Genomic DNA, 44,049 nt, shown 5'->3' on the forward strand with positions numbered 1-44,049 from the left:
ATATAAAGACGGTAAAAATTATACGCATGTGGACTCACTACGAATGAATTTATTTCCATATAATTCTTAGGGAATTAAAACATATTGCCTTTCTCTCTAAATTTTACAGCAACAATTCTCCACCTGCCGTCATTTGTCATCGCGAAGGGCAAAGCCCTGCGGCGATCTCCTGCCAATCACTTGAAGAATTGGGTTACTTACACGAAAAGAAGGAGGACAAGTAGGACGAAGCTCATGGTGGGGCAAGTAATAAAGACAATTTAAAAAATCGCGCGGGGTAGAATAAAAATAAGATTAATACGAGTACTAACCGCTTTTCCATTTTCCTATAAAAACAAGTTATGTATTCAGCCGATTAAGTCTCATGTCAAGGCCTGACACGTCCACGTCCTTCCTTCGGGAACCGTATCTTACATCTTGAATGGGCATTCAAAAAATTGCCAAAATCAATTCCGGAAGCGTCAAAAAAAGTGACAATTATTTTTGTCATCTCGAAGGAACAAAGTGACTGAGAGAACTAATTAATTATAGTAATAGATATCTCGCATTCGCTCGATACGCAAACGTTTTTTGTCAGCCCTTGATTTTTGTTTCTTTGTATCAAGACAAAGAAAATAAAAAATTTAACGATGGATCCCAGATTAAAACATTCGAGGATGACAGATGAGTAAATTTCCAGGAAATTTATACTGTTTGGATTTTGTCCACAAAATAGCTAACATCTACAGCAATGACCTCCTTATGGATTCCCGATACGTTCTTCGACTTTGCTCAATACAGGCCCTTTGGCTCTTCGATAGTTCGACCTTTCGACTAAGCTCAAGGCTCACAACTTAGGGTGAACGGAGGGTGGTATTGAAGGACTGGTGGAATGATTCGAATAATGAAAGGGGAATGAAGGGTAGGGGGGTTGAATAGGAGATTGCTTCGAAGACTGGCTTCTCGCAATGACGCATGAATGGAATCTGAGCGGGGGCAGGCTTTGCTTATTTGATTATTGTGATAACTTTGATAATTTCACTTTTTCACTAGCAATAAAGGAAAGAAAGATTTCTCACATTGCTTTGTTCGAAATTACCTTTCATAATGAGTGGGATCTGAGACCCCCGACTGAGTAAAGGCCCTTTTTCTCTCTCGGCATGAGCTACATACTCCGCAGTGTAAATCCTCGCCTCTATAACATGACCAAGTTTCTCCAAAGGGTACCCCGAGTTCAGCGCCCAGTTTTACGATTTGCGATTTGTCCATATGTGCAAATGGTGCATTAACTGTTAAATCGGGATTGTCGTTGGCAAGCCTTTCTGCCGATTGAAAGGCGTCGACAAACTCAGGCCTGCAATCTGGATAAACCCCCCTATCAGAATGATGCGCTCCAAAGAATACACGGTTAGCTCCGATACTTACTGCATATCCGATTGCTATAGATAGGAAAATCGAATTTCTATTGGGAACGATAGTAGTTTTTAAGGTATCATAATGTAAAACTTCTGCGGGAACCTCTGGGATGGCAATACTTGAATCCGTTAGGGCAGAGCCCGAAAGAATGTCCTTCAATACTGATAGATCTAAGATCTTATGTGAGACCTTTAACCGCTCGCATATCCATTTTGCGGAATCGATCTCTTTTCTGTGTTTCTGTCCATAAATAAACGTAAGTGCATAAGTTTTGTAATTCTCGGTAACCGTTTTAAAAAGAAGGGTTGAGCTGTCGATCCCTCCGGATGCAATGACTACAGCTTTCTCATTCATTATTACTGAAATAATATTAAATGCTTAAAATGATTGGAACAAGGGATAGTTTTATGTGAACTGAAAAGAGCTAATGAGATTTAATCAGTGAGTTTTACTAAGGGTTTCCTTATTCTTTGAGACAATATCATAAAAGTCCGATAACTTATGTTCTAGATTGTCAACATGGCTAATCACGCCCTGAATTTGATTGTCAAGCTCTTCGGCTTCGATGTCGATGTCCTCACACCTCTTCCACTCAATGATATGATTCTTGATGTGTTCAAAGGATTCGTGCATTAACTTCATATCCTCTGAAATCCTGGATACACTTATGACAATTTCCTTTTTTTCCTTCTCCTTCTTTACATAGCCAAGCCAGATGAGTGCCGCAACAAAAGCAATTATTAAGACCCCTTGCGGAATTGATGTTTCGACAGTTGGGTAAATACCAATTATATCAACTTGGGGAATAAAGTTAATCGACTTAATCCCGATTATACCCGCCTCTTGAAATCCTCTTATACCCTTTCCTATTAAGATGAAGCACAGGAAGTACAGGAAGAAGCTTGTGATAGTAAAAAAGTATTTGAGCGGTATTCTTATAGCAAGTTTAAAAATCGCAAATACAAGAACTATGAGCATCGCAACACCAAAAATCAATCCCCAAAGTATTGCATTCTTAGAGTTGTCGGCTTGATACCAAAGTGCCTGATAAAATAGAACTGTTTCGAATGCTTCCCTATAAACTGCAAAGAAAGAGACACTGGCAAGTGCAAATACGCTTTTTTTGGAAATGGCCTTCTGTACTTTTCCCTGAATGAATTCTTTCCACTTTTTGACTTCAATTTTTGTAATTAGCCAATAGCTAACGTAAAAGAGAACCGCAGCCGCAACTAGAGAAGTGACACCCTCGATCATTTCACGTTGAGCACCACTTATTGTTATTATAGTTTTTGCTATAACCCACGTAATCAGGCCTGCTGCAAGAGCAAGGATCCAACCCAGGTGGACATATTTAATGGCGTTTCTCATACCGGTTGCAGACAGAAAAGCTAAAACGGCTGCGATGATCAAAATAGCTTCAAGGCCTTCGCGTAAGATGATTGCCAATGAGTTAGTGAATGAAAGCAGGTTGCCTACAGGTTTGCCATTTTCAAGAATAAGGGAAGCCCTTGAAAGTTCATTTGTAATGTCTCGATACAGGTTCTCTACTCTTTCAATGGAATTTCCTTCTTTGATTGCTTCCCTAAATTCAGAAAACTTTGTTTCAATTTTAAAGGTGATGTCCCTATCTTTTAATGCAAGGCTGGGTTCTACCATTTCAAAACCCTCGAAGTACGCATCTAGGGCTTCTTTATACGCTTCTTCCTTTTTTCCTTGTTTGTATAGTTCGAGAGAGTTTGCGAGGATTGTGCGTGTATTTAGTAGAGAGTTATTCTTTAGGCTCGAGTCTTCGATTATTCCTAGTCTCACATAGGAGATCGTCTTTTGTTTATCGACTTTAGCTTTGTTACTTGTTTCTAAAATTCTTCCAATGTCGTCATTTGTGAGTGTGGAAAGAATTTTGTAATCCTTAAGTTCACTTGGAAGTTTGTCTAGAACCGATCCGCTACCGTCTGTACCGTCTTTTTCATTTATGCCTAATGTCATAACGTAAAATGCTAAATTCCATTTTTCTTTGTCCGAAATGTTGGGGAAATTAGGCATTTTTGTACCTTGTATGCCAAAACTCATGGTGTTATAGATCTTGAATGGGGATAGCGTCGCTGTTGAGCTCATGTCTGTAAAATTCATAGGAGGTGGATTAAGAGTGGAAGCCAATGGACCGTCACCATAGCCAAGTATGCCATGGCACTGGGAGCAATTTTTAACATATAACTCCCTCCCGGCGATTAGAGATGGGTGATTTTGAGGATATGGGAGTATTTCATAATCCGATATGAGTTTATCTTTGATTTCATTCGATAAAGCTTCAATTTCGTTTACGGGAGATTTATTTGCTATTTTTCGATTCAGCAGTTCCAGATCGGCCAATGTTCTGGATTTATCAAGACTTGAAGCGTTAAGTTTTTCAAAAAGGTGAATTGCATCATTAGAGAATCCAACCATCTCATTATATTCATTATGATTCACTATTTTTCCGTCATGCACAGCATTTTTGTAGTCGCCTCCTATGTAATCTACTAGAGATAATATTCTTTCAGCTTCATCATCTGCGATTGAGACACCGGCTGCGAGGAAAACCAATATGCTAGCGATAAAGAGGAAACTAAATACCCTAGAACTGGGAAATAGGTTGAATAAACCCATCCGAAATTTGATAGAAATGCCTTTGTTATCCCTCAACATTAAACAAATTCAGTTAAAGATCCAAATCGAGAAGAAATTGAAAATAGTAATCAATTTTAATTTTGCTTTGAGATTAACATAACTTAGAGGCGTGTCAAGGAATAATTAATTTATCACCCATAATGATGGTAGTCTAATATACTTGTTTAATTAAATTATGATTGTAAAATTTTTCTACCAGTATGATACCGTCATCATGCTTTTACATCGAAGAAATAGAACCACATCACCTGGATGAAATAATTGCGATAGAGCAAGTTAGCTTTCCTACGCCTTGGCCGAGACAGGTGTTTGATATGGAACTGAAGTCTTCGAGGTCATATAAGCGCGTATCGAAAATCAATGGGACTGTTGTTGGTTATATCATTGCATGGAAGATCTATGACGAAGTGCATATTCTAAACTTAGCCGTTCACCCAGAACATAGGAGGAGGGGAATAGGACGAGGACTATTAAATGACTGTCTGCTTTATTTTTCGAACAAGGGGATAAAGTCTGCGATTTTGGAAGTCAGGGTTAGAAACAAAAATGCGATAAAACTCTACGAGAAAACTGGTTTTAGATCTGTTGGTTTTAGGCGTAAATACTACAGTGATACAGGCGAAGATGCACTGGTAATGAAGCTTGATATGGGATATAGTGGAAAGCCATTGGAATCTGGCAGGACTAAAGTTTAAACCTACAGCAACTTACATTTTAACCTTTTGCCGACGAGCTGCTTTGCCCATATCTACCATAGACCTTTTGGAGAGCACATGTCATCTCTCCGATCGTAGCATAGCCCCTAACTGCTTCTACTATATAAGGCATAAGATTTTCATTCGCTATTGCTTTTTCTTCAAGATTTTTGAGATCGGAATTTACCCTGCCGTTGTCTCTTTTTTCCCTTAACGTTTTTAATTTTTGTCTCTTTATTTTTTCAATCTTCGGGTTAATTTCAAGAATTTCGACTGGTTCGTCGTCGGCGCTTGTAAATTCATTCACACCCACTATTATTCTCTCCCCTTTTTCAACATCCAGTTGATACCTGTATGAAGCCTCCTCGATTTCACGGTTTATAAATCCATCTTCAATACACTTAATCATTCCTCCCCTCTTATCAATCTGTCTGAGATAAGCAATTACATCGTTTTCTATTTTTTCTGTGAGCGATTCAATGACATAGGAACCTCCGAGTGGATCAATTGTATCGGCAACCCCACTTTCGGCCGCGATTAATTGCTGCGTCCTAAGAGCAATTGTGGCGGCTTCTTCCGACGGGAGGGCAAGAGCCTCGTCAAAAGAGTTTGTATGGAGTGACTGCGTACCACCCAGGACGGCTGCCAGTGCCTGTATTGTCACTCTCATGATATTGTTTCTGGGCTGTTGCGCTGTAAGTGTGACACCAGAGGTTTGCGAGTGCACTCTAAACAGGCATGCCCTATCGGTCTCTACGTTAAATCTCTCCCTCATAATCTTAGCCCATAACCTTCTGGCAGCGCGGTATTTTGCTACCTCTTCAAGAAAATTGTTATGAACCGCAAAGAAAAATGAAACACGCTCCGCTATCTTTTGTATATCTATTCCCCTCTTCCTTGCGTTCTCCAGATATTCTATTGCATCCGCAAGCATAAACGCCAATTCTTGTACCGCGGTTGAGCCCGCTTCTCTAATATGATAACCACTCACACTTATGGGATTCCATTTTGGAATAGTGTCTCGACAGTACTCCATGATGTCTATGGTTATTTTCACAGAGGGTCCAGGGGGGAAGATATAAGTGCCTCTGGCGATGAATTCCTTAAGCAGGTCATTTTGAACCGTACCCTCGATCCGGTCTGAACTTACACCTTGTTTTTCTGCTGCCACCATATACATTGCAAGTAGCATGGACGCGGTAGCGTTAATTGTCATTGAAGTGCTCACTTCTCCGAGTGGAATCCCGTCAAAAAGGATTTCCATGTCCTCTAGAGAATCTATTGCCACGCCAACCCTTCCGACTTCTCCCTTGCTGATTGGGTCATCGGAATCGTAACCCATCTGCGTGGGAAGGTCGAACGCGACACTTAACCCGGTTTGTCCCTGTTCAAGAAGGTACTTAAATCTTTTGTTTGTTTCTTCTGCTGTTCCAAAGCCGGCATATTGTCGCATCGTCCACAATCTTCCACGATACATCGTCGGTTGAACACCGCGGGTAAATGGATATTCGCCAGGGTATCCAATTTTTTCTTCATAATCTATGTCTCTTGTATCTTCCGGGGTGTATAGTCTATCCAAGTTAATTCCTGATTGGGTGGTAAAAACTTTTTTTCTTTCCTTCAACTCGTTTTTAACTCTCTCTTCCCAATCTTTCTTTTTACCTGCCATGCTTTCTATTCCTTAATTTTTGAGATAAATGATATAAGTTCGATGACTATTTTCTCCTTTCTACTATGTAGTCTGCGAGAAGGTCGAGGGATTTTTTATAGTTATTATCAGGCAAGCATAGTATTGCCTTTTTTGCTTTATTAGCGAAAATTCTAGCGGCATTTTTTGTTTGTCGCACACCATTGTATTTATTTACGACATCAAGAATAACCAGTAGGTCTTCGTTATTTAAATGATTGTTTTGTAATAAATTCATTACTTTTGATTTTTCTCCATGAGTAGCATCTCGCAGCGCATAGGCGAGTGGAAGCGTCATCTTCTTTTCATGTAAGTCATGGCCCACTTCCTTGCCAATTTCGTTTTCGTCAGCTGAGTAGTCAAGAGCATCATCGACAAGCTGAAAAGCGATGCCTAAATTAAAGCAGAATTCGCCTATAGTTTCCTTCACTTCTTGCGTTGCCCCTGCGAGGATTGCACCTACTTTCCCGCAGCTTTCTATCAACGAAGCGGTTTTGTTTTCTATTATTCCAAAGCATACTTCCTCGGAGACATCGATCATATTTAATCCACTCATGACCTCAAGTACCTGTCCTTCGGCAAGCTTTGCTGCAGCATCTGTGACAACCCTTATCAGTTCTAAATTACCACACGACTGTATTAACCCGAGCGCTCTTGCAAGCATAAAATCGCCCACGAGCACACTGGCTTTGTTTCCCCACAATCTGTTTGAAGAAATTCTACCTCTCCGTAGATTGGCGTCGTCAACTACGTCGTCGTGAAGAAGCGATGCAGTGTGGATGAGTTCAAGCGCGGCTGCCGAAGTGATCCTATTCCCACCGTTCTCCAGACCGCATGCACCACTCGATAGGATTAGAACAGAAGGCCGGATCCGTTTTCCCCCGCTGCCGAGTAGATATTTTGATATCTGATAAACAAGTGGAACCGGCGAGTTAATATTATCGTCGATTTCCTTTTCAACTTCTTCTAAGTCAGCTGAAATGACCCCGACAATATTGGAAAAATCCATTCCGCTTTAAATTATCTGAACATGTTGGAGAAGTCAAAGCGGTTGATACTAAAGATCAAATCGATTTGATTCGGTCTTGTGTTAATGTATGATTTTAGGAGTAGGATGTAAGATTGTTCAAAAGGGATATAACGACCTTAGAACCTTAAGAATTACTAATTTCGCATAATTGATGACCTGGTTAGACATAGCAATTCTAGTAATCATAGCTCTTTTTGCGCTTATAGGTATTAAACGGGGATTTATTAAAGGGACATTATCATTTCTGGCAATTGTCGTGGGGATAATCTTAGGCGTGATGTTCTACGAGATTGCTGGAGTCTTTTTGGTAAAAAAGGGGTTGATTGGAAATGAATCTATTGCCAGCGTAGCCGGATTCTTCATTATCACCCTAGCGATCTATATAGTAATTCAACTGATTGCCTGGTTGCTTACAAAACTAGTAGGCACCCTTCATTTAAGCTTAATAGATAGGATGGCGGGGGGATTTTTGGGCATGGTGATAGGTGTAATTGTAATTTTTTTCTTGATTTCCTGCTTGGAATTTTTTTACTCTGAGGATGAGCCACCTCTTAAGGACTCGGTTGTAGTTCCTTATATTGATGTAACTTTCGAGATCATCAGGAGCACCATTCCTGATGACTTTAAAAATCATTTGCAAAATACAAGAAAGGTTATCCAGAAAGAGGGCATGAAAGCCATCTTAAGGGTCACAAATACTGAAAGTGTTAAAGATGTTTTCAAAGAGGATAACGGTAAGCCAAAAGAAATTAATAATAAGAAGTAACTTGTAGTAGAGAACACCATTCTGGATTGAAATGATAGGTGTTTTATGACGCTTTATAGAATTGCTATCTAAAAATATGTTTTCTCACCCTAGATATTTTAGGTAATATAACCTTTATGATTGGAATTGAGACATTAGATGAATTTATCATCAGAAGACAAACTGATTTCTCCTATGCACAGGGTGAGTTATCTCGGCTGCTAAGGGACATTGGACTAGGCGCGAAGGTTGTCAATAGGGAAGTGAATAAGGCGGGATTAGTTGATATATTAGGCAGCGCAGGAACCACGAATATACAAGGAGAGGAAGTTAAAAAGCTCGATGTCTTTGCAAACAGAAGGTTTATCGCCGCCTTAAGATTAGGAGGACAGTGTTGTGGCATTGCATCGGAGGAAAATAAGGAATTCATCACATTTGATGATGAAATATCAAAGAATGCAAAATATGTTGTTTCTCTTGACCCATTAGATGGTTCTTCAAACATAGATGTAAATGTTTCTGTCGGCACCATTTTTTCAATTTATAGGAGTATTTCTCCTTTGGGGATGTGTACGATCGGTGATTTTCTACAAAAAGGGTCAGAACAGGCCGCCGCGGGCTATATCATATACGGCTCGTCTACTATGCTTGTTTACACAACGGGTAAGGGTGTTAATGGATTCACCTTAGACCCTTCGATTGGTGAATTTTGTCTTTCTCATCCAGATATGAAAATACCAACAACAGCAAAAACATATTCGATTAACCAGGGGTATTATTCTAGTTTTCCAACGGGGGTAAAACAGTATATCAACTATTGTGTTGAAGATGATATATCTACCGGACGTCCGTATTCATTAAGATATATCGGTTCGATGGTAGCAGATATACACAGGAATTTAATAACTGGAGGAATTTTTATTTATCCTGCAACAAAGGATTCCCCTTATGGGAAATTAAGACTTCTTTATGAATGCAATCCGATGTCTTATATCGTAGAACAGGCGGGGGGGATGGCATCGGATGGATTCAATCGAATCTTGAATAAAGAGGTTAATGAGTTGCATCAGAGAACTCCAATTTTTATTGGTTCGAGAGAAATGGTTTTAAAAGCGGAAGAATTTATGGGGGTTTATTCTTCTGAAAGCGGGGAAAAAAGAAAAGCAGTTTCTTGATTGATTGTCCTACATTGTGAATCGGCCATCCGGAAGCAGGATCATGATTTAGCTTATCTTCCATTCTCTTTACCTATTTCTCAGTTTTTCCAATTTTGGAAATAGTGTTTAGTCTCTAATTTCACGATAATTGGAATTCTTAAGCTACCGTAATTTCTTTGCTCAGATACACATTCTGGACTGCGTTGAGTAGTTCTATTCCCTCATTCATTGGCTTCTGAAAGGATTTCCTCCCGGTTATCAATCCCATTCCACCGGCCCTTTTATTAATTACTGCTGTATGCACTACTTCATAAAGATCATTTTTCCCGGATGCCCCCCCAGAGTTAATTAATCCCGAACGACCCATGTAACAATTAATTACCTGATAGCGATTCAAGTCAATTGGATGGTCAGAAGTAAGTTTTGTGTATACCCTTTCATCCGTTTTGCCGAAATTTAATGCTGTATAACCACCATTATTTTCGGCTAATTTTTGTTTAACTATGTCTGCTTCAATAGTAGCACTCAAGTGATTTGCCTGCCCTGTTAAGTCGGCTGAAAGGTGATAATCAGCGTCCTTAGTTTTAAAAGCCGGGTTTCTTAGATAAGCCCAGAGAATTGTTACCAAACCCAGAGTATGTGCGTAGCTAAATGCCTCGGTGATTTCCTGAATTTGGCGATGACTTTCGGGAGAACCATAATATATTGTTGCTCCTACGGAGATAGCTCCCATCTGAAATGCTTGATCGACATTGGCAAAGAGTATCTGATCATAAATATTTGGGTATGAAAGGAGTTCGTTGTGATTGATTTTGACAATGAACGGTATCTTGTGCGCATACCTTCTGGCAACTGATCCAAGTACACCTAATGTGGAAGCAACCGCGCTACATCCACCTTCGATTGCGAGTTTAACTATGTTTTCGGGATCAAAGTACATCGGGTTTGGCGCGAAAGAAGCACCTGCTGAATGCTCAATCCCTTGATCGACAGGTAGGATAGACAGATATCCGGTTCCCGCTAACCGACCGCTGTTGAAAAGCAACTGCATATTTCTCAATACTGGGTTTGGTCTGTCGGAGGGGATCAAGACTTCATCTATAAAAGATGGTCCGGGCAGATGTAACTGGCCCTTTGGAATAGTTTTACACTTATGGTCTAAGAGATAACTGGCCTCATTACCCAATATTCCGACGATGCTATCTATGTTGTCGTTAACCGTTATAGTTTGCTTTAATTTTGCCTTAGCCATTATTTGCCCCCCACCAATATTTTCTTATACAAATAAATAGTACATTACATGAAAAAAAATTCCATATTTAGGTTGTTCAAACAATTGGTAGGTGAAAAAAAGCGTCAGAAAAAATGAATAAAGTTATTGACTTAAGAATCTTAAAATATCATATCAGGTTGACTATGAACATCATAGTTTGTATCAATTTGTAACAGAATAAAGTAATCCCTTGTAATCATGCTTATCATTTAGGATTGAAATCCCCGGAAGCTCTTGGCCCCCTAAGAACTCTAGCAGTGCGCCTCCACCGGTTGAAATGTGCGTAATTTCTGAATCAAGAACCTCGGCTTTTCTTATTGCGGCTATGGTTTCACCGCCTCCCGCCACAGTTGTCGCTCCACGCCATGTAGCAAGAGCTACAGCTCGGGCAATGTGTGTGGTTCCCGCTGAAAAATCGTCAACTTCAAAAACTCCCAAGGGACCATTCCAGAAAATTACACCTTTTCCTTTTATGAAGGATGCATACTTTCCCACGGTTTTTGGCCCTATATCAAAACCATGAAGTTCTCCGGGTATTTCTTCATCAACCACCATGCAGGTTTTTCTTTTTTCAAAACCCTCTGCAACAACGTGGTCAGTAGGCAGCAGTATTTTATCTCCGTAAATTTTTAAGGCTGTCTTTGCCCAGTCTAACATGTCGTCTTCAGTAATTGAACGTCCTACGTTAATACCCATGGCTTTGAGAAATGTGTAGGCTACTCCTCCACCAATTAAAACTCTATCTGCCTTTTCGAGGAGATTCTTAACAGCGTTGATCTTGTCCTTGATTTTTGCTCCACCAACTATGACTACAAATGGGTGGTCGGGAGTCTCTCGGATTGTCGTTAGGAACCTCAATTCCTTATCTACTAGGAAACCTGCTAGTCTTAGGTCAAAGAAAGATGCCATTCCAAAGGTTGAGGCGTGCTTTCGATGGGAGGTGCCAAACGCATCATTTACATATATGTCTGCCAGGGACGCTAGTCTCTTTGAAAATTTCTTATCATTTTCATCCTCTTCCTTATGGAATCTAAGATTATCCAGAAGTAAAACGTTCCCTTTCTTGAGCTTATCTACCGTAGCGTTTACATCTTCACCAATTACCTTTCCCATAAATTTCACTGGCTTTCCCAAGAGTTCAGATAGCCTCACTGAAATAGGCTTTAATGAAAGGCTTGATATTTCCATGCCCCTCGGTCTTCCAAGGTGAGAGCCAAGAATTACTTTTGCTCCTCTTTCAATCAAGAAATCAATCGTGGGTATTGCTCTTCTAATTCTGTAATCCTCACTGATTGCGCCATCTTTTATGGGAACGTTAAAATCCACCCTCACGAATACACGCTTGTTATCAAAGTCAGATTCTGATAGGTCGGAGATTACCAGCTTATCCACTATTTGCTATGTCCTATGAACTGGATTAAGTCAACCACCCTCGATGAATATCCATATTCGTTGTCGTACCAACCCATGACTTTAACAAGGTTACTATCTACAACACTGGTGAGTGGTGAATCGAAGATCGCAGAGTGTGGATCGCCAATGAAGTCTGCTGAGACTAGTTCTTGGTCGACGTACCGTAAATAACCTTTAAGTTCTTCGGCAGATGCCTTCTTAAATTTTTCGTTGACTTCCTCGACCGAGGTAGTTTTTCCCACTTCACAACTAAAATCAACCATTGAAACGTCGGCTGTTGGCACCCTCATTGCAACTGCACTAAGCTTTCCCTTTAGTTCGGGGAATATCAACTCAATAGCCTTTGCGGCGCCAGTACTCGTCGGTATTATGGATAATGCAGCCGCGCGCGCTCTTCTTAGGTCCTTATGCGGGGCGTCCAAGATTCTCTGGTCATTGGTGTATGAATGTATTGTTGACATCTCACCTCTCTTTATTCGGAAATTATCATGGAGAACTTTTACGAGCATCCCGAAGCAGTTAGTCGTGCATGATGCGTTCGATATTATGTTATGTTTTGAATGATCATATAGATGGTGATTCGCACCCATGACCGTTGTAAAATCAACTTCACCGCTTGCGGGAGCAGTGATTATTACCTTCTTCACAGAACCGCCAAGATGAGCTGATGCGGCCTCCTTTGTCCTAAAAATTCCGCTCGCCTCTGCAACTAATTCCGTTCCAACATCCTCCCAAGGGATGTTCGCGGGATCCCTTTCTGTAAAGACTCTTATGTTATTCCCATCGACTATTATATGACCGTTTTCAGTTTTGACTTCTCCCTTATACGGGCCAAAAATCGAGTCATATTTAAAAAGGTGGGACAGGACCTTACCATCGGTTATATCATTAATACCAACAAATTCTATATCCTTCCTTTGAAGGCCTATTCTGAGAATGTGTCTACCGATCCTTCCAAAACCATTTATGCCTACCTTAATCGACATTGTGAAATTCCTCCGATAACCAATCGATAATCACTAAAATACCCTTGGATACAAGGTACCTTTTCATGACATTTGAGTCAAGATTTTCAGTGAATTTTTGAGTTTGTGCCGTCCGTACGCTTTCTGGAGAAATAATCAAACTTGTAATTGTAATAATTTCCAGATATTTTCACTTCGCATGGACAAGAAAAAGGTTGCTGTGCTCGGAGCAAGTGGGTATACGGGTAGCGAACTGTTGCGCTTTCTACTGATTCACCCAAATATTGAGATAACATACTTAACGGCGGATAAACACTCGGGCAGGAAGATTTCGGATGTTTTTCCGCATTTGACGGGGTTAATTGATCTAGAACTTCAGCCTCTCGATCTCAACTTAATTCCACAAGACCTGGATTTTGTTTTTTGTGCACTTCCGCATGGCAAGTCTGCGTCAATCATTAAGGAGTTGTTAAGCAGAGGGCTCAATATCGTGGATTTAGGGGCAGACTTCAGGCTCAGTCACGAGAATTATAGGAAATGGTATGGTGATCATCCTTGTCCGGAGCTCCTACCGCAAGCTGTCTATGGAATTTCTGAGCTGAATAAGGCTGAGATTGCCAGGGCAAGGCTTATAGCTAACCCAGGTTGTTATCCTGAGTCCGCAATCCTGGGTATAGCACCGGTACTTAAAAACAAATTAATAGAGGATGACTCCATAATCATAGATTCCAAATCGGGTGTTTCGGGTGCTGGCAGGTCCCCTGATTTAGCATATCACTTTTGCGAGGTTAATGAGGGTGTCAGAGCATATAAGATTGGGGAGCATCGTCACAAACCAGAAATAGATGAAGTCTTATCGAAATATTCAGGACTTGATATTGAGGTTACATTTACACCTCATTTAATTCCAATGGATAGGGGAATACTTTCGACTATCTATGTAAGACTCAAAGAAGAGGTTACTACAAAAGAGTTGTTAGACATTTATGGCAATTTCTATGATGGTCAAAGATTTATAAGGATCAGAAACGAAAACAATTATCCAGCGACTGGCGAGGTGAGGGGATCTAACTTCTGTGATATTGGAATTAAATCAAATCCGATGAACAAGACGGCTATTATTATTTCTGTTATAGATAATCTGGTTAAAGGAGCATCCGGTCAGGCCATTCAAAATATGAACGTTATGATGGAATTTGAAGAATCACTGGGGCTTGATTTCCCGCCGGTTTTTCCGTAGGGAGTCAGTGCAAGTTGTCGAGTTGACCAAAGTTATAGGGTAACTCATTTTGGGCTCATTTTATTGTCGATTAGCGGTAATGGATTATGCCTCGTGGTGGAGTAATGATAAATTTCAGGTTGGGGGATGGTGGTTATGTCGTTCTGAATTCGTTTCAGACTCTGAGCTCTGATTTACTTCTAGGCACTTATCTTTTTAACTAGCTCACTCTTTTTAACTTGTCTTATCCTCTCCACAATCCGGGGCAGAACCTCAAGAACCCTGTCAACATCCTTCTCTTCATTAAACCTACCAAAGCTGAATCTAATCGACGACGACGCTTGTTGCTTGGATAAACCCATAGCGAGGAGAACGTGGGATGGATCAACATTTCCTTCAGAGCATGCAGAACCTGTCGATACAGCTATTCCTTCTAAGTCAAGGTTGATGACCAGTGACTCTCCCTCCACGTCTTCAAAACTTAGATTTAGTGTGTTAGGAAGCCTTTTCTCAGGATGACCATTTAGCTTTAGACAATCGATTTTATCTGTAATTCCGTTATGAAGTCTATCTCTCATCCCCTTTATCCTGACTTCTGACTTCTGACTCTTCAGTTCTTCTTTAACAATCTCGCATGCCTTTCCGAACCCCACAATCGCCGGTACATTCTCAGTACCAGAACGCCTTCCTCTCTCCTGTCCTCCGCCGTGAATAAATGGATCTATTCTTAGCCCGGTTTTTATGTATATTGCACCAACACCTTTGGGTCCGTAGATTTTGTGGGATGATACCGAAAGCATATCGACAGAGATATCATTCAAGTTAATATCCATCTTCCCAAGTGCTTGTATTGCATCGGTGTGAAAAATGATTCCTTTTTCCTTGACTAAAGCTGCAATTTCATTGATTGGCATTACCACACCGGTTTCGTTGTTGGCGAACATTACTGAGACAAGAATAGTTTCGTCTGTTATCGATTCTCGAAGCTCATCCAGATCAATGAGGCCATGGTGATCTACCCCAAGAAGGGTTAGTTTGAAACCATGATTGCCCAGGAACCTAAAGGTTTCAAGGATTGATGCATGTTCAATCTCCGTAGTAATTAAATGGTTGCCCTTCTCTTTTAGGGCAAACGCCGCTCCAATTATTGCAGAATTGTTGCTCTCGCTTCCGCCTGATGTAAAAACAATCTCTTTAGGCTTTGTACGGATGAGCTCCGAAACCCGCTCCCTAGACTCATCCAGTGCCGCCTTTGCCTTGCTTCCATACGAGTGTATGCTTGAAGGGTTGCCATAATACTCTCGCATGTAAGGAATCATCGATTCCAGGGCGCGGGGATCCATCGGCGTTGTTGCATTATAGTCAAGGTAAATAAGGCTCATCTTCACTTTGTTTTGACAATCTTTAAGATCCTGTTTTCTTCTTTAGTTTCTTTAAGTTCGTTTTCTAAAGTTCTAATTCTTTCTTCAAGGTTGTTTACTTGTTCTACCAGCGATTGCAACATAAGTGCTTCCGGGTCTGGCAATTTATTGTGCTCAAGCCCTGAATAAACCGGAAATTCTTCCTTTGTGACTATTTTCCCGGGGATTCCGACGACCGTAGCATTTGGAGGTACGTCTTTGATTACAACGGAGTTTGCTCCGATTTTACTGTTATTCCCAATCTTGAGTGGACCTAAAATTTTTGCGCCTGCGCCAATAGTAACATTATTTTCAATCGTTGGATGACGCTTTCCCCTGGTGAAGCTGGTACCGCCAAGAGTAACTCCGTGATATATAGTCACGTTGTCTCCAATCTCAGACGTTTCTCCTATCACAACGCCCATCCCATGGTCGATAAAGAAGCTATTCCCGATTTTCGCGCCGGGATGTATCTCAATACCCGTGGTAAATCTAGATAGATGCGATAAGCATTTGCCGATCAGTTTCATTCTTTTTTGCCAAAGCCGATGTGCTAAGCGATGAAAAAATATTGCTTGAAATCCGGAGCATGTGAATATGACTTCCAATTTAGTCCTTGCGGCTGGATCCCTTTCAAATACTGCCCTAAAATCCGATTTGATTTCTCTGATAATCCCCATATCGTATCCTGTGAATAAAAATAAGAAACAAAGGAATGCAAGTCAAGGTGGCAAGGGGTGACTACATGATATCCGGTCTATTCGTAACTATTCCATTTATTCCTAGATCTTTCATCCATTGAGCCCTTTTTTCGCTGTCTACAACCCGGGTAAATAAAAAAAGACCACTCCTCTGTGCTTCTTTCACCAGGCCTTTACTGATGAAGACGTGAAATGGTGCAATAGCATCGGCGAGAGATTCCCTGCCGGAATTTATTGAAGTACAGGAGAAAACCGTGATTAGACAGGTTCTTATACCGCCTTCCAGAGTTTTCACGTTTTTGAGGAATTCCCGGTTCCTAGATATAATGAATACGTCATCTAACAGATTATATTCTTTGATCAGGTTTATAGCCTTTTTCCCCGTTCCTCGCTCCTTTATTTCAATCGCGAATTTTGTTTTTTTTACGCCAACTTCGATTACTTCTTTTAAGGTTGGTATCTTTTCACCTTTTCCGGCATCGAGTTTCTTTAGTTCCGCGAGTGTCATATCTTTAACATAACCACGTCCGTTTGTAGTCCTATCGACAGTACTATCATGAATAACCACAAGATGCCCGTCTTTAGACATCCTGACATCGAGTTCTATCATATCGGCTTTCATGTCAAACGCCAGTATAAATGATCGAAGAGTATTTTCGTGTTCATATGCGCTCGCACCGCGATGGGCTATCTTGAAGAATTTATGTTGGAGTGAATAATTCATATGTTATAAGCAAAGAGTGTTAAGAATCGTTGTCATAGGATCAATAATTAGTAGAATGATAGCTCTATGAAGTGTTCGTTTAAAACCTATTTTCTTGTTCTCAGGACACATCAATGGGTAAAAAATCTATTGGTTCTTGCTCCTCCCTTTTTTGGCGATGTGTTGTTTTCAAATCTTGACATTTTTTTAATGATGGTTCAAGCATTCATAGCCTTTTCTTTTGCCTCTTCCACCGTTTATATAATAAACGATATTTTCGATAAGCAAGAGGACATTGCTCATCCTGCTAAGAAATTTCGCCCAATTGCTTCGGATACGCTAGATAATAGATCTGCATTAATTTTGGCCTGTTTGACATTTATCGTATCGATAGTGCTCTCACTAAGTTTCGATAAATCTTTTATCTTTTTTCTTATAGTCTATCTTTTTCTTAACATTGCGTACTCGCTGTTTCTTCAGTACATGGTGTTCGTTGATGCCGTCAGCATTGCTATCGGTTTCTTGCTGAGGGTTGAGGCCGGAGGAGCTGCTTCTTCGGTTAATGTCTCATCGTGGCTTATAATCATGACCGTAATACTCTCTCTACTCCTCGCATTTGGAAAGAGGCGTTTTGAGCTTGGATCGCAAGAAGGAGAAAATAGATTCAGGGAGGTTCTAGCACGATACAAGGCGGTGCATCTTGATCTGATTTTGGTATTCCTCGGGATAGCTGCAATCGTTTCCTATTCTCTCTATTCTTTTAGCAGGGGGACTTGGGGGTTTTTGATGACAATTCCGTTCGTATGCTTTGGCGTCATCCGTTACCTGTATTTGGTAAAAACTTTGAAAATGGGTGATCCCACAGAGTCCTTTTTCAATGACAAATGGCTATTGGTTTGTGTTTTAATTTGGTTTTTGATTACTTTTATCATCATTTATATTTAGGATTTCCATGGCTTCTTTGGATAAAGCTTCGCTCAGACCGCCTTGTAAAGCCTTTTTAGCGTGCCGTTTTGCTTTGTCATTGTTACCGAGGTTGAAGTAAACTTTCGCAAATAGTAGATCTGCCTTTGGATAATACCGATATATCTCAAAGGTCTTTTCTAGGTATCTTGCCGCTATTCTATATTCTGAGTCTGAGTTTGTTAATTCACCCTTTATGTAGTGTAAAAGACCCATGTGATAATATGGCCTTCCGTAAGTTGGATCATACTTTAAGGCTTTCCCAAACCACCTCTCCGCATTTGCATAATCTTCTTTATTGAGATATAGGACTCCCAGATTTGTTGCAGTAATTGCCCTACCTCTATTTGAGTCACTGACACTTGGATCAAGGGCTATTTCATATTGCTTTATAGCGCCATCGGTCCTGCCAGCTTTTTCCAGTGCATATCCATAATTCGAATGCGGTAGTGCATGATAATATGATTTGAATGCAGTGTCTTTCCAGAGTGACAAATTATCTTTCCACACGTACTGTCTTTGAAGAGTAAAAAATAGATAGATTGAAATTAATATTATGATCGGCGCAAAGGCGATCTTCTTTTTGCCAATTCTTTTCGCCACTTCAAATAGTAGATAACCGACAATCATGCAGTAACCTGCCGATGGAATATATAGGTATCTCTCTGCTAGGGGTGCGGAGGCTAAATTTGTGACTGAAACAATAGCCGATGGTGCAAGTGTTACGAAAATCCAGATCACAAAGAAGGCAATTAAACCTTTCCCCTGTTTTATGGAGATCACGGCGACGACGAATAACAGCAAAATCGTCGTTATTGAGAAAATGAAGTAGTAGAATTCGTCTGGTACCGAAGTAATAAAAGCATTGAAATCGAAGGGGAAAACCAGTTTGCTAATATAGAAAAAGAAAGAGCTTGAAAGGACCTTAAGCGTTTTAATTATGTTGAAAAAATAATATTTACCTTCTGCTATCTGATGGATATTTTCATCCGTAACTTCAATAGGATTAATGTATGCCCTTCCCCGCAAGTATAAGTAAAGCAGGGCAAGCGAGATGTAAACTGTGTATCGTAATATGTTGTATGGATTTCTTATCCTTCGGGTTAAGAGGTCGAACGAAATCACCACAACCGGGAACGATAAAGCGACTTCTTTCGAAAGAAGAGAAAGGGAAAAGCTGAGCGCCGTCAGTATCAGAAGCGAAATGGTATGATAAGATTCAATATGAAGGATTAATGCAAGGATGAAAAAAATGCTGCAGAGAATATCAGTCCTTCCCGCTATCCAGGAGACCGATTCTACATGCATCGGATAGACCGCGAAGAGTAGGGCGGTGAAAAAGGATATAGATTCTTTTCCTTCTACTGAAAACTTCGCAAAAATGAGAAGCAGTAAAAAGTAAAGAAGCATTGTGGAGATAGAATTGAGTAGGAGATTACTCAGGTGGAAACCGAAAGGATTTATTCCCCATAACTCACGGTCTGTAACGATTGATACATAGATTATGGGTCTAAAGTAGCGTTGGGTTTTGTTCTGTTTTGCCTCAGGGAATAATATGTTGTTAATACGTGATGCTTTAAAACTATGATAGCTCTTTTGAATAACCTCAATATCATCCCATACAAAATCGTTTCTGAGTGAGGGCGAGTATAAAAAAAAGGAAATTAGAAATAACAGTAAAGCAGCCGTCGCTTTATTTGTGATCAGGTTCATTTAATAGATTATATCATTTTGGTAATTGCGAAATAGCAGGGATAATCTCGAATAGCTTAATAATTCCCAGCACCAGGGTTTCTCTATACATGTCGTTGCGAGCCGAGACCATTACGTTCTCATTCCTTATGTTTCATCCGTGCGGGGTTGGAAAACCCCGCCTATCTTTATTGATGACGGTATTTATTATGGATAGTCGGGACATTCCTGTCCCGATGGGTTTCCATGTCATCGATCTTTTGGACGACGTGAACGGTCTTCCAAAAATTGCGTTAAGAGGATCAATGTCATAGTCAGTCGTGCCGAACTCGTTTCAGCATCTTTTGCTTGCTTTAGATCCTGAAATATATTCGGGATGACCGATGCGGGGTAGCTTGATTTAAGTTTGTTTTGTAAGATTCGACGTGAAAATAGATTTTATTAAAAAAGTTAATAGTAGTGGTCAGCCTGTAAAACGACCTAGTATTGTCTTTGACAGACACGTAATTTCCTAACGGAACAGATCTTCTTCTGGTTTCCTTATAAGCTCTTTTGCGCCAAGGCCACCATGGTCGTACTCTAATCCTCTAACTATTACGACTGGTGTGGCTCCAACTTTTTTCATGACTAGACCTGCTGCTCCTGCAATTTCATCAGCAACCGCCACAATTGTCGCGTTCAGTTCGTATCCCTTCGAGTCCTTTTGTCCCCTGTAATCTTTCAGAGGTTTTATACCCCAACAACCGATCGCTATTTCGGTAAGCCCCATCCGCCATGGTCTTCCTACGGTATCCGTGATGATAACTGCTATATCTATTCCAAATCTATTTTTAAACGTTTCTACGATGCTTTTCGCAGAAGCATCCGGATCCTTTGGGAGCAGGGTAACTTTATCACCACCAGACACATTAGAGGCATCTACTCCGGCATTGGCGCAAACTATGCCGTGTCTCGTTTCCACAATCAATTTTCCTTTTTCAAATTTGCCCTTTTCCATTTTAACAATTCTCTTTGTTTCTCCCAATATTATTTCGATTATTTTCGGGTCTTTACCGAGTTCTTTTCCTACGCTAATTGCGAAGGATGTCGGAGTTATATTATCAACCTTTACCAACCTGTTCTCGGCCTTAGAAATAATCTTTTGAGCTATCGCTAATATGTCTCCATTGCGTAATTGAACTTTCTCTTTTGTTATTGCCCTGGAGATTTTTCCAACCAGGTTGTCTCCTGGTTTTATTTCGGGTAAGCACTTAATTGGAATTATTGAGATGCAATTATCGTCTGATTTCATTTTATAATTGTGTTTAAATTTTGAATTTTACTTTATTTGAAATTTTATGCCAAAAATGGAATTTTTAATTTTGAGATCTTATTAATTTCAGGTTTAAATGGCTTATGTTTGGTTTTATTGAAGGTGAATTGAGATACGACCACACCATTAAGGGGTTCGTCATGATTTTGTTAGCTTTTTCCCTGATTTGCCAGTACTGTGTTACCTAAATCGGAGAATAGATATTAAACAACTGAAACAAATTAAAGATTCAGCTCTTCTGTGTTTTTGAAGGATGGGAAAATGGAAACGATAATTGAAAGACTAATGCATTGGTCGGAAATACAGCCTCAAAAGATTGCCCTTCAAATAAAACTTCCAGCGGGCTATGAGCGTATCACTTATCGTGAGCTATGGGAAAAGTGTCGAAGTGTAGCAAAAGAATTAAAATCTTCAGGTCTCAAGCCTGGGGACCATGTTTGTCTTTACGGTGAAAACGGCCCGGGATGGGCTATCTCCTATTTTGCAATACATATTTCGGGTGGGGTGATTGTTCCTCTGGATGCTCAATTGGGTGCAAGAGATTCATTAAATATTATAGAGTATTCGGACTCTAAAGCTATAATTGCAGATAATTCCCATCTTGCTCAGCTAGAAACGCTTTTCCAGGACGAAGAGAACGAAGTAAAGCTCTTTTCTATTGAGAAACTGAGTGCACTGTCGAAATCGAATGACAGAAGTGACGTATATAATCATGACCCAAGTGACACGCAGACGATTGTGTTTACCTCTGGAACCACCGGTGAGCCAAAGGGGGTGATGCTAACATGTGAAAACATTATGAGTAATATTCAAGCGCTCGTAAGATTCACCGAGGTTTCATCGAGTGACAACGTATTGAGTATATTACCCCTTAATCACGCTTATCCATGCATTGCTGGGTTACTTTCACCACTTTTCGCAGGGGCGACCGTTACTTTTTCTCATTCTCTTAAAAGCCTTGATTTATTTGATGCGATGAAGGAAACTGGTGTGACGGTTTTTCCCGGTGTGCCAAAATTATTTACATTGCTTGATCGGGAGATCTTTAATAGAGTAAAATCATCGCCTATCTTTTCAAGGATTATCTTCTGGATTCTGTACACATTCGCTGCCTGGGTTAGAAAAACGACCGGGATACGTATAGGAAAATTAATTTTCAAAAGGATTCATGGTCCTTTTGGTGAAAGATTTCGCTTCTTCGCAAGTGGTGGAGCAAAGCTTGATCCTAAAGTGTCCGAACATTTTTTAAACCTTGGATTTCTTCTAGTTGAGGGATATGGACTCACCGAAACATCGGCGGTTAGCACGCTTACCCCTCTGAAAGCGCCTAAATCCGGGACTGCGGGCATACCCATTCCAGGAGTTGAAATCCGTATAGATTCTCCAGATTCAGAAGGTGTAGGAGAAATATGCATAAAGGGCCCCAATCTCATGAAGGGTTATTATAAGAACGAAAAAGCGACAAAAGAGGTTTTGAGTGATGGGTGGTTTCATACTGGGGATCTTGGAATGATAGATTCTGATGCGAATATTTTGGTAACAGGTAGGGTAAAAGAGGTAATAGTTCTATCTTCAGGTAAGAACATTTACCCGGAAGAAGTTGAGAAGCTTTATGAAAAAATTCCATTTGCTAAGGAGCTATGTGTTCTTGCTTCATACGATGATAGCGGATTTGTTAAGGGCTTACGAATGGTTGTTGTTCCTGATGATCAGGAGCTTATATCAAGAGGGGTGTTCAATAAACGTGATCGCATAAGCTCTGAAATTACCATGAGGGGGGCCAGTCTTCCCACATACATGCGTATAACGGAGCTTGAGCTAGATGATGATCAACTCCCCAGAACGATGCTCGGAAAGATCAGGAGGAGCGAGGTTGAGAGACACTTGAGAGAACGACAAATGGTTATTCCAACGGAGGAAATTTCACTTACTCCTGAAGAAAAAGAGCTTATGCAAGCGCCGTCATCGGTCAGATTCTTAAAAAGGCTTCAAGAAGTCGCAAAAGTAAGTGGCCCCTTCTTTCCAAGTCAAGAGCTTTCTATAGACCTAGGACTCGACTCGCTTACACTGGTTCAAATCACGGTTGTATTAGAAAACGAGTTTGGATTGCAGTTAAAAGAGGAAGATCTTCCCAACATTAGAAACATTGGGGATGTTCTAAAACTAATCAGGGGAGTGCGCGCTTCTAAAATAGAAGAACCAGACGCCCTTCTAAAAACACTTTTTCAACCTCCGTCTAAACCCCTTGACGAGGTATTCAATATCAAGCGCGGCGTTTTTAAAAGAATCGTTATGAGAATTGTCCAGATGGTAGTCTTCATTGTTGTCAAGGCTATATTCAGGATGAGAATTGAGGGGACGAATAAAATTCCCAAAGAGGGCCCAGTCCTATTATGTCCAAACCACCAAAGCTATATTGACCCAATTGTCATTGTCGCCGTGCTCCCAGGTTGGATTCTTGACCGGCTCTTGCTTACCGGTTTTAGTGAGCTATTCAAGAAGGCCCCCCTTTCCTGGCTGGTTCGTCCATTGCGTGTAATACCGATTGGAAGCACTGATACATTTGGGGATTCTCTCGAACTTACTTACGATGGCCTCAAACGCGGAATGGCCCTTTTACTTTTCCCCGAGGGACGTCGTACACCAACGGGAGGCATTATGCCGGCCAGAATGGGTGTAGGCATCCTAAGCGTTGAGGCTCGAGTACCTATAATCCCAATCCTTATAGAAGGTGCCGCCAACACGCTTTCCCCTCTTCATCCAGGGTTTAGATTTGCAAAGGTAAACATTGTCGTAGGTGACCCGATAGAACCACCCGAAGAAGAGAATCATTCGAGGGAACTATACCAAAACGCCTGTGAGAGATGGAAAGAGGCAGTTGAAGAACTTGAAAATCGATTTAGGCGCGATCTTGAGAAGAGTAAAGAATAGACTTAATAGGGACGAATGAAACAGAATATTATATCGATCAAGTACGATCATTAAGTCGATCAATTTGATCTGCAAGAACCTCTGCAACGTGTCTTGGTTTTCTCCCGGTAAAATGTTCAATCTGCTGTTTGCATGACACGCCAGTTACAGCTATGACGGTGTCCGTAGTTGACTCGCGTACTGCCGGGAAAAGCCTGTCTTCGCCAATGGATTCTGAAATTTTATAGTGTTCCTTTTCATATCCGAAGCTGCCCGCTAAACCGCAACAACCGGCACCGCTCTCTGTGACTGAACAGCCGGCCAATTTAAGAAGCTCGATTGATGCTTCAATCCCCACAAGTGCCCTTTGATGACAATGTCCATGAAAAAACACCGAGGGACCAAGCGATTTCCAAGATATGTTAAGAAATTTAGTTCTTTCATTTTTCGATAGATACTCATCAAGAAGATAGGAGTTCTCGGCAAGGTTTTTTGCATCATCATTACCAGGCAATAAATCAGGGTATTCATCGCGAAAGGTCAATATGCAGCTAGGTTCGGTTCCGATGACGGGTATCCCCTGCCTGATGTATGGCGAAAGTAACTCGGCGTTATTCTTTGCACAAGAGCGAGCCGGTTTAATTAATCCCTTACTAAGCATGGGTCGACCGCAACAAACCCTTTTGGTTACCAGGATTACTTCGAATCCCATCGCTTCGAGTAATTTTACAGCTGCTTTTCCAATCTGTGGGTAATAAAAAGATACCCATGTGTCATGAAAATATATGACCTTGTTAAGAGTAGTCGTTTTTTTTGCTCTATTATAAAACCAATCGACAAACTTATCACGACTGAATCCCGGCAGTTCTCGGTCCGGATGAATTCCCAGACCGCTTAAAATCAGGCGCGTGAAACGATTTTTAATAAGCGGGTTGGCGATGACTGAGAATGGAGCAGAGCATCGACTGAACTCGTGAACGTATCCAAAAAAAAGATCGCGAAAGGTTCTTCCATGAGCCTCGTGGTAATTAGCCAGGAATTCCATTTTCATTTTTGCTACATCCACGCTCGAGGGGCATTCCCTCTTGCAGGCTTTACATTCCAGACACAGGTCAAAGACCCTATGCATCTGGTCACTTTTCATTTCCTCGAGGGGCATTCTTCCGGACAAGACGGCTCGAAGCGCGTTTGCACGTGCCCTGGTTGTATCCATTTCATCTTTGGTGGACATGTAGGATGGACACATGATGCCTTCTCCTATTTTTCTGCAGACCCCCTGCCCATTGCACATTTCGACTGCACGGAGGAAACCTCCGTCGGAAGACCAGTCCAAATAGGTCCTTATCTCATGGGTCCTATAGCTTTGGTCATATCGTAGATTATCGACGGGTGACGATGCGTTGACTACCTTCCCAGGATTGAGTCTGCCCTCGGGATCAAAGGCTGCCTTGAGATCACACATCGCCCCGTAAATTTCCTTTCCGAATAGCATCTTATTCAGGTAACTGCGTTGTATCCCGTCCCCATGTTCGCCACTCATGACCCCGCCATAACGAATGGCCAATTTTAGAGCCTCGTCTGTTAATTCCTTCATAACGCTAACGCCATCTTCCGTCTTTAGATTGACAAGAGGTCTCACGTGGAGGCAGCCTGCACTTGCATGACCATAAAAACCGGCTTCAGTACCCAGACGATTTATGATTTCTAGGATGTCCCGTACATAACCGGCTAAGTTTTCAACTGGAACGGATACATCCTCGATACATGGGATCGGTTTATAGTCTCCGCGCTTGCTCATGAGGAGTCCCAATCCCGCCTTGCGGATGGACCAAAAATTAGCTTGAGCTGCTTGTGTAAGCGCTTTAGTTATTGAGGTATTAATTTTGTGGAATCTCAAATGATCGATTAGATTACTGGTCTTCTTTTCAACTTCATTAACGGTATCTCCATAAAACTCAACGGCGAGAACAGCAGCCGGGTCCCCCTCTAAAAAAGAGAGAAGCGAAGAGTAACCTCTGTGACCTTTTGTCAAACTGATTAACATTCTATCAATCAATTCTATTGCAGAGGGGTTTTGTACAAGTATTAATGGCACCGTTTCCATTGCTTCAACCAGGTTGTCAAACTGGAGCAGGACAAGGCCTGTGTGTAATGGTAGAGGTACCAATTTCAGTGTGAACTCCGTCGCCACTGCCAGAGTGCCTTCGGAACTGGCAAGAAGTTGCGCTGGATTAAAATTGTTGTCTAAAAGATATGGAAGACTATAACCTGAGGCTCTTCTCCAATGTTTTGGGAAATCGTTACGAATAGTGTCACGGTAACGCTCACGTAGAGATATAAGGGATTTATAAAGACGTCCTTCCGTACTTTGTTGACTTGCCTTTGCACGTAAACCGGATTCATCTAATGGACTGAAATTAATAACTGTAGCGTCGGAGAGAACAGCTTTCGCTCCCATTAAATTGTCTCCCGCCATTCCATAAAGAATCGAGTGTGCACCAGTTGCGTTATTGCCAATTACTCCTCCTACTGTAGCTATCCTTGCTGTGGAGGGATCTGGACCAAACATTAAATTGTGCCGTTTTAAGTGGTTATTTAGTTGTTCTAGATATATTCCTGGCTCTACTCGTACAGTACTTGTTTCTTCATCCAATTTAATAAATTTGTTCAGGTACCGGGAGAAATCTATCACCAATGCATTGCCGACGGCCTGCCCAGCTAGACTCGTACCTCCTCCGCGTGGGAGGATGGGGGTTTTATATGCAAATGCAATTTCGGTCGTTTTTATTACATCATCTATGGATCTCGGTATAACTACTCCAACTGGCTCAATCTGATAATTGCTTGCATCTGTGCTGTAGAGGACCCGACTAAATGCATCAAAGAGGACTTCCCCTTTTATGTCTGCTCTGAGCGTTGCCTCAATTTCTCTTGAAAGAGAATGACTGGTCATCACTATTTCAATTATTATAAATAAGAAACGACGGGACGTATATTTATTGGACAGTCTACCCTATGAGATTTTAGACGACTTCCCAGTTCGGGTAGGTCACGAGTCTTGCTCGTGACTATTGCTTAGCCCACCAGCAAGACTGGTGGGCTACCCGTATGGCGGACAGGAACCCGTGGCTACCCTTATTCGAATTAATTCCTGAAAAAGAAAGGTTTCTCCTTAAAGTCGACTCGAATGAAGAGACCGTTTCTTTATTCATTATCTTAAAGTTTCGTAGAAAAAGATGTTGGTTTAAGATGGCTTTGATATTTCTGTGTTTCCCTCAAATCTATGGTTTTAACTTAGCTATGTTAACTCAGATCTTCTTCATCTCTACCAAATAATTTCAATATACCATAAGTCGTATTTCTCTGTGCAGGTATTCTTCCGATTTCTTTTGTTAGTCTTTGAAATTCTTCCGGTGGAAAATACTGCCCGTGATTTGCCCCTGCGGCCCGTGAGATATGCTCTTCCATCAGTGTGCCACCAAAATCATTTGCACCTGCGGTTAATGAGAACTGTGCGAATTCGGGGCCCTGCTTAACCCATGAAACCTGTATATTGTTTATCCAGCCCCGAAGCATAAGCCTGGATACACCATACATCTTTAATTGATCTAGATCTGTTGGCCCCGGGTTAACTTTACCCTTAGAGTGTTGAAATAACCTTGTGTTCCAAGGAATGAACCGAAGGGGTACGAACTCGGTGAAGCCACCTGTTTCTTTTTGTATATCTCTAAGGATGCCTAAATGCCTTGCCCAGTGATATGATTTATCGACGTGTCCGTACATTATCGTTGATGTAGTTCTCATACCAGCCTTATGTGCCTTTCTCACGACGTCGATCCAGGTTTGTGTAGGTATCTTCCTGGGAGCGATTACGGTCCGTACTTCCTCATCCAGGACCTCCGCGGCGGTACCGGGGAAGGTATCATGACCTGCTTCCTTTAGCATTTCGATAAAGTCTTCTTCACTTATGTTAAGGGTCTTTGCGCCATAATAAATCTCAAAGGGTGAAAACGCATGTGTATGCATCTGGGGTACTGCCTTTTTTACGGATTTTATCAATTCGACATAAAAATTTCCATCGATATCTGGATGCATACCGCCCTGCATACATACTTCGGTCGCGCCGTTTTCCCATGCCTCTATTGTTTTTTGCGCGATTTCCTCCATTGTTAAAAAGTAAGCCCTTTCATCTCCTTCGGGAGCCATGAAGTTACAGAATCCGCAATAGGTATTGCAGATGTTTGTAAAGTTAATGTTTCGGTTGATCACATATGTTACGATATCCCCGACGTCTTCTTTTCTGATTTCGTCGGCCGATATCGCCAATGCCGAGATTTCATCCAAGTCTCTAATATTAAAAAGGTGTTCCCCTTCATTTACCGAAATTTCCTCTCCTTTAAAGGCCTTATCTATTATTGATGCGGTCTTCCCGTTTACTTTCGACAGTAGCGCGTCAATGCCTAGAGTCCTGTTTTCGTCGATCCTTTTTATTGCGTCTTTAATTTGTTCCATTTTCAACCTCCTGCGATATCACAAATCCGCTCTTGTCGACAAAATTGCGTATGCGTTCGAGAACAGCTTTGCTTATGAATTCTTCGTTTATAAATTCAGGATAAACTGGGAGCCTTTCTTCTATTTTGAATCCAACTTCATCGCATAGACTCTTCATTTTCTTTATATGCGGCCATGGAGCCTCAGGGTTTACGTAGTCGATTGTAACTGGAGATACACCACCCAAATCGTTTATACCCGCAAAAATGAATAGTGGATAAGTCTCGGGATTTATATTTGGCGGGATTTGTATATTCATGTTATCTCCGAAAATGAGCCTTGATATTGCCACAGTCTTAAGCATTTCAACGAAGCCTGGGGGCGGATAATTCTGCATAATGATTCCATGCTTTGGACTGAAATTTTGTATTATTATTTCTTGAATATGACCATATTCGTCCGAAAGACCCTTTAATGCATAGAGCGAATCAATTCTTTCTTCCCATGTTTCACCGATGCCAACCAATATTCCGCTAGTCCAGGCAATTCTTAACTCTCCAGCCAGTTCCATTGTCCTCATTCTGAGCTTAGGAACCTTGTCAGCCGAGCGGTAGTGCGCTTGGCCTTTCTTCAGTAGTCTTGGGCTAATGTTTTCAAGCATGAGCCCCATGCTTGGATTCGACTCTCTGAGGGCTACAAGCTCATCCCAAGTCGCCAATCCAAGGTTAGAATGAGGGAAAATTTTCTCCCTTAGTGCCACCTCACACATCGCTATCAGATATTCTGCAGTTGTCTTGTAGCCAATCTTGCCAAGGGCTTCACGATAAACAGGGTAGACAAGTTCAGGTTTATCACCCGTTACGAAAAGGAGTTCAGTGCATCCAAGCTGCGCACCTTTTCTTGCCATCTCTGTTACTTCATCAGGAGATACAAAGAGTTCACCTTCATCTGGTTCAATTTTAAAGGTACAGTATCCGCAGTGATCCCGGCAAAGTCTTGTAAGTGGAACAAATATATTTTTTGAGAAGCTGAGTGTCTTACCTTTGCCCCTGTCTCTGATTTTAGAGGCGGCCATTAACAAGTAGGCTATTTCTTCTGTTTTAAGATTGACGAGAAATAGTGCGTCTTCCCTATTAATTGACCCGAGCGAGTAGGCATCCTGTAATATCATCTCCAATCTTGTTGACGGCGTCTTTCCTGAGTTTACTTCAACGCCGTGTGATTTGAAGGAGGAATAAACATGTTCTGAAGAAAATAGATTGTCGGTTTCTTCAACAAATGAAATCATCTTGAATTTTCCCTTTAAAATCTTCCCTGGGTTAGTTATAAATCAACTCAAGAACCCATCATTATTTAATTATAGTCACATGATTCTGTGGTTGTTGTCAAGTCTTTTCTGACCGTAATTTATTAACGATTTAACACTTCAGTGATTTGGTTATGCCGATAATTTCAATACCTGTTTTGCCACCTGCTCTGCTTTTTCGTCTTCATTCATGATTGTATCGAGTACAAATAACTCAATACCTAATTGTTTTATTGCAGTTTCTTCAAGAGCGTCTTTTTCGTCGATTACCATCCCATCAATGAAATCCTTATAGAGTTTAGCTACTTGTGTTGATGATACCTCAAGGCCAATGCCCTTCATCAGCCTGTCAGCCGGACCCTTTAATGGTTTTCCACCGACGAGTGGGCTGATTGCAATTATCCTGGCTTTTGTCCTTTGGAGTGCTTCTCTTATCTTAATTATCTTGAGTATGGGACCAATACTAATAATCGGATTGCTTGGGCATATTATTATTAACCTTGACTCTTCTATCGCGTCTATTACGCCCGGCGCCGGGTTTGCTTTTTCAATGCCCCTAATGAATACTGATTTCACCGTTGGTTTCATCTGTTTTTTTACTAGATATTCCTGAAAGTGCATTTCACCTTCGTCGGTAAGAATCCATGTTTCTACATCTTCATCGGTCATAGGGAGTATCTTTATGTTGCCAACATCTAAGGCCTTTGCGATTCTGTCGGTAATCTCAGAGGGTTTAAATCCCTTTCCCCGCAGGTATGTTCGATAAATATGTGTTGCAATATCCCTATCGCCGAGGTTGAACCAGTCTTCTAAACCAAATTTTGTCAGGGCTTCCAGGCAGCTGAAGGTATCGTCCCTGATACCCCATCCTTTTTTCCTGTCTACAATGTCTGACAGCCAGTAGATTACTATATCTATATCTGGGGAGATTTTTAAGCCAGAGATAGATATGTCATCCCCGGTATTGACTATTACTGTGAGCGATTCTCCATTTATGACTTTGGAGAGGCCCCTTAAGAACTTTGCTGCCCCAACCCCTCCACCAAGGGCTGTTATCATTGATTAACCTTATAAATATAGATTACTATCTTTTTCTGGATAAGGACATTATTGAAAACAAAGAGCGTGAATTAACGCTGGGCATGAGCGTTAGAATAAGTTAGAGATCTATGAGTGTCAAGATTTACCGCGCCTATCATTATCCGAGAACTGGTAAAAGCAGTTAGGTGGATTTGATTGAATTAAAGCTCAGACTCAGTCCTCTTGGCGCCGACAAATTTAATTATTATTGGAGGGTATTTCGTTAAAATGATAATTCTACTATAAGTGGCTGATAAGTAATTTGACAAAGAGATTCTGATGACTCATCATCTCAACATACTACTTGAGGTGGTATTTACATGAGAGATATAGTTACGAACAATTTTGCTTTTTGGTACGAGAGCAATAAGAGAAAAATGTAATGCTATTTCATCAAATATTATGGAAATTATAAGGTAAGAGATTGTATTTTTTGGAAGATATACGTGATCAGCATTAGTGGAGAACATATTGAGATTTAGGTGAGAATCCATGAAGAATGTATCTGTTGTCGGAATAGGGAAAACTAAGTATGGGGTGTTACAGGAGAAAACATTCTTGGACATATCCGTGGAAGCGGGGAAAAAGGCAATGGAAGATGCTGGCATTGGCCCTGAAGATATAGAAGCCTTATACCTAGGAAACTATGGTGGAAGCGATTTTATCAATCAGAATCATCTCGCACCTTACGTGGGCTCAGCACTGGGTTTGGGAGTGCACGTTGCCTGTACTCATATTGAAAATGCTTGCGCTTCAGGGGGTTCCGCAGTGAGGGAGGGGATTCTCGCTATAAATTCAGGCATCGCTCGGATAGTTTTAGTTATCGGTGTTGAAAAGATGAATACGGTCACCACACCCATGGTTACAGAATTTCTAGCTAAGGCAGGGGATTGGGAAAATGAAGTAAGAGTCGGCTACACCTTTCCTTGCGCATTCGCAATGATGGCCAGAAGACACATGCATCAGTACGGGACTACCAGGAAGCATCTAGCTGCTGTGGCTGTAAAGAATCACAAAAACGGTCTTAATAATCCTACAGCGCATATGCATAAGTCTATTACTATTGATCAGGTTTTGGAGGATGACCGTATAGTAGCAGATCCACTTCGACTCTATGACTGTTCTTTAATAACAGATGGCGCATCGGCCGTTGTTCTGAGCGAAGAAAGCATGGCAAGAAGTTTTTCGGATAAGCCTGTCGATATAATAGGCTTCGGTCAGGCGATGGATCATTTTGTATTATATCAAAAGGATGATTTGACTAAATTTAACGCTACTGTGGAGGCGGCGGAGATGGCATTTACTATGGCAGGTGTAAAGCCTTCGGATATTGACGTAGCAGAAGTCCATGATTGTTTTACGATCGCTGAAATATTAGCAATTGAGGACTTGGGATTTGTTCCTAAGGGCCAAGGAGGTCCTGCAACTGCTGATGGAATGACATCGCATGGGGGTAAGTTTGTGGTAAATCCCAGCGGAGGGCTTAAAGCCAAAGGACATCCGGTAGGTGCAACTGGTGTTGACCAGATTGCTGAGATAGCACTTCAGCTTCGAGGGGAAGCCGATGCTAGACAGGTGAAAAATGCGGAAATTGGACTAACCCATAATCTAGGTGGTTCCGGGGCCACATGTGTAGTCCATATTCTGGCAAGGAATTAAATGTGATGGATGTTTCGATCCATAAATGTTCTTCCTGTGGCAGGTTTCAATCGCCGCCTGCATATTTCTGCATTTCATGTAAGTCGGATAAATTGGAATGGATAGAGATACCTGGTAGAGGAACTCTATATACTTACTCCACAGTTTATGTTCCACTCTCAAGCCATGAGGACCAGGCTCCTTATACAGTGGCGATTGTTGAGTTTCAGGAAGATTTAAGGTTAACGGGTCGGTTAGTTAACTCAAATTCAGAAAATCTCGAGATAGGTGCTCAAGTGGAAGTTGTAGATGTTAGGGATGGGGTTTATTTTTTTGATATTTGTAAATGAGAAAAAACGAAGGGTTTGGATTCATCTATATTTATTATCCCTGGGTTTGAATATGTGCCCCATAATCCTGTCAACTTCTTCAAAAAACTTTTTTATCTCCGCGACCTTCTAGAGATTATTCATTTTGCACAGTTGGTCTTTTGATAGATAGAATTATCCTAATCTTGCGATAGTCGTTAGCGGTGGCAATTTCTGCAAGGAATTTAACTTTACAAAAATTGACAGGTCTTTGCAGTATTTATAACCTGAATAAATCATATATTAAAATTGTTTTATTTTAAATTAGCAAATTCCATGTACCTTGCTACAGGTTCCCCGCTGTCATAGCAATGACATTTACCTCAAAGTCATTGCGAAATTTGCGAAGCAAATTGAAGCAATCTCTTCTTTTTTTCCTGCTTTAGATTGCTTCGTCCCCTTCGAATTAGCTCAGGATGGGGACCGGAGCGCCACCAATATCGGAGGAGACTGATAAATTAGGGTAGGTCACGAGTCTTGCTCGTGACTATTGGTTATCCCACCGGCAAGCCTGTCCTGAGTTTGTCGAAGGGACTGGTGGGCTACCCTTAGTCGCATTATTTCTTGAAAAAGAAAGATTTCCCCGTTGGCCGCAATTGTAGATGTTAGATATTTCGTGTACAAAATCCTTACAATTTCTCGAATAGATTTATTTTCATTAATTCTTTTCAGACTGAAAAGGGCTTGAACGGCATTCGAAAGATTGCGTTAGGAAAATCAGAAACGAAGACGTTAAAATCTCCCTAAATCCCTCTTTTTTAAAGAGGGACTTGACAAATTTCCTCCTTTCCTAAAGGAGGATTAAGGAGGATTTTAGCTAAATTTTTGGACAGCCCTGTCGGAGCTAGGTCGAAGAGTTGCTTCTTTGTACCTGTGCTGAACTCGTTTCAGTATCAAGACAAAGAAGTTAGAAAGAAAACTAAGATAAATCAAGAAAATCCTTTTAAAGATTCTGTCCTCGGGATATCAGGCTTTAACAGCAATGACTGCAGAAACTGTTCGTTTACGTACTGATACCCTGCAGCTTGCTGTATGCTTGTTTATTTGATACTTTTATAAAGTTAGATAAATTTTAATGTAGCTTAGCAATTACGGTGATTGACACATGAGTCTAGATTTAATCAGAAAACACAATACCTGGTTTACGAAGGGTCTTCTGATCCTACTGGTGATTACCTTTGTTGTCGGATTTGGATTCAGTTTCCAGCAATTTGGTTTTGGAAGAGGAGTACCGCAGGGCACTGCGGCGGAGGTGAATGGCGAGAATATATCATTAATCGAATTCTTAAGGGTTAGAGAAAATCTTTATAAACAGTTTGGACAACAGGGGGAAGTCCCGGAGACGATCCAAAACTATATCAATCTCTCGGCTCTTAATCAATTAATAGACTTAAAACTTCTCTCACAAAAGGCGAGAGCTATGGGATTTAGGGTGACGGATGAGGAATTGAGTGAGGCTATTAGATCCAACCCGGCTTTTCAGATAGATGGGCAATTCATCGGGACCGAAGCATATAAAACCCTTATAAGGCAATCGACAAATGATACTGTGAGTCATTTCGAAATGAAGTACAGGGAAGAAATTCTGGCCCAGAAGCTCGTAAATTTTATCAATGAAACGGCTAAGATCACGGATGAGGAGCTATTCAACATATACATGAAGCAAAATGAGAAGGTGAATCTATACTTTGTTGAGTTTTCTCCCGAGGAATACTCGGATTCCGTGTCACCTAACAAAGAAGAGATCTCGAGTTACTATGAAATGAATAAGGATGAATTCAAAACGCCGGAATTGAGAAGGATACGTTACTATAAATTAACGCCCGATAATCTGGAGAGTAAGGTGATGGTAAGTGATCAGGAGATCGAAGCCTACTACAATGCCTATCCTGATGAATTTAGGTCTGAGGAGAATGATGTATTACCCTTATCGGGCGTTAAAGAAAAGGTTAAGGATAAAATTAAAAAACAACGGGCGGAGTTTCTTAAAGATGATTTTCTAAAGGAACTTGATGAGAAATTTGAGAAAAGCTCGTTCACTGAATTAGCGCACCAGAACGGTATAGTTGATATTGCCGAGAGCAAAGTATTTGCGGCTGGTGAAGCAATTGAGGGTATACCTCTTCAGGTAGTGAGCAAGGCCTTTTCTACGAATAAAGGTGAGAAGGCGTATTCGATAGCGGGAGATACAATATGGATCATAGAAGTAGCAGAGGTATCGCCACCATACCAAAAACACTTGGATGAGGCGGAAGGGGAAGTTACAGAAAAAATAAAAACAACCAAAGCGAAAGAATCGTCCAGGCTGAAGGCTCAGCAGTTTCTGGAAGGATTAAATACGGCTAAAGAGGGAATAAAAGAATTTGCAAAATCTAAGGGGCTTGCAGTTGAAGAGACCGGCTTTTTCAGCCGTCTTGATAATGTTCCTAAAATCAACTCGGAAGAGTTGAAGAAAGAGGCTTTCTTCCTCGAGGAAAGTAAGCCTGTGGCCTCAACGGTTTATATCTCCGGTGATAGGTTTTATATCGTATCGTTAAAGGAAATTCAAGAACCGGATACGAAAGAATTTGAAGCAAAAAAAGCAGAACTGAGAGAGAATGAAATTGCTCACCGCAGGAATGACATTTTGTCAGAGTGGATCCAAAAGCTGAGAGAAGAGGCAAAGATTGTCCCGAATGAAAGTATAATTCGTCCAAGGGGTCAGGCCGGCTAATAAGGCAGTGCTTACCTCTGTGCCAATCGAGTCAGGAGTGAAAAGCCTCTTTCGGTTTTCAGAATTCAGAGAACAAAATCAATAAGTTAGAGGCTGCTCCCTAAACGGGCATATCGATGCATTTTGTACTCCCTATTTTTGTCGCTTCGGTAAAGGGAAGGTACGGCTACTTCTTAAAGGGATTATATGGTCATACACAATATATAGTATGATACCTCTAGCAAACTACAGTAAGTTGTGTTAATATGAATCAAAATTCTGGATTGGGTCAGATTAAGCTTATTAATAGATGAGAATCAAGTCCATCGAAATCCTAGGCTTTAAATCCTTTTATGAAAAAACAATTGTCCAATGTCATAACAGAATAAATGCGATTGTTGGACCCAACGGATGTGGTAAATCAAATATACTTGATGCAATCCTTTGGATCCTGGGAGAGCAGAATCCAAGAAGGCTTAGGGCCGAGGCCATGGATGATGTAATTTCTAATGGTGGTGAAGCACTAAAACCCCTAGGTCTGGCGGAGGTTTCTCTAGTAATTAACGATCTACCTAATGACGGATTCGGTGAAATTGTGATCAGACGTAGGCTCTTTCGATCCGGAGAATCCGAATACTACATCAATGGAACGCCTTGTCGGTTAAAGGACATTACTGAAATGTTTTTAGACACCGGAGCCGGAGCACGAGCGTTCTCAATAATAGGCCAGGGTAAGATTGAGCAGATGATCTCTGCAAAGCCTGAAGAAAAGAGGTTGCTAATAGAAGAGGTCGCCGGAATCTTAAAATACAAGGTAAGGCGGCGTGAGACCGAAAGCAGGATCAAATCGACAATTGAGAATCTTGCCCGAGTTAAGGATCTGATAAAGGAGGTAGGTCGCCAGATGCAGATCCTCAGCCGGCAGGCTAAAGATGCTGAAGAGTTTAAACGCCTGTCAGAAGAAGCAAGAAGCACTGAGTTAAGAATAAACCTTTCTAAAATCAGGCTCTTAGGCATAAAGAAAGAGAGCCTTCAAGCTGACAAGTTAGAGATTGACAACGGGATTTCCAGCCTGAATGGACAGATAAAGGATAGAGATAACGAAGTGAAAGAGATTGAGGGTAGTGTAAAGAGATTGGAAGAGAACCTTGTTATATTCGAGAAGGAAACATATGGCTTAAGATCTGATCTACAGACAAAGCAATCATTCCAAGAAAGAGTGAAAAGTGAGATCTGTAGCATTGACGAATATGTCAGTAAATTAGAAAGAGAAATTGACCTCCTAAAAGAGCAAGAGGTGAAGTTAGAGGGTCAGACCGAAAATAAGAAAGATAACCTTGAGAGGTTTAAAAGAGATATTTCCCATACAAAGAATGAAATTATCGATAAAGAAGAACTTCTCTCCAATCTAAAAGATAAAATCACGAAAGAAAAGATAGAACTCGATAACACGAAGGCGGTGCTTTTCGAAATAATAGATAAGCATAGTTCTCTAAAAGCCGTTGCCGTTGGATATGAGAAAGAGTTGAACGAGTTGAGATCAAGAAGAGATAGGATCAAAAGAGAGTTGAGTGAGGTAGAGGGCGAAAGAGAAACAACTTTCAAGTACATTTCTGATCTGGAGCATGCTATGCATGATCTGGATGAGAGAAGGAGCCAAATAAAACAAAGTAACGAAGGTATAGAAAACGCTCTATTTGCACTAACTACCGATCAGGAAATGAAAAAAAAGGACATCTTGCAACTAGGTGAACGCCTCAATGAGGTCAATTCAAGGCTAGGTGTGCTGAAGCAGATCCAATCTAACTATGAGTGGTTACCCGAGGGGATAGGAAGATTTCTGGTTGAGAGAAAAGGGAACGGGATTTTAGGCCTGACTGCTGACTTCATTTCTGTAGAAAAGGGTTATGAGAGGGCCATCGAGGCAGCATTGGGCGAGAGGCTAAAATGGGTATTTGTGAAGGAGAGGGAAGCTGCAATATCTGCCGTGGAATCACTTAGGGAGTTGTCTGTGGGCAGGGGCACCTTTGTTCCGATTACTTCAAATTTTAACAATGGCGGATTTAATAATAATGGGGGTTCCGTACTGCCGCTTTTAGATAAGGTGATCGTCGAGGGTCTTGACAGGGAAATATTTGAAAACATGCTTAAGGGTGTGTTTATCGTAAAGTCACTTAAGGAAGGATTGGAGCTAAGAGATGAGATGGGTGAAGGGACTTCATTCGTGACACTTGAGGGAGATTTCCTAGATACAACCGGGGCGATATCAGGGGGTTTCGCACCCGAGGGGGTATTTGAGAGAAAGAGGGAAATCGAGGAGTTGTCCGCTGAAGCGTTAATACTTGAGAGGGATATTTCAAGAATTTCCGTTGAAATTGATGCAAGTCAGACTGAAATAGAAGAGATCAAAGGTGCTTTGCAGAAGTCGCAGAAGGAGTTGGTTGAGGTTGAAATAAAGGAGGCAGAAATCAATAAAGATCTCTCTAATATCAGAGATAATCTTGTGAAAATCGGTAAAAAACACGATGTTATAGGGAACGAGTTAAATTTTATTTATTCAGAAATAGAAGAACTTGAGATGAAAATCGATAGAGTAAAACAAGGCATAACACAGCTTGAAAAAGAGAAAACGCGACAGGAGACGAGGTATAGTGAGATCGAAATTGAATTGAAGGATTATGAAGTTCAAGAGGAGGGGTTCGAGGGGGATGTGGCTAATCTTAGGGTTGAAGTCGCAACTCTTTTGGAAAAGGAAAAGGGAATCCTTGAGGACTTAGATGATCTTACGAACAGGATTGGAGAAATTAAGAATAGGTTGGCGATTGAATCCAAAGAAGTCGAAAGGAAAAGGGTCGAGAAGATAAATCTTATTAAATCTGGTGATGAAGCAAGAGATTATGCCGAGAATCTATTGGGTATTATCAAAATTAAAGAAGAGGAATTATATATAAGAAAAAATGACAAGGAAGAATTGTTAAATAAGCTAAGAGGCAAAGGCGGGGAAATAGAAAGGTTAAGAAATGACCTAGCTTCTTTGCAAGAAAGATCACATTCTCTGCAGCTTCAGATAAATGGCCTAGGGATTGAGATTGAGCACACAGAAGTAGAAATAAAGAAACGCGGTGTCGATGTCGATATAGAATGTGAAGAAAGCTTTGAGGATTACGATCGAGTTACTGAAGAGGATAGACTATTAAAACTTAAAGAAAAAATCGATAGATTCGGTCCAGTAAATCTACTCGCTCCAGAAGAGTTTACAAACCTGGCGGAAAGGCATAAGTTCCTAAACGATCAAGTAGAGGATTTAACCTTGGCAATTTCATCCCTTAGAAAGGCTATGAACAGAATAGACAGGGAATCCTCAAAAAGGTTCACAGAGACTTTTGAGATTGTAAATACCAAATTTCAGGAGATTTTTAGAAGACTGTTTAGAGGTGGTGAAGCTAAGTTAGTTCTTACAGAGCCGGAGGATATTCTCAACACTGGCGTTGAAGTAATGGTAAGACCGACCGGGAAGAGATTTCAGTCCATAAACCTGCTTTCGGGCGGTGAAAAAGCACTGTCTGCTATTGCTCTGGTTGTTAGCGCATGTTTTGTAAAGCCCTCCCCATTTCTTCTTTTTGATGAGATAGATGCTCCGTTAGATGATGTTAATACGTCCCAATTTATAGCCTTGGTGAAAGAAATCGCAAATAAATCTCAAGTAATTATCATCACCCATAATAAGAGGACCATGCAAGCCGTTGATTCACTCATTGGCGTTACAACAGATCAGCCAGGCACTTCGAAGGTAGTTTCTGTTGAACTTCAGTGAGTTTTTCTTCCATAATCTTACAAACAAAATTAGCTTTATCTCTTACCTTCAACTTGTTATAGACGGGTTTTCAACTTATAATTTTCATCATCCCTTTATGTCTATTCGGGAGGTTTGAAACAGAATGATTTCTTATATTATGAAGAAAATTGTAGGGACTCAGAACCAGAGAGAGCTAAAAAGGCTTAGCCCTATTATTTCTCATATAAATGAATTGGAACATGAACTTATTGAGATTCCTACTGAAGAATTGGGAATCAGGACTAATAGTCTCAAGGAAACAATAAAGCAGGGGCTGAATGATTATCAGGGATCTGACGAAAATGAGTACAATCTCATGTTGGAAAATGTTCTCTGGGAGGTAATTCCAGAAGCATTCGCACTTGTAAGAGAGGCATCTCGGAGATCATTGGGCCTTCGTCACTTCGATGTTCAGCTGATCGGTGGAATAGTTTTGCATCAGGGAAAAATTGCTGAGATGAAGACTGGTGAGGGAAAGACATTGGTGGCTGCGCTTCCTATTTATCTTAACGGTTTAACTGGACCCGGCGCTCATCTTGTAACCGTGAATGACTATCTCGCAAGAAGGGACGCGCTGTGGATGGGGCCGATTTACAAAATACTTGGGCTCAAGGTTGGAGTGATTAATCATGAGGTTTCTTATCTTGTGGAATGGGAAGACCCTGGTAGAGCCGAACAAGCGATCCAAAACAACCTCAGCGTGTGGCCTGATGAATATGTACAGATGGAAATTCCAAAAGAAAGGAACCTTGAAGCGCTTGCGGCATATCAAACAAGGCTTGTAGAGTGTTCAAGAAAAGAAGCATATCTCGCTAATGCCACCTATGGAACGAACAATGAGTTTGGTTTTGACTATCTGAGGGACAATATGAAATTCTCTCTGGAAGACTATGTCCAGAGAGAGCATAATTTCGCCATAGTTGACGAGGTTGATAGTATCCTTATTGATGAAGCGAGAACGCCACTAATTATCTCCGGTCCATCTGAAGATTCAACACAGCTTTACTATGAGATAGATAATGTGGTAAAGAAGCTGGAGAAGGAAATCGACTTTACCGTAGATGAAAAGACCAGGCAGGTAACACCCACGGAAGAAGGTGCCACTAAGGTAGAGAAGATGCTTGGGATTAACAACATATATGATCCTTCAGATATCGAGTCACTACATCACGTGATACAGGCTCTGCGAGCGCATAACCTTTTTCGGTATGATGTCGACTATATGGTGAAGGATGGCAAGGTGGTCATAGTCGATGAATTCACCGGCAGGCTGATGCCTGGTAGGAGATGGAGCGATGGCCTTCATCAGGCTATCGAGGCCAAGGAAGGGGTTGAGATTGAAAGCGAAAACCAAACGCTTGCTACAATTACCATTCAGAACTACTTCAGGATGTATAGAAAACTATCAGGAATGACTGGTACGGCCGACACCGAGGCATTTGAGTTTAAAAATATTTATAACCTGGACGTTGTAATTATTCCTACGCATAAGCCGATGATAAGGATTGACAATAATGACTCTGTCTATAAGAGTGAGAGAGAGAAATTCGACGCAGTAGCGGGAGAGATTAAGCAGCTAAATGAAATGGGAAGGCCTGTGCTCGTAGGGACCACTTCAATCGAAAAATCTGAAAGGGTGAGCAAGTTGCTTGAGAAACTGCGCATCAAGCACCAGGTACTCAATGCCAAGCATCATGAGCGAGAAGCAGAGATTGTGGCGCAGGCTGGAAGAGTTGGGGCTGTAACGATTGCGACAAACATGGCGGGCCGTGGTACGGATATCATTCTTGGTGGTAATCCGGAGTTTCTTGGGAGGGAAATCATAAAAAGAAGATTCAAGATTGAAGCTAATGAAGCGGAGCCGAATCAGTTCGAAGAGGCAATGCTTGAATCCAAATCGATTTGCGACGAAGAAAAGAAAAAGGTGATTGAGCTCGGTGGTCTTCACATAGTTGGTACCGAGCGGCATGAAGCAAGAAGAATCGACAATCAGCTGAGGGGTAGATCCGGTAGACAGGGGGATCCTGGTTCTTCTCGTTTTTATGTTTCACTTGAAGACGATTTAATGAGGATTTTTGCTTCTGATCGAATCTCACGGATCATGGACAAGCTGGGGTGGAATGAGGGTGAACCTATCGAGCACAAGATGATATCGAAGTCCATTGAGAATGCTCAGAAAAGGGTTGAATCCAGAAACTTTGACATCAGGAAGCATTTGCTTGAGTACGACGATGTTTTAAACACTCAGAGAGATGTGATTTATACAAAGCGAAGGGACATACTAGGTGGAGAGAATCTAAAAGATAATCTGTTTAATATGGCAGATGAACTCCATGAAAACATCGTTATGTCTAATTTGCCTGAAAGCCTGAAATCAGACGGAGTGGATTTTAATGAACTCGATGAATCTATCTACAGGATCTTCAACGTACATGTAGATTTTTCCCGATATACTCAGAATGGAGCAAAGCGATCGGACATCATTGAATACATAAGGGACAGTGTCCATGGTTACTATGATGAAAAGGAGAATCAGGTTGGTTCGGAAACGCTCAGGCAAATCGAAAAATATATAATGCTCCAGACGATTGATTACTTATGGAAGGATCATCTTTTAAGCATGGATCATCTGAGAGAGGGCATTGGGCTTAGGGGGTATGCCCAAAAAGATCCACTCTATGAATATAAGAAAGAAGGATTTGAGATGTTTTCTGGTATGCTTTACCGCTGTAACGAAGACGTTTGCGAAAAGCTTTTCAGGGTGCAGCCTATAAGTGATGTAGATATGGAGCGTCTTGAGCGAAGGAGGAGGATCGAGCAGCAAAGGCAAATGGTTTTGGGAAGGGGAGAGGGGGAAGAAAGGAAAAAACCCGTAAAGCGCGAGAAAAAGGTGGGAAGAAACGATCCGTGTCCGTGCGGGAGCGGTAAGAAATACAAGAAATGTCATGGCAGGTCATAGCTTAGTGATTGATTCTGAACTTTCAGGGCTTTCGGAAAAGATTCGAAGACTCGAAAAGAATATCCAGCAGGTGATAAAGGGAAAACCCGAAGTAATAAAAACTGCGATAGTAGCACTAATTTCACGTGGGCACTTATTGATCGAGGACGTCCCGGGCGTTGGAAAGACAACATTAGCACAGGCGCTCGCTAATTCTGTTGACCTTTCTTTTAAAAGGCTACAATTTACCAGTGATCTGCTGCCTACCGATATTCTCGGTGTTTCAATATTTGATCAAAAAACTGGCGAGTTTAACTTTAAGCATGGGCCAATTTTCGCTAATGTAGTTTTCGTGGATGAGATAAACAGGGCCACACCAAAAACGCAAAGCGCATTACTAGAGGCGATGAATGAATCTGTCGTTACAATCGATGGGCATGGCTACAGGCTTCCTGATCCCTTTATGGTCGTTGCTACGCAGAATCCATTTGAATATAAAGGCACTTTTCCTCTTCCGGAAAACCAGCTCGATAGATTCCTTATGAGGATAAGAATTGGATATCCCGACTATGACAGTGAAAAGGAAATTCTTATCAAATTTAATTCTCTCGGTTTCTTGAACAGCATTAAGCCTGTTTTAACAAAGGAGGAGTTACTGCAGCTTCAAAGTATGACACAACGTGTAAGTATCGACGAATCACTCCTGGATTATCTATTGTGTATAGTCAAAGAGACGAGAAACCAGAAATATTTCGAGTTAGGAGTTAGTCCCAGAGGAGCGATTGCGCTTAAATTAGCTGCACAGTCCAGAGCTCTTCTTGATGGCCGAGCTTTCTGCATCCCTGACGATATAAAGGAAATGGTGCTACCTGTTCTTTCGCACAGGGTTGTTTTGAAATACGAACATTTACCCGAGAAAAACAGGCAAGAGGACTTACTTAATGAAGTTCTTGAAAGGGTGAACGTGCCAATTTAAAGAATTAAGGTATCATTACTTTATAGATTAATTAATCGAGGGCTAACACTAATGAATTCAAAACATCTGGGCTATATTTATTCGGGGAAAATTCCCTTTTATTATCTAGTATTACTTTTCTTTTTCATTCTCTTACTCTTTTCTGTAGTGGCTGTGCTGGGATTTTTTATCGCATTGGCAGTTGGGGTTGTCTCAATAGGTGTGATGCTTGTTCGTCGTTTAGCACATTCGAAGAAGATTAGATCCAAGAGGTTAGAGGATGACGGTCGAACAATCATATTGAGTGAAGACGAGTACAAGGTTATTGACAAGAAAAATTGATTATTGCTGGATAGGTCACTAGTCCCCTCGACTAAGCCTGTCGTGAGCTCTGTCGAACGGCTCGTGACATTAAATAAACCCTAAGAGAATAATAAATCCGTTCACCCTGAGTAGTGAGCCCTGAGTTTGTCGAAGGGTCGAACTATCGAAGGGTGTACTTTTTCAAATTCGAAGAAAAACATTTCATATACTAGAATTGATTATTATTCGGGTAGGTCACGAGTCCCCTCGACTAAGCCTGTCGTGAGCTCTGTCGAACGGCTCGGGACATTAAATAAACCCTAAGAGAGTATCAAATCCGTTCCCCCTGAGCTGGGTCGAAGGGTGATGTTTATAAGTGAGCGGCGACCTCTAGGTCGCCACTTTTTCCGCTAAACCCGATCAATTTTCTTTGCGAGATTAAAGTCGTTTTCGGTCAATCCGCCCTCGCTATGTGTGGATAACGAAAGCGTTACCTTATTATATTGGATTAGAATA

The 44,049-nt window shown here is 41.2% G+C and carries 30 protein-coding genes; 13 read left to right on the forward strand and 17 right to left on the reverse strand.

Translation table 11 applies throughout. From position 1 onward, the window contains the following. Positions 1-1,074 precede the first annotated feature (1,074 nt). Positions 1,075-1,749, reverse strand: a complete 675-nt coding sequence (queC, locus tag VGA95_14535; protein HEX9667761.1) for a 7-cyano-7-deazaguanine synthase QueC — start codon at positions 1,747-1,749, stop codon at positions 1,075-1,077. Positions 1,750-1,833: 84 nt separating this feature from the next. Then, positions 1,834-4,080, reverse strand: coding sequence for an FTR1 family protein (locus VGA95_14540; protein HEX9667762.1), 2,247 nt, complete (start codon positions 4,078-4,080; stop codon positions 1,834-1,836). Positions 4,081-4,262: 182 nt separating this feature from the next. On the opposite strand from VGA95_14540, the gene rimI reads away from it, so the two are divergent. After that, positions 4,263-4,757 (forward strand): ribosomal protein S18-alanine N-acetyltransferase, encoded by a 495-nt coding sequence (gene rimI, locus VGA95_14545; protein HEX9667763.1) that lies wholly within the window; start codon positions 4,263-4,265, stop codon positions 4,755-4,757. Between the two features lie 19 nt (positions 4,758-4,776). Here the strand turns inward: rimI and VGA95_14550 are convergent, their stop codons facing one another. Both VGA95_14550 and VGA95_14555 read right to left on the reverse strand, forming a co-directional pair. Beyond that, positions 4,777-6,426: a methylmalonyl-CoA mutase family protein gene (locus VGA95_14550; GenBank protein HEX9667764.1), complete on the reverse strand. Its 1,650-nt coding sequence runs from the start codon at positions 6,424-6,426 to the stop codon at positions 4,777-4,779. Between the two features lie 46 nt (positions 6,427-6,472). Beyond that, entirely contained in the window at positions 6,473-7,453 is a 981-nt protein-coding gene (locus VGA95_14555) for a polyprenyl synthetase family protein (GenBank protein ID HEX9667765.1), read from the reverse strand. A 172-nt stretch (positions 7,454-7,625) separates the two neighbouring features. Between VGA95_14555 and VGA95_14560 the strand changes: the two genes are divergently transcribed. Continuing rightward, positions 7,626-8,240 (forward strand): CvpA family protein, encoded by a 615-nt coding sequence (locus tag VGA95_14560; protein ID HEX9667766.1) that lies wholly within the window; start codon positions 7,626-7,628, stop codon positions 8,238-8,240. Positions 8,241-8,356: 116 nt separating this feature from the next. Beyond that, entirely contained in the window at positions 8,357-9,394 is a 1,038-nt protein-coding gene (fbp, locus tag VGA95_14565; GenBank protein ID HEX9667767.1) for a class 1 fructose-bisphosphatase, read from the forward strand. Between the two features lie 139 nt (positions 9,395-9,533). Here fbp and VGA95_14570 read toward each other — a convergent pair whose 3' ends face one another. From VGA95_14570 to gap, 3 genes are all read right to left on the reverse strand, one after another. Then, positions 9,534-10,628 carry a class I fructose-bisphosphate aldolase gene (locus VGA95_14570; protein HEX9667768.1) on the reverse strand — a complete coding sequence of 365 codons (1,095 nt, stop codon included), beginning with the start codon at positions 10,626-10,628 and terminating at the stop codon, positions 9,534-9,536. A gap of 183 nt (positions 10,629-10,811) precedes the next feature. Continuing rightward, on the reverse strand, positions 10,812-12,041 hold the full coding sequence (locus VGA95_14575) for a phosphoglycerate kinase (protein HEX9667769.1): 1,230 nt from the start codon (positions 12,039-12,041) through the stop codon (positions 10,812-10,814). Further along, complete coding sequence (gap, locus tag VGA95_14580) at positions 12,041-13,048, reverse strand: type I glyceraldehyde-3-phosphate dehydrogenase (GenBank protein HEX9667770.1); 1,008 nt, start codon at positions 13,046-13,048, stop codon at positions 12,041-12,043. Before gap ends, VGA95_14575 begins: the two co-directional genes overlap by 1 nt. A 178-nt stretch (positions 13,049-13,226) precedes the next feature. Between gap and argC the strand changes: the two genes are divergently transcribed. Beyond that, entirely contained in the window at positions 13,227-14,267 is a 1,041-nt protein-coding gene (argC, locus tag VGA95_14585) for an N-acetyl-gamma-glutamyl-phosphate reductase (protein ID HEX9667771.1), read from the forward strand. Between the two features lie 179 nt (positions 14,268-14,446). Here the strand turns inward: argC and nifS are convergent, their stop codons facing one another. From nifS to VGA95_14600, 3 genes are all read right to left on the reverse strand, one after another. Further along, a complete protein-coding gene (gene nifS, locus VGA95_14590; GenBank protein HEX9667772.1) occupies positions 14,447-15,628 on the reverse strand; it encodes a cysteine desulfurase NifS in 1,182 nt (393 codons plus the stop codon). Between the two features lie 2 nt (positions 15,629-15,630). Beyond that, the gene (epsC, locus tag VGA95_14595; GenBank protein ID HEX9667773.1) at positions 15,631-16,326 is read right to left on the reverse strand and encodes a serine O-acetyltransferase EpsC; all 696 of its coding nucleotides are present in this window, start codon (positions 16,324-16,326) and stop codon (positions 15,631-15,633) included. Positions 16,327-16,387: 61 nt separating this feature from the next. Then, the gene (locus tag VGA95_14600) at positions 16,388-17,071 is read right to left on the reverse strand and encodes a glycerophosphodiester phosphodiesterase family protein (protein HEX9667774.1); all 684 of its coding nucleotides are present in this window, start codon (positions 17,069-17,071) and stop codon (positions 16,388-16,390) included. Positions 17,072-17,137: 66 nt separating this feature from the next. Between VGA95_14600 and VGA95_14605 the strand changes: the two genes are divergently transcribed. Next, positions 17,138-17,995, forward strand: a complete 858-nt coding sequence (locus VGA95_14605; protein HEX9667775.1) for a decaprenyl-phosphate phosphoribosyltransferase — start codon at positions 17,138-17,140, stop codon at positions 17,993-17,995. Here the strand turns inward: VGA95_14605 and VGA95_14610 are convergent. Both VGA95_14610 and cofE read right to left on the reverse strand, forming a co-directional pair. Then, complete coding sequence (locus tag VGA95_14610) at positions 17,954-19,726, reverse strand: tetratricopeptide repeat protein (protein ID HEX9667776.1); 1,773 nt, start codon at positions 19,724-19,726, stop codon at positions 17,954-17,956. The two genes, VGA95_14605 and VGA95_14610, sit on opposite strands and share 42 nt — an antisense overlap. Positions 19,727-20,216: 490 nt before the next feature. Continuing rightward, positions 20,217-20,996 carry a coenzyme F420-0:L-glutamate ligase gene (gene cofE / locus VGA95_14615; protein HEX9667777.1) on the reverse strand — a complete coding sequence of 260 codons (780 nt, stop codon included), beginning with the start codon at positions 20,994-20,996 and terminating at the stop codon, positions 20,217-20,219. 282 nt (positions 20,997-21,278) lie between these two features. On the opposite strand from cofE, the gene VGA95_14620 reads away from it, so the two are divergent. Further along, positions 21,279-23,948, forward strand: coding sequence for an AMP-binding protein (locus tag VGA95_14620; GenBank protein HEX9667778.1), 2,670 nt, complete (start codon positions 21,279-21,281; stop codon positions 23,946-23,948). A gap of 37 nt (positions 23,949-23,985) precedes the next feature. Here VGA95_14620 and VGA95_14625 read toward each other — a convergent pair whose 3' ends face one another. From VGA95_14625 to cofD, 4 genes are all read right to left on the reverse strand, one after another. Then, on the reverse strand, positions 23,986-26,880 hold the full coding sequence (locus VGA95_14625; GenBank protein HEX9667779.1) for an FAD-linked oxidase C-terminal domain-containing protein: 2,895 nt from the start codon (positions 26,878-26,880) through the stop codon (positions 23,986-23,988). Between the two features lie 350 nt (positions 26,881-27,230). Continuing rightward, positions 27,231-28,439: a 5-amino-6-(D-ribitylamino)uracil--L-tyrosine 4-hydroxyphenyl transferase CofH gene (gene cofH, locus VGA95_14630; protein HEX9667780.1), complete on the reverse strand. Its 1,209-nt coding sequence runs from the start codon at positions 28,437-28,439 to the stop codon at positions 27,231-27,233. Beyond that, the gene (gene cofG, locus VGA95_14635; protein ID HEX9667781.1) at positions 28,426-29,706 is read right to left on the reverse strand and encodes a 7,8-didemethyl-8-hydroxy-5-deazariboflavin synthase CofG; all 1,281 of its coding nucleotides are present in this window, start codon (positions 29,704-29,706) and stop codon (positions 28,426-28,428) included. The genes cofH and cofG overlap by 14 nt, the downstream gene beginning before the upstream one ends. Before the next feature lie 150 nt (positions 29,707-29,856). Then, positions 29,857-30,783, reverse strand: a complete 927-nt coding sequence (gene cofD, locus VGA95_14640) for a 2-phospho-L-lactate transferase (protein HEX9667782.1) — start codon at positions 30,781-30,783, stop codon at positions 29,857-29,859. Positions 30,784-31,296: 513 nt separating this feature from the next. On the opposite strand from cofD, the gene VGA95_14645 reads away from it, so the two are divergent. The 7 genes from VGA95_14645 to VGA95_14675 all read left to right on the forward strand — a co-directional run bounded on the left by VGA95_14645 (position 31,297) and on the right by VGA95_14675 (position 43,572). Further along, a complete protein-coding gene (locus VGA95_14645) occupies positions 31,297-32,463 on the forward strand; it encodes a thiolase domain-containing protein (protein HEX9667783.1) in 1,167 nt (388 codons plus the stop codon). Positions 32,464-32,468: 5 nt separating this feature from the next. Further along, entirely contained in the window at positions 32,469-32,792 is a 324-nt protein-coding gene (locus VGA95_14650) for a Zn-ribbon domain-containing OB-fold protein (GenBank protein ID HEX9667784.1), read from the forward strand. A 1,123-nt stretch (positions 32,793-33,915) separates the two neighbouring features. Then, the gene (locus VGA95_14655) at positions 33,916-35,523 is read left to right on the forward strand and encodes a SurA N-terminal domain-containing protein (protein ID HEX9667785.1); all 1,608 of its coding nucleotides are present in this window, start codon (positions 33,916-33,918) and stop codon (positions 35,521-35,523) included. Positions 35,524-35,812: 289 nt separating this feature from the next. Next, the gene (gene smc, locus VGA95_14660) at positions 35,813-39,316 is read left to right on the forward strand and encodes a chromosome segregation protein SMC (protein ID HEX9667786.1); all 3,504 of its coding nucleotides are present in this window, start codon (positions 35,813-35,815) and stop codon (positions 39,314-39,316) included. Positions 39,317-39,455: 139 nt separating this feature from the next. Beyond that, the gene (secA, locus tag VGA95_14665) at positions 39,456-42,296 is read left to right on the forward strand and encodes a preprotein translocase subunit SecA (protein ID HEX9667787.1); all 2,841 of its coding nucleotides are present in this window, start codon (positions 39,456-39,458) and stop codon (positions 42,294-42,296) included. Then, on the forward strand, positions 42,283-43,251 hold the full coding sequence (locus VGA95_14670; protein HEX9667788.1) for a MoxR family ATPase: 969 nt from the start codon (positions 42,283-42,285) through the stop codon (positions 43,249-43,251). Before secA ends, VGA95_14670 begins: the two co-directional genes overlap by 14 nt. Positions 43,252-43,302: 51 nt before the next feature. Next, complete coding sequence (locus VGA95_14675) at positions 43,303-43,572, forward strand: hypothetical protein (protein HEX9667789.1); 270 nt, start codon at positions 43,303-43,305, stop codon at positions 43,570-43,572. Between the two features lie 371 nt (positions 43,573-43,943). On the opposite strand, the gene VGA95_14680 is transcribed toward VGA95_14675, so the two are convergent. Further along, a partial coding sequence (locus VGA95_14680) for a 4a-hydroxytetrahydrobiopterin dehydratase (GenBank protein ID HEX9667790.1) occupies positions 43,944-44,049 on the reverse strand: 106 nt, incomplete at its 5' end.

The sequence above is a fragment of the Thermodesulfobacteriota bacterium genome (genome assembly GCA_036397855.1).
Lineage (GTDB): Bacteria > Desulfobacterota_D > UBA1144 > Nemesobacterales > CSP1-2 > DASWID01.

Bases quoted from the DNA above. Each gene is read 5' to 3' on its own strand.
- queC (HEX9667761.1), bottom strand. From the start codon at position 1,749: ATGAATGAGAAAGCTGTAGTCATTGCATCCGGAGGGATCGACAGCTCA.
- VGA95_14540 (HEX9667762.1), bottom strand. From the start codon at position 4,080: ATGTTGAGGGATAACAAAGGCATTTCTATCAAATTTCGGATGGGTTTA.
- rimI (HEX9667763.1), top strand. From the start codon at position 4,263: ATGATACCGTCATCATGCTTTTACATCGAAGAAATAGAACCACATCAC.
- VGA95_14550 (HEX9667764.1), bottom strand. From the start codon at position 6,426: ATGGCAGGTAAAAAGAAAGATTGGGAAGAGAGAGTTAAAAACGAGTTG.
- VGA95_14555 (HEX9667765.1), bottom strand. From the start codon at position 7,453: ATGGATTTTTCCAATATTGTCGGGGTCATTTCAGCTGACTTAGAAGAA.
- VGA95_14560 (HEX9667766.1), top strand. From the start codon at position 7,626: ATGACCTGGTTAGACATAGCAATTCTAGTAATCATAGCTCTTTTTGCG.
- fbp (HEX9667767.1), top strand. From the start codon at position 8,357: ATGATTGGAATTGAGACATTAGATGAATTTATCATCAGAAGACAAACT.
- VGA95_14570 (HEX9667768.1), bottom strand. From the start codon at position 10,628: ATGGCTAAGGCAAAATTAAAGCAAACTATAACGGTTAACGACAACATA.
- gap (HEX9667770.1), bottom strand. From the start codon at position 13,048: ATGTCGATTAAGGTAGGCATAAATGGTTTTGGAAGGATCGGTAGACAC.
- argC (HEX9667771.1), top strand. From the start codon at position 13,227: ATGGACAAGAAAAAGGTTGCTGTGCTCGGAGCAAGTGGGTATACGGGT.
- nifS (HEX9667772.1), bottom strand. From the start codon at position 15,628: ATGAGCCTTATTTACCTTGACTATAATGCAACAACGCCGATGGATCCC.
- epsC (HEX9667773.1), bottom strand. From the start codon at position 16,326: ATGGGGATTATCAGAGAAATCAAATCGGATTTTAGGGCAGTATTTGAA.
- VGA95_14600 (HEX9667774.1), bottom strand. From the start codon at position 17,071: ATGAATTATTCACTCCAACATAAATTCTTCAAGATAGCCCATCGCGGT.
- VGA95_14605 (HEX9667775.1), top strand. From the start codon at position 17,138: ATGAAGTGTTCGTTTAAAACCTATTTTCTTGTTCTCAGGACACATCAA.
- VGA95_14610 (HEX9667776.1), bottom strand. From the start codon at position 19,726: ATGAACCTGATCACAAATAAAGCGACGGCTGCTTTACTGTTATTTCTA.
- cofE (HEX9667777.1), bottom strand. From the start codon at position 20,996: ATGAAATCAGACGATAATTGCATCTCAATAATTCCAATTAAGTGCTTA.
- VGA95_14620 (HEX9667778.1), top strand. From the start codon at position 21,279: ATGGAAACGATAATTGAAAGACTAATGCATTGGTCGGAAATACAGCCT.
- VGA95_14625 (HEX9667779.1), bottom strand. From the start codon at position 26,880: ATGACCAGTCATTCTCTTTCAAGAGAAATTGAGGCAACGCTCAGAGCA.
- cofH (HEX9667780.1), bottom strand. From the start codon at position 28,439: ATGGAACAAATTAAAGACGCAATAAAAAGGATCGACGAAAACAGGACT.
- cofG (HEX9667781.1), bottom strand. From the start codon at position 29,706: ATGATTTCATTTGTTGAAGAAACCGACAATCTATTTTCTTCAGAACAT.
- cofD (HEX9667782.1), bottom strand. From the start codon at position 30,783: ATGATAACAGCCCTTGGTGGAGGGGTTGGGGCAGCAAAGTTCTTAAGG.
- VGA95_14645 (HEX9667783.1), top strand. From the start codon at position 31,297: ATGAAGAATGTATCTGTTGTCGGAATAGGGAAAACTAAGTATGGGGTG.
- VGA95_14650 (HEX9667784.1), top strand. From the start codon at position 32,469: ATGGATGTTTCGATCCATAAATGTTCTTCCTGTGGCAGGTTTCAATCG.
- VGA95_14655 (HEX9667785.1), top strand. From the start codon at position 33,916: ATGAGTCTAGATTTAATCAGAAAACACAATACCTGGTTTACGAAGGGT.
- smc (HEX9667786.1), top strand. From the start codon at position 35,813: ATGAGAATCAAGTCCATCGAAATCCTAGGCTTTAAATCCTTTTATGAA.
- secA (HEX9667787.1), top strand. From the start codon at position 39,456: ATGAAGAAAATTGTAGGGACTCAGAACCAGAGAGAGCTAAAAAGGCTT.
- VGA95_14670 (HEX9667788.1), top strand. From the start codon at position 42,283: ATGGCAGGTCATAGCTTAGTGATTGATTCTGAACTTTCAGGGCTTTCG.
- VGA95_14675 (HEX9667789.1), top strand. From the start codon at position 43,303: ATGAATTCAAAACATCTGGGCTATATTTATTCGGGGAAAATTCCCTTT.